The organism is Nocardioides furvisabuli, assembly GCF_021083185.1.
GTDB classification, from domain to species: domain Bacteria; phylum Actinomycetota; class Actinomycetes; order Propionibacteriales; family Nocardioidaceae; genus Nocardioides; species Nocardioides furvisabuli.
Map to the genome: position 1 here is coordinate 1 of NZ_JAIGQB010000014.1, position 57,671 is coordinate 57,671.

Sequence of the window (57,671 nt, forward strand, 5' to 3'; positions counted from 1 at the left end):
GTCACGCCGCAGATCGACCGCCATCCGGATCGCCCGCTCCCGAAGCTCCTCGGGGTACTTCCTCGGTGCTGCCATGACTCTCATCCTTCCGTGGAATGAGAGCCTCCATCAGACCCGGCACGCGACACGTTGTGTCAAGACCTCGTGCCGCGCCACACCTACAGTTGCAACGCAACGCGACGCGGCTCGATCGCTAAGGGACCCTCGTCCGAGCCTTTACGTATGGCTCAGCCCCGAATGAGGTCCCAGATCCGTTCCCACAAGTGGTTAAACCGCTGACTTCCGGGCTTTCGCGGCGCGGCGTCTGGAAGAACAGCGAGATCGGATATGGGCACATCCCGGCCTTCAAGAGCGCGGCGGTCTCGAGCACGGTTGGCGGCGATCTCGTCCTTGGTGAACTGGTACGACCATCGGATCTGACCTCGCTGGATGATGTAGTGGGACTGGCACGGGAGCGTCCAATTGCCGATGGAGGGACGCATCGAGACGTCGCAGCCGTTGAAGGTGAACGACCATTGGGCTGGCGAGAGGGGCGTGATGACCTCTTCCCCGCACCCGCATGCGCACAAGTGAGCGCAGGTCGTGAACTCGATGGAGACGTAGAGTTTCCCGGGCTCAAGCATCCTCGGGAAGCTGTCGACGAACTCCGGAGTGAGAGCCTCGACGGTCACGCTGCGCTCACCGGTCCTCCCGTCCCAACGTGACTGCCGGGCTGGATCTCATGGAGAGCGTTGTCCTCCTCGGCGGCGGTCTCGTTGGTGACGTGGTTGGTGAACATCGAGTAGGTCGCGAAGTCTTCGGATGTGGCGTCGGCGTAGAAGCCGAGGTGTCGCTTCCAGCGACCGATTGCGAGGACCGCATTGAGGGCGTTGAGGTCGGCGACCTGAATATTTCGCCCATAGTCGTCTCGCTCTTCCGCGGGCTTGGGGATGCGGGCCAGCGCGTCCTCGACGTTGGCGTCAGGGCCGGCGAACACCATCCGGAGCAGTCCGGAGAGCTTGGAATCGATCTCCTCGATGCCCATGCCAACGTCGATGAACGGGATGTTGCGCTCGAGCAGGTGCGTGGCGATCGCGGGCTTCATCGTGGCGTCGTCCATAGCGACGAAGACAAAGGTGGCGTCGTCGAGCAGGTTGAGGTTGTCGTCGTCGAGGTAGGTCTGCTCGCTGTCGATGCCGGTGTGCATGCGCCCGTAGACGTCGGCAAAGTAGGTGACCTTGGCCGGACGTTCGCGCAGCTGCTCGAGAGTCGGGGCACCGGGGGCGCGGAACGCGTTGTGGTTATCGAACACGTCGCCGTCGACGAGCAGGATGCTCGCCACCGGCGTCTTAGCGACCTGGTCGAGAATGTATGCGCCGGTGCCGCCGAGGCCGATGATGACGATTCGCTGGCCGAGAAACACCTGGGCGATGACCGAGAGGCCGGCACGGGTGGTGGCGGTGTCTCGATACCTAAAGGGCAGGTCGCCCTCGACCTGCTGCCATGCCGCGCCGGGTGTCGCGGTGACGGCGGCGTCGAGCGCCATCGCGGGGTGGGTGAGCATGCGAACGTAGGCGGTGACCTTCTCGTACTCGCTCGGGTAGCCCTGGGGGCCCGGCTTGCTGGAGAGCATGAAGTTCGCGGTCAGGTCGGGCGAGATGGTCAGGGTCTCTGCGTTGGCGAAGGCGAACGGGTTCCCGACCTCGTTGCAGGGCGCTGACCCACCGAACCAGATGCGGTGGTCGGTTCCAGAGACGATGCTGTCGCCACTAACGGTAACGGGGTAGGCGAGGAACCCGTACGCGACCACCTTGTCCGTGGTCACGTACGGAACCCGCTTCACGACCAAGTGGCCGTCGATGACGCTGATGTCGTGTCCGTCGTCGAGGAGGCGACGGAGGTCCGCGTCAGGACCGAGAGGTGCGGTAGACATCGAAGACCATCTTGTTCTTGACCTTGACGCTGTGGTTTGGGGTCAGCGAGCCCTCATGCTTCTCGTCGTGGCCCCGCGTGTAGGACACGGTGACTTCCTCGCCTTCGCCGATGGGCTGGGCCGGGTAGGCGAGGTTGACCACCTCCTCGTAGGAGATCGTCCTCTCAGCCCACTGATGGGGGCGGGTGTTGACGACGATCTGCACTGAGCGCTCTTCGTGCTGGTGGCCTACGGTGGGCTCGGTCTTGTTCGCTGACATGGCGACCTCCTTGGTGTTCGGTCGGGCGCTCTTCTCATGCGCCCTCACCTAGTAGTCGGTGCAAGCCTCGACGGCTTTAGCGCGGCGAAACCGGTTACGGTGACCGACCATCGGGTGAAGTCGTCTTGGGTCCATCTGTCGTCGACCAGCCGCCAGGGACACTGGCCGCTGACATGAGCGGTACAACGGCCCGGTCACATGCAGTCAACGCAGAAGCCGCTCGAATCCATGAGGTGCTTTGCCTTCTCCAAGCCGCAGGCCCGACAGGTGGCTTCGTTGGACGCGCGCTGCGTGCATAGACAGCCGCCGCACTTGGGGCAGAAGAGTCGCCGGCACTCCGGGCACGGGAATCCGCGGGCCTTCTGCGTCCCCCCGCAGCACCGAATGTCTGCCTCCAGACGGTGGCTGAACTCACGCGGGGCGTCGAAGTGAGTCGTCTCAACGCCCCAGAGATCACGGTCGGCGAAGACGGCGACCACGACCCTGCTAAGACCGACAGCGTCGATGTAGAACTCCTGACGTTGCCCCCACGGTGTTGCCCAGAACGACTTCCGTCCTAGTGACGCACCGTCGCGAAGGTTGCGGAGCGGGTGGCCAGGAGGCACGTCCTGCCCGGGCCACGGGATAGCGACCGGCCAGCCCTCGAACGGGTCAGGTTGCACACTTGAGTAGGTGACCGCGCCGGATTCACGGTCAATGATGACAACCGCCCCGGCGCATGGCAGGTGTCGAGACAGGGCGATCGCACACACCGGCCGACTCGCTTGAGTCGCGTCTACCAGGTCCAGGAGCGTCTGAGCACATACCTGCCGGCTTGCCACTATGTCGTCGACGACGCGCGCCGGGATAAGCAGCGACTGTGCGACCGCGTCGCAGACCGTCTCTAGCAGGCGGTCCCCGTTCTCCTGTCGGCTGAGCCAGTCGTAGACCCCGTCCACTTGGTCAACGAGCCAATGGCCAAGCTCGTGCGCCAAGGTGAAGTTCTCGCGGCGGTTGCCGGTCGGACGGAAAAGGACGACACCATCGCTGAGATAGGACTGTCCGTCGCACCAGCCTCCGCCCTCGCGACTCTCCGTGAGATGTTGGGCTGGCCGCACAGTTAGCCCGAGGCCTTCCAATGCCTCTTTAGGTGCACCCGCGAAACGCTGCGCCACGGTGTCGGGAAGGGCGGCCAGTGCGGCAGCTACACAATCATCGAACGTCTTAATCACGGCGTTCGTTTGCCTCGAGGGATGCGACAACTTCTCCGAGGGACGCAAGCATCTGCTTCGGGTCTGGATGGTCGCCGCGATTCACGGCCAGCGGCACGCGAGCAGCCAATGCGGACCGGGCAGCCACCAGGCTACTGCGCTGTAGCAGCGCCCAACGCTGCGCAAGTGCCTCGAACGCAGGGGTCTGGACAACTTCGCGTACTGCGACCTCGAAGGCGGTCGCCTGCCTCTGGCTTGTAAGCCGATCTGACGTCGTGCCGAGGATATCCGCGACCGCACGAATTAGTGCGGGCGGAACGTCAGGTCCGCCCCGGCTGGTCCACATAAAGACATCGCGCGTTTCAACGCTCCACTCGCGCGCCTTGAGGCGACGAGCCAACTCACTAGCGTCAATCCTTGCGCGCAGCATGGCGGATTTGAGCGCTCGTTTATCCAACGACTTCGTCAGGTCAGGCACTAGACCGAGGGTGGCTGCAATCGGGTCCGCCTCGAGCGGTGGTGCTCCGTGGCCCAGTTCCCAAACCAGCCCAGCGATATCCAGCAACGCGGCGGTCTCGGAGCGCTCGGGTTCATCCAAGTCTTCGAGCGACGGCATGCGTCCAGTGCGCACGAACTCATCTACGCGCGCGTCGAACTTCGGGTCTGGGTCCTTTGCGTTCATCCCTTCACCACCCTTCTACTCCTTGCTTTTCCAGTGCGTCTCGGAGGGACGTCAGCCCGGCCTTGGTGATCTGACTGATGCGACCTTCAGACAAACCAAATTCCTCCGCGAGTTCTCGGAGGCTGCGCTGGTGCACGATTCGCTCCCAGACGATCTGACGGTCTCGCGCATCAAGTCCGCCCAGGGCATCCCAGATCAGCCCGCCCACGCGCTCATGGTCGACCGCTTCCGCCACGTCGTCGGCGAGAAACTCCTCGGACCCGAGCTGCGTTGCCGCAGCGTCCGAGATTTCGCCACCGTCGCGACGTACCCGCGCGGACCGCAGAACATCGACGGCGCGGCGCTTCACAGTTGCGATCATTAGCGCCTCCCAGCTCTGGACGCCGGTAGGTGGCGATTCCATCAAGGAGCGGAGCGCGTCGTGCACGACATCCTCTGCCTCGCTCTGTCGTCCACCTTCACGAAGAATCCCAAGTGCGGAGGCCCACATCTTGTCCCTGTGTTTTGCGTAGAGCGCAGCCCAGTCCGGCGGCGTTCCGCTGCTCACGACCGACCTCGCTCCCTGCGGCTCCTCTGCCGCTACGGATGGCCCCTCACTAAGTAGTCGAAAGAGGCAAGGCCGACTTTAGGCCGTCGGCTGAGGGCTGGTCACGCACCGCCTTGGACATGACCGGCCGTTTTCAGGACGAGGCCCGACGGGCGTAGTCGCGATGACCCTCTCCGTTCGGGTCCAGCGGCCCATCCTTCCCATCCAACGTAAGGGACCCGACGTTACGTCGGCTGGGTCAGACCGGATCGTGGCTACATGACGGGCGCCGTGCCGACCCACAGCGTCATTCTGGGCTACTAGAGACTCCCGCCAAGGTCGACGTCTGGCCAGACTCGACCCAGGTGCTCGGCGGGCTCGCTCTCTTTTGGGCTGCCCACTGCCGACCGCGGTGTGGTCCTCTTCCGGTTTGCGGCCCGCCGAGCACTGCTGACGAGGCGTGGCTCAAGAGGGGACTGCCCAGCTCGTAGTAGCAATGCCCGCCTCGCCGTCCATCCGGAAACTCACAGGCGGGAGAAGCACATGAGCAACCCAGTCGGACGCGTCGTCATCGGCGTCGATCCCCACAAGCTGTCGGCCACCATCGAAGTCCTCGACCAAAACGAGACCAAGCTCGGCACCGGACGATTCAGCACCGACCACGCCGGCTACAACGCCATGCGCACCTATGCGTGCACCTGGCCCGATCGGGTCTGGGCAGTCGAGGGAGCCAACGGAGCCGGACGACCCCTCGCCCAACGACTCCTCGAAGCGGGCGAGCACGTCGTCGACGTCCCGGCCAAGCTCGCCGCCCGAGTCCGTCTGTTCGACACCGGCCACAACCGCAAGACCGACGCCCTCGACGCCCACTCCGTCGCCGTCGTCGGAGTACGCACCAAGACCCTCCGCGTCCTGCACCGCGACGGGGAACTCGAAGCCATGCGGATGCTCGCCGACCGCCGCGAAGCCCTCACCCGACGCCGCGTCCAGACCGTGTGCCGACTCCACGCCCTGCTGGCAGAACTCCTGCCAGGACAGGCGAAGAAGGACCTCACCTCCGGCCAGGCCAAGGTCATGCTGGCCAGCGTCCGACCCCGCGACATCGCCGGGAAGACCCGACGCCGCATCGCCGCCGAGGAGCTCGCCGACCTGATCGCGACCGAGACGAAGATGAAGAAGGCCACCGCCGAGCTCAAGGCGATGGTCCAGGCCCGCCAGTCGCACCTGATGGACATCCACGGCATCGGTCCTGTGGTAGCTGCCCGGATCCTCGCCGACGTCGGCGACGTGGCCAGGTTCGCTGACCGCAACCGGTTCGCCTCCTGGACCGGCACCGCGCCACTGGACGCCTCCTCGGGCGAGCAGAACAGACACCGACTCTCACGAGCCGGCAATCGGCGGGTCAACCACGTGATCCACATCGCCGCCGTCACGCAGCTGCGGCCCGACACCGACGGCCGGGCCTACTACCGCCGCAAGCGAGCCGCCGGAAAGAAGCCGGCCGAGGCACTGCGCTGCCTCAAGCGACGCCTCTCAGACACGATCTACAAGCAACTCGTCGCGGACGCCCCCGGCGCTGGCACGGATCCGGGAGGGCACTGCGGGGCGGCTCTTCAATCCAGCGCGGTCGACCTACACCCGCACATCGACACTTCGGATCAGCCACTCCCGGACCCGCACAGCCGACGCTACGCCGCACCGGCGCCACCCCGGAAGAGCCAAGCGACAAGGACCCTCGAAGTCACCCGTTGACAACAGAGGGGAGCCGGGGTGCAGCGCCTGTTGGTACGCCCAATCTGGGCGATTCACCTAGCTTCGTGCGCTGGGATCGCCCGGTATGTCTCAACCTCTGGGTGGCCCCACGCTAACCGATACTTCGCGCTGAGGCCCCGGCGTCCGCCGTGCACATACCTGGCAGCACGCCTCCGCCCGTCCCATGCTCGCGAGGACGGGCGCTACCGAGGAGGGGCGGAAATTGGTGCCATAGCTGTGGACAGTCGAGCCCATGGACGACCAACCACAACGGCAAGGCTCTGCCCGCTGGAGTCCGTGGCTCCTGGACTCGCTCGTGCGAGCTCCGGACTTGGCGACGGCGGCGGCGCTCGTCGTAGGCCGCGGCATCCCAGTCTTCCCGTGCATCCCCCGTGGCAAGCAACCCCTCACCGTCCACGGCTTCCATGACGCCAGCACCGACACCGACACCGTCAGGTCATGGTGGCAGCGATGGCCTGACGCCAACATCGGCGTCCCCACCGGTTCGGCCGGCGGCGTCGACGTGGTCGACGTAGACGTCCACGGCGCCCGGTCCGGGTTCGGTGCCTTCGAGCGTGCGCGACTTGCCGGATTCGTCGAGGGGTGGGCGTGGCTGGTCCGCACTCCCTCCGGCGGCCTCCACGCCTACTTCCTTCGCACCACCGCCACGGACCAGAGGTCGTGGCAGGTGCCTAGCCAGCACATCGACTTCCGCGGCGACGGCGGCTACATCATCATCCCGCCCTCCTGTGCGCGCACCGGTGAAGGCGTCGACGGCCACTACCAGCAGATAGCGGTCGCCGAACACCACCGGCCCACACCGGTCGACGCCTCGGGGCTGCGGCGGTTCCTTGACCCGCCTAGGCAACTGCGCCCGTCCGCCACCGTGCCCTCGATCGGCAGGGCCCCCGACAAACTGGCCGCCTGGGTCGCCTCGCGTCCCGAAGGCGCGCGCAATGGCGGACTGTTCTGGGCAGCGTGCCGGATGGCTGAGGACGGACACGACCTGGGCAGCACGACCTCGCTGCTCGGTCAGGCGGCTCATGCTGCAGGACTTCCCGAGCCCGAGGCCCTGACCACCATTCGATCTGCCTTCCGGATCGTCTCGCGAGTAGCGCCGGCGTCGCCGTCACGCCCTACGAAAGCGGTTGAGGGGGTGGGGCTGTGAACACCCACGCGCCCTACCGACGCCGTCTCGATCGCGCGCTGCCTGAGCCCATGCCGACGGCCGTACCCGAGCCTGCACCGAATGACCTCGTCCTTCATGGGGACCCCTCACTCCCCCAGCCGGTCCAGCCATCTGGGGAGCCGGTCCGACCGACGATCACGTGGGTCCGACCCAGCGAGGTCTCCACGCTGATCGGGGCCCGATGGGCAGGCTGCGGGATCGACCTCCAGGACGAACTGACTCGACGCGCTCGACGCGTCCCAGCGGCTGCCGCAACTAAGGCAGCCAGACGCATGAACCATCCCGCTCAAGGCCAGTCGCTGCCTTCCGCGACGACGGCCACCCCACCGGAAGGACTCGGACTGTGAACGACCCGATCTACGCCACCGCAGAAGGACTTCGACTCCTGCTGCTCGACCTCGCTTATGCCGGACCCGGTGCATGGGAGACCGACCCCGATGCCGCCGAGCTGATGGCGTACGCCATGGACAAGTACGGCGCGCTCGCTCACAAGTACGGGCTGGAACCCACAGACGCCGCGACGTACGCCTTCGAGATCATGAACGCCCGGGCGACCCGGCTGGCCGAGGATCCGTGGGCAGTGATCACACACGCGGTCCACCTGAGCCTCGTCTATGAGTCCCGGGCCCGAGGGCTGCTCTGCTCAAACCAGCAGGCGCGCCACAGCTCCGGCTTTGGCTATCACGACGCCGAACGGTTCAGTGAGCGCGACGACGAGCTTGCGAACTACCATTCAGCCTTCCAGATCGAGGACGACCTCAGCGCGATCGACGATCCGAGGCAGGAGTCCATCGAGGACGAGCCGACGAACGCCTACTTCGCCCTCGACCAGGCGATCCAGTTCTTCGTCGAGCTGGGGTGGTCCCGACGCACTGCACGGCTCGGGTTGGAGTACATCGCCGCCCGCCTGATCCGCACCGGCACCCGCCTGAGCGCCTTCGAGTCGCTGCGGCGCGACGGGAACGGACCCGCGCTCTTGGACGTCGATCACAAGTCCTGGCTCGCCGTCCTGCGCGGTGTGCTCGGAAATCAGCATCGCGACCGCTCTCACACCAGCGAGGGGCGCGGGATCCTGCTGCGTCTGATGTCCGGCGAGGGTCTCGACGAGCTGTTCGAGGACGGGGCACTCGCGGGCCTCATCGAGCGCGCAGCGCCCGAGTACACGTCAGCGAGCACGGGCCGTGTCTGACAAGGGGTTCGTCGAGCTCGAGCGCCAGATCGACTCGATCGTCGTCGGTGAGCGTCACCGTCGGCATCCCGGTGACCTGACCAAGCTGACGGAATCGCTCACCCGCGTCGGCCTTCTGCAACCGGTCACGATCACCCCGGACGGCTACCTCATCTGTGGCTACCGTCGATTGGCGGCCGCCAAGGAGCTCGGCTGGCAGACCCTGCGCGTCTGGGTGCGCTCGGGCATCAGCGACGAGCTGACTCGGTTGCTTGCCGAGCGCGACGAGAACATCACCCATCAGCCCCTCACGTCCGACGAGGCAGCCAAGCTCTACCAGGAGCTTCTCGACCTGGTGAAGGAGGACGCGCGGCGCCGACAGGCCGCCACCCAGTACGGGGCGAAGAACGATCAAGTCGCAGGTCAGCACGGTCATGCTGAATCAGCATCACCGGGGCCAGGAGCCCTGGGATCGGCCCGTCGTCGGGCCGCAGAAATGGTGACGGGCAAGGCGTCGTACGCACGGCTCGAGCAGATCCTGGAGATGGAACGCATCGCGGCGGACCGTTCCCAGCCCGAGACGATTCGCCAGGTGGCGACCGACGAGCTCGACTCGATCCGCAACGGCGGTCCGGTCGATCCTGGGTACCAGCGAGTCAAGGCAGCACAGCGCGTTGCCGCGCGGATGACCTCGAGCCAGGATTCGGTAGTGGACGCCCTCACGGACGAGGCCCTGGCCGAGGCGAAGGCTGATCACAGGCGTCGAGTCCGAGAGAACCGTGCGAAGCGGGCGTCGGCGGCAGCCAGCGCCAAGCGATCCACGCGCGCCTTCGTCCTGACTTGGGCAGAACTCGACGGCTGGTCCACGCGATACGACGTCGAGCAGGTGGCACGAGAGGTGAAGCCGGACGACTGGACGCTCTTCCTTCGCGTCGTCGACGAGACGCGCGCGTTTGTCGAGGCTGTGACACGCGCACGGGAACACGCTGCCACCTCAGACACATGCGCTACCCGACACGTTCCGAAGTTGTCCGCCGACGTCACCTGATCATCGCCGGCCTCGCGCTGGGCCTCTTGTTGGTCGCCGTCTTCATCTACTCGCTGCAGATGGGTCCCTCACCGGCGCGGCCGGGCACGACCGGGGTCGCACCCGCCACACCCAGGGCGATGACGACCAAGGCCCCCGTCTCCCCCGTCGGCGCCCTCGCCCCGTTGCGCCCGACGAGCGACCCTGACGCGTTCGCCCGCCTCGTCGCCGACGCCATCTTCGAGTGGAACACGGCAACGCTTGTCGGGCGGGCCGAGCACGTCGAACAGCTCGTCGCCGTGGGTGACCCCACGGGTGAGTCCTCCCCCGGTCTGGTCTCTGACCTCGACAACTACCTGCCCACCGAGGAGATCTGGGCCGAGCTGGCCCAGTACGAGACCGCGCAGTGGCTCGCCATCGAGTCGGTGGTGACACCCACGCTGTGGGACGAGGCAGAGGCCCAAGCAGGCGACGAGCTGCTTCCTGGAACCACCGCCTTTACGATCGAGGGCACGCGACACCGTTCCGGACTCTGGGAGAACCAACCCGTGGTCTCCGAGCATGAGGTTGCCTTCACGGTCTTCATCGTGTGCGCGCCGTCCTACGCTCAGTGCTACCTGCTGCGCCTCTCGAGGCTTGATGAGCCGCTGGACTGAGCATGGCCAAGGTTGCGCTCATCACCGTCCTAGCTCTCCTCTTCGGCCCCGCGATCCTGTTGCTGAGCCTCGGCGTGGTGCTCAACCCCGCCGCCCAGGCCTCGTGCCTGTCGGCCACCTCCTCGTCCCCGTCGACGCGCGCGCCCTCAGGCACCGAGCCAGAGACCTCACGCGTGGTCTTCCCGCTCCCGGCCGGGTCGTGGACACGCTCGAGTGGCTTCGGGATGCGGGTCCACCCGATCACGGGCGAACGCAAGCTCCACACGGGAGTAGACCTGTCAGCCAATGCCGGCACCCACATCGTCGCCGCTGCCGACGGACGCGTGGTATCCGCCGGGCCCGCCAGCGGGTACGGACACCTCATCGTGATCGAGCACACCGTGGGTGGACAGCCGGTGGCAACCGCGTACGCCCACATGTACGCCGAGGGCATCCACGTCAGCGTGGATGACACGGTCACGGCTGGCCAGCACATCGCAGACGTCGGGTCGGACGGCTACTCGACGGGCGACCACCTGCATTTCGAGGTCCGACCTGGTGGAGTCAACGCTGCGCCCATTGACCCTGAGCCGTGGCTGAGCGCGACCGGAGCAGCCGAGATCAACGGCAGCGAGAACGCCAGCTGTGACGAGACAACGAGCGGACCCGCGACGTCTTACCCAGGGACCAACCCGAACGGCTTGGTCGATGACCCCACGACCGACGGGCTCATCACCGAGCAGACGGCCCACGTCCTCGCCCAGGTCCGGGCCGCCTTTCCTGACACGGCCTGGGCATGCTGGTCGCAGCGCCCCGGCAACGACTCCGAGCACGAGGTCGGACGGGCCTGCGACGGGACGTTCGGCAACTCGATCGGCACGGCTGCCACCGGGCCCGCCCTTGACCTCGGATGGAAGCTCACCAACTGGCTCAAGTCCAACGCCGGCAGCCTCGGCGTCGAGTACCTCATCTGGCAGGGCCGCATCTGGTCGGTGGCGCGCAGCAGTGAGGGCTGGCGTTCCTACGACGGTGGCGGGATGCACGACCCGACCAGCGTGACCGGCGGACACTTCGACCACCTGCACTTCACGGCCGTAAGCTGACTCGCGAGGCAACCACCCACTTCGCGGGCTGGACCTGGACGCACACCTTCCTGGCGTGAGCATCACGACAACCCTGCTTCCACTGGTAGGACCCGACTTCGGTGCCATCGGCGGAGCAGGCGACCTGCGGAAGATCGTCGGCGCATTGCTCACCTACGGCCTCGTCATCGCCGTACTCATGGTGATCGCATGCGCAGCGACGTGGACGTTCGCGTCAGCACAGGGAAGCTGGCAGACGGCCAGCAAGGCAAAGACCGGGCTCTACGTCGCACTCGGCGGAGCCGTACTCACCGGAGGTTCACTCGCCTGGGCCAACTGGCTCCTTTCCCTCGGGGCATCTCTGTAGCCACCTGTAGCAAGCGAGCTCCCTCCCGCGTTGCCTACGTACCGGCGTCGCGCGCGCACCTGCACTGCAAGACCCTGACCCCTGCCCAGGAGGAATCGTGCTCTACCGCTCCCCAGTGCTCCCGTACGACATCACCATCAGTCCCAACTCCAACGGCCTACCGGGCATCGGGCAGCTCCGAGACGTCGTCGGCGCCGCCATGACCGTCGGCCTCATCCTCGCGGTGCTGGCCCTCATCATCTCCGCGATCGTGTGGGCTCTCGGCGCGAACTCGTCCAACCCGCACCTCGCTGGGCGAGGCAAGGTCGGCGTGCTGGTGGGCCTCGGAGCCGCGATCATCACCGGCGCGTCCGTCACCCTCGTCAACTTCTTCTGGAACGTCGGCCAGTCGGTCTGATCCGGGCCTGAGACGACAGGACGACACGATGGTCGACGTCTGCGACATCCCGGTGATTTCAGGTGTCTGCGACGTGGCCGGGGAAGCGGCCGGCTCCCTGGTCTCGGCTCCGTTCGACTACCTCGCGCAGTCCATGGGGAACGCAGCCGGCTGGATGTTCGAGTCAGTCTGGAGGGTCTTCGACTCGACCACCATGGTCGACGTCACCAGCAGCCAGTACACCAAGGTCTACAACATCCTGTTCGGCGTCGCGGTCTTCGTGATGCTCGGCTTCTTCATGCTCCAGGTCATCGGCGGCGTGATCCGGAGAGAACCCGCAGCCCTGTCCAGAGCCGCCCTCGGCATGGCGAAGTCGTTCCTCGGTTCGTTCGTGGCACTCACCCTGCTCGCAACCGCCCTGGAGCTCACGGACCAGCTGAGCGTCGGCATCGTCAATGCCGCCGGGACGAACATGGAGGAGATGGGCGACCGGATCATGCTCCTCGTCGCAGGCCTCGGCGCCATCAGCCTTGCCGCACCCGGAGCGGGAGCCATCGTGACCATCTTTATCGCCGGCCTCGCCATCGGAGGCGCGGTGATCGTCTGGATCAGTCTGCTCGTCCGAAAGGCTCTGCTTCTCATCGCGATCGTCTTCGCGCCAATAGCGCTTGCAGGTGCGAGCTGGGACCACACACGAGGCTGGATCGGCCGGTGGGCGGGCTTCGTCCTCGCCCTGATCCTGTCCAAGGTCGTGCTGGTGGTGATCTTCCTGCTGGCGACCGCGCAGGTGTCCGCACCCATCGACTCCGACCTCGCATCGGCAAGCGAGCCGATCGCCGGCGTCGTGCTCATGCTCATGGCCGCGTTCGCCCCCTACCTCACCTACAAGGCGATCAGCTTCATGGGCTTCGACATGCACCACGCGATGTCGGCCGAGCAGGAGACCAAGTCGGCGATGAACCGGCCCATGCCCATCCCCCTGAACCGCCAGTCCGGGTCCACGCCCCGCAAGGTCCTCGGTGGCGGACAGCAGGGCGGGAGCACGACCACTGGTGGCGGAGGTCCCTCTCCTGCCCCAGCCGCAGCTCCTGGGTCTCCCCGGGGCGGGGCTCGAGGCGGGGCTGGAGGCGGAGGTGGAGGCGTCGGGGGCGGAGCCTCAGCAGGCGGGTTGTCGAGCGGGCGGACGGGCGGCGCGGCCGGTGGCGGCGTCGCAGCGGGACTGGCGGTCGCGAAGCAGTCCTTCTCCGCTGGCGTCAGCACCGGCCGCTCGGTGGGCGCTGCGGCTACCCAACAGACCGATGCCGCTAACCAAACACCACCCAGCGCTGCGGCACCGTCGCCACCTCACGTGGCTGACCCGATGCCCGCGTCGAGTGCCAAGAAGGGCCGAGGGCGATGAGTACTGGTTCGGCGGGGCGCGACTACGACCTCGCGCCGGTGAAGTTCTCCCGCCTCTCCCGACGCGGAGTCCTCCTAGGTCTCTCTGGCTCACAGCTCGTCGTGGTCGGCATGGGTGCCGTCGCCCTGGTAGCCGCGCTGTACCTGGGCGGCGGAGCCCTTCTGCTGTACGTCGCCCCGATGCTGCTCCTGTGCGCCGCCCTGGCGTGGGTCGGCATCGGTGGCCGCAAACTGGTCGAGTGGCTCCCGGTGGTGGCGCGCTGGGTATGGCGCTCGACGGGCGGCCAGCTGCTCTTCCGGCGCCGGATCGTGAGACCGCGTCCTGTGGGGACTCTGGCGCTGCCGGGCGATGCTGCGCGGTTGCGGCAGTGGCTCGACCCGGAGAGCGGAGCCGTGATGATCCACGACCCGCACCGCTCGACACTGACGGCAATCGTCAGCGTCACCCATCCGGCCTTCATCCTGCTCGACCCGATCGAGCAACAGCGTCGCGTGGCCAGCTGGGGCCGTGTCCTGGCCACCGCCTGTCGATCCGGACGGATCGCGTCCCTGCAGGTGATGGAGCGGACCCTGCCCGACTCGGGCAGAGGTCTGGCGCAGTGGTGGTCCCAGCACGGCATGCAGGACGCCTCGTGGACGTCCACGACGTACGCCGAACTCATCGACCGCGCCGGTCCCGCCGGTGAACGGCACGCGAGCACCGTCTCGATCTCGCTGGACATGAAAGCAGCTGGTCGTGCGATACGCGCCGCGGGCGGGGGCAACCGCGGTGCTGCCGCCGTGCTGCGCCAGGAGATGTCGACGACCACCGCTGCCCTGAGGGCTGCCGACCTCACACCATCGGCGTGGCTCGAGCCGGGCGACCTAGCGGTGATCCTGCGTTCGGCATACGACCCCGTCGTCGCCGGAGCCCTCGAGCGCCACGGTGATCTCGGCCGTGACCTCGCCGCAGCCGGGCCAGTCGGTGTCACCGAGCAGTGGTCCAGTGTGCGCAGCGACTCAGCCCACCACTGCGTGCTGTGGGTCAGCGAGTGGCCGCGATCCTTGGTCTACCCCGGGTTCCTCGCGCCCGTGCTCCTGTCCTCGGGCGTTCGACGCACCTTCACGCTGCTCTACACCCCGATGCGCACCGATCAGGCCGCGCGCGACATCCGCAAGAAGAAGACCGAGTACGTCTCCGACGCCTCGCAACGTCAGCGGATCGGCCAGATCGAGGACGCCCAGCAGTCCGCGGAGTACAACGACGTACTCCAGCAGGAGGCGGACCTGACCGCAGGTCACGGCATCCTGCGCACCACAGGACTGATCGCCGTCAGCGCCGCGGACCTCGACGAGCTCGAGCGCGCCGTGGCTCACCTCGAGCAGGCAGCCATCCAGGCCTCCTGCGAGACCCGTCGGCTCTGGGGCCAGCAGGCGCAGGCGTTCTCGGCAGCAGCCCTCCCGCTGTGCCGCGACGTCTGAGGGTGAGGTGCGCGCGAGAGGAAAGCGACGGGCTTCCGGGCACACCTCCTTCCCGACCACATCAAGGAAGAGGCGCCGATGCCCACGTTCGAGGACCTCGCGTTCGATTGGCGGCTCTCGCTGTGACGGGCTGGGACGAAGGCCGCCTGCACAGCACCGTGCTGGTGTCGCCCCGTCGCGAGCGACGCCGTGACCGTCGCACCCGGCAGAGTGCTGCGAAGTCCTTGCTCTCCGTGGACCGAGAGGCACGGAAGGCAGCAGCCAAGGCCAGAGCCGACGAGCTGACAGCCGAGCGCCGCGCCACCGTCGTGTTGCCCCGGGCAGGTGAGCCCGGCCCCGCCGCCCTTCGTACTTCCGGCCGATTGCGCCTACGACGCCATCAGGACACCTCAGCGACGCTGGCGGGTGCATACCCGTTCCTCGCCGAGGGTGGCCTCGGAAGTGACGGCGTCTTCGTCGGTCAGGATCTCTACTCAGGCAGCTCCTTCGTCTATGACCCCTGGGTGCTCTACTCCCGCGGTCTCATCACCGCACCGAACCTCGTCCTCGCCGGGATTGTGGGTGCCGGCAAGTCCGCGCTGGCGAAGAGCCTCTACACCCGTTCGATCCCGTTCGGGCGCCGCGTGTACGTGCCGGGCGACCCGAAGGGTGAGCACACCGCGGTGGCCGAGGCCGTCGGCGGCAAGGCCATCGCGCTCGGGCACGGCATGGCCAACCGGCTCAACCCCCTCGACGAGGGTCTTCGGCCCAGCGGTCTCGATGACGCGCAGTGGACGGCGCAGGTCACGGCCAGGCGACGGGACCTGGTCGGCGCCCTGGCCGAGACCGTGCTGGAGCGCCGGCTGACACCGCTGGAGCACACGGCAATCGACGTCGCCCTCGGTGACGTCGTCCGCGCCTCGCCAACGCCTGTGCTGCCGATGGTGGTGGACCGGCTCCTCTCCCCCGACCCGACCACCGACACTGACGGTCGGCTCGCAGAAGACGGACGCCTGGTCGCCCACGCGCTCCGACGTCTGGTCGCCGGCGACCTCGCTGGGCTGTTCGACGGCCCGAGCACGGTCCGGTTCGATCCGACCCTGCCGATGGTGTCGCTCGATCTCTCCCGCGTGACCGAGAACGCCACCCTGATCTCAGTGCTGATGACGTGCGCATCGGCCTGGATGGAGTCCGCACTACTCGATCCGTCCGGCGGGCAGAGGTGGGTGGTGTACGACGAGGCCTGGCGCCTCATGTCCCACCCGGCACTCCTGCGCCGGATGGACGCGCATTGGCGACTCGCGCGCCACTATGGCATCGCGAACATGCTGATCTTCCACAAGCTCTCCGACCTCGACAACGTCGGCGACCAAGGCTCAGCGATGCGCGCCCTCGCGTCGTCGCTGCTCGCCAACGCCGAGACGCGCGTGGTCTACCGGCAGGAGTCGGACCAGCTCGGGTCGACGGCGACAGCCTTAGGCCTGACTGGGACCGAGCAGTCGCTGTTGCCAACGTTGGGAACCGGCCAGGGGCTGTGGCGGATCAAGGACAGGTCCTTCGTGGTGCAGCATCAGCTGCATCCCGCCGAGCTCGAGCTGTTCGACACATCTGCTCGAGCGTCGGGAGCGAGGTAGGAAATCCGAAGCATCTCTGGCTCATAACCCTCGCCACATGCTTGCCAGCCATTCCCAGGTTTGGGTCGACCTGGCCAGCGTCCTTTCAGCCGCGACAGGGCCGACAGGACACCGCCGGTCAACACATCAGCGGACGTACCTATGACACCAAGAACGAGGACGTAACGTCGTCGCAGCGAGCACCGCAAGCGCTGGTCAGCAGACTTGAACCGTGGCGTGAAAGACCGCCGCCGACGCCGCCCACAGATCCGTGGTGGTCAGGGGGCTCATCCTGCGAGATCATGTGTCCCGGTCGCGATTCAGGGGGTGGAAGGGTGGACGGAAACGGACCCAAGTTCGTCCAAGCCGATGGAGAGAAGATCCGTGACCTTGAAACCATCCACATCCCGCATCCCGGGGCTCCACTTGACATAAATCGGAGCGCGCTTCTTATTGGCTCGCGGGGCTCAGGGAAGACAACGTTTCTTCGTTATCGCAAACAATCGGCATACCCTGGCGCGATTTACATCAACTTGCTCAACGCCCTATTCCCGATAACTCGGGAGGCTGGCCTAGGAGGAAGAGACCTCGCCGTCGACCCTGACCTCGATGCGCGTATACAGCGCAAGACAGCCGCACTCTTGGCAGTGGCGGCCCTGACACAAGCCATCCAGGATGATGGCCCAGCGTGCGGACTTGCGCACGAATCCCTGTCGATCCTCAGCCCCGTTCTGCCAGCAGAGATTTCGACGACCAGAAAGTGTACCGCGGGCAACCTCGAACGCCTGGCGTTCGCAGTCGGCGACCATCATTTGGATTTCTGGGACACACTGCCGGCCGCCCGACGGCTCATGTCCTGCCTTCTAAAGATTGCAGGTCGGAGGGATGTAGAGACGCTCATCTTTCTTGATCGCGCCGAAGACGCTCCAGCAGCTTGCGTGTCTCTTTTGGTTAAATTGCTGGATCAATCGTTTGAGTTGCTTTGCGTTGTCGCGAGCCGACCAGGAATCGCGGAACAAGTTTTCGGGATTCACGACCCGACACTGGTCCCTGGGGATCACTACAACATAATCCATCTCGGAGTGTCCCCCTATAGTCACGAATGGCAGGCGTTCTCTCGGGAAGCCGTGGCGCGATATCTCACGGTCAATGGCTCAGACATCTCGGCAGAAGATGTCGCGCCGTGGGTCAGCATGATTGGCCGGGACTCGATCCGGCAAATGGTCGAACTCGCGTACATCATGCAGACTCCCCAACTCACATCGAACGACCTCGCTCGGCAGATAACGAACGTGTCGCGTCGAATTCGAAGCAACGTAACCGTTCGCATGAGACCGGTGGTTCGGGACTTCGCCGCCGTCCTTGACTCTTTCCGGAAGCAGCACCTCTCCGCGATCGGTGGTGCAACCGGCCAGACAGTCCTAGAGCTTGAGGCGTACGAGCTTGATGACACCGTTGACAATAAGACCGCCCGCTTAGTCCGGCGAGCGCTCGCCGCGGAGGCCCTTCACCTAACCGAGGGCGAGATATGGGACGCAAACCTCCTACCCACAAGGTTCGAGATCCCACCACTACTGCTTTGGGATCAGAGGTTCATTCAATGGACAAAATAGTTCACCGGGTGTCAAACGAGGAGCTTCAAGGAAGGCATCTGATGACTGCCCCACAAAAGCGCCCCGAGGTCTTCGTTTCGTACGTATTTGCTGATCCCGTCTCGCGACAGATGCGCTCCTCTATTGAGAGACATTTGTCTGTGGACGTTACGATTACCGATGGAAACCACTTGGGTTCGGGTGACTGGGCAGCAGAGATCCGTCGTCGAATGGACCGAGCTAAGTATGCGGTGGTCGACGTGACAGGTCCGAGCCGAGAAGTGATGTTCGAGTACGGCTTCGCCGGCAACAAGGAAGTCGTTCTGTGTGTTCGCAACCCTGGCGAACGGGCGGCACTGCCGACATGGGTCACCGGTTCGACCGTTCACACATACGCAGGTGCTGACATGCCCTTGTTCGCGGCTTCGCTCGATGAACTTCTTAGGAGGGTGAAGAAGCCGTACCAGAAGCCAAGACTGCGAGCAGTGCCAGGCGAAGCGGTCTGGCTGCAATCAGAGGACTCGGCGTGGTGTGACAGGATCTTCGCCCGCATAGACAATCTCGCGAAAGAGAATCGCGTGACACTCACTCGTGTCTATCCTGAGCAGTTGCGCAGTTTCCAGGACACCCTGGAGTATGTCGGCGGCCAGTTTGTTTTCGCCTGCATTGATGGCGGCGAGCAGGACTACGCGGCGCAGTTTTTTATCGGAGATCTTGTGGCTCGTCCCGACGTCGGCACGGGTAAACGAAACGGTCTGTCCCGGCAGGCTTTCGTTCTAACTCCGGAGTTCTCTAGCTCTGTCCCGTGGATAGCAGACAGTGTGCGACGACTACCTCAACGCCACGTTGAGATTCCCACGGCTGAAAGCCGACTTTACGACGCGGCCCGTAGCGCCTTCCGAGCGTGCAAAGGAGTCGTGAGGTGAATCGATCTTTGTCCACAGAACGACGCGCCGGTGAGAACGTTTTTCTTGTAGGCGCACTCTCCTACGAGGAAAGGTGCGTCGGCGCGTTGGCGGCGCTTTCAAGACGGGACCGCGAACTCCAAGGCGTGTTCTTGGACTATGGCACCACGGCAACACCCGGTGCGACTGCAACTACCCGCAGGCAGACAAACTGGGAGAAAATCGAAGACATCACTAGGTCGCAAACGGATTGGGTGTGCCACCGGTCATCCTCAAATCCGTACGCCATGGATGATCTCGCGCAGGTACTTGATGACGCTGCGAAATTAGAGCGGGGACGGCTGGTCGTGGACGTGACCTGCATGACGAAGCCGCACCTTTTAGCGGCGGCAAGCTGGCTAGCTGTCCACCCGGAGGTGAGTTGGACCCTTGCTTACGCCACGCCCAAGAACTACGGCGACGTTCAGAGAAGCATCGACAGCGGCGTGCAGGCAACTCTCACATTACCGTTGGGCCCACATCCGTCGTTAAGGAACCAAGGTTTATCGCTCGGGCTCTTTATACTTGGAGCCGAGGCGGGTCGAGCAGCGATCGCACTCGAGGAACTCGAGCCGAGTGCCGGCCTGATTGTCTTGGTCACACGGAGCGATCGCGCGGACTTCGAGGCAAACACGCTGGCACAAAACGATCAGTTGGTCAGCTACCTTAGTAGTTTGGTGTTAGCCGGTCCGAGGGTTGTTGACTCTGGCTTCGCACAGATTTGGCCCTCGAAAGGGTGGGAGTTCCGCGAATTCAGAAATGAGACACTCGTGTCGGACACGTATAATCACCTGGTGAATGAATTGATTCCCGCCGCGGAACTCTTGGATTCACCAATCGTCCTTTATCCCTTCGGCCCGAAAGACGCAGTTTTCATGGCTAGTTTCGTTCTAGCGCGGCTGTACCCCCACGCGAGTTGGTCGATATATCCCGTTCTCGACACTCATCCGCTGGACTACAGCGAGGGACTGCACGGCTTGCGCTGGCTATCGAGCGAGGAGGTCAACTCGGTCTAGTCGAGTAGGTCTACAAGGGTCGTGCTCGTCACGGCAGGTGCTCCGGGAGGTGAAGTTCGGGGTGCGCGTGGCCGCAGCCAAGCCTTCACCGCCTGTTCCCTACGGCAGCCCGGCGTGGGCGGAACCGCACGGTAATGGCTCTTTCGATTGCCTCTAGCTAGCCGTTGACGCGAGTAGTCCCACGCGGGGATGGTCCCGGGGGCGCACCTGTTGTCTGAGAGACAGGAGCCGCCTGATGAGAGCTCAGCCCCGAGGCGTCGTTTCCCGCGACGAGAAGCTCGACGCGCTTCAGCAGAAGCTGGCCGAGTCCGTCAGCGATCTGGTGACCGGAGATGACTGGAAGCGGGCGATGGAGTTCACGGCCAGATTTCGCGCCCGTTCGTTCAACAACACGCTGCTGATCTATGTCCAGCACGCCGCCGCCTTCCAAGAAGGTCGCGTGCCCGAGCCTGCACCGTCGTACGTCGCTGGCTTTAAGCAGTGGCTCAGCCTGGGCCGGCACGTCATGAAGGGCCAGTCGGGCTACGCGATCCTCGCACCCGTGACAGCACGGTTCGCGTCGTCGACTCCGACCAGCGCGGAGTCGTGGCGACGTCTCGGCCAAGGTGAGACGGCCAAGCCCGGAGAGGTCGTGCGTACGCGCTTGGTTGGTCTCAAGCCTGCCTACGTCTGGGACCTGAGTCAGACCGATGGTGACCCGGTTCCCGAACCACCGCGCCCCGTGTTGCTCCAAGGACAAGCCCCGGCAGGATTGTGGGACGGCCTCGCGGATCAGATCACCTCGAACGGTTTTGACCTCAGGCTGGTGTCACACGCTGAGGCGATCGGTGGCGCCAACGGCCTCACGGACTACACGACCCGCGACGTGTCGGTCCGCATGGACATGGACGACGCCGCCCAGGTCAAGACGCTGGCCCACGAGCTGGGTCACGTCATGCTCCACGGACCTGACAACGCCGATGCCGCGATGCACCGCGGTATCGCGGAGGTCGAAGCGGAGTCCGTCGCGCTCATGGTGGGCGCCGGGCACGGCCTGGCGACCGACGACTACACCGTGCCGTACGTCGCCACGTGGGCCGGCAGCGTCCCAGGCAAGTCTCCCGTCGAGGTCGTGCAGTCCACGGCCGAACGAGTCCGCAGCGCAGCCGTGACGATCCTCGACAAGCTGGAGACTCGCAAGATCGGCAATGGCGATCCACCAGGACTCGACCGCGAAGCGCTGACGATCCGGCACACCGTGGCACCTGCGAGCGCGCCGGTGAAGCGACAGCCGTCGGAGGTGCTGGGCCGATGAGCATGCTTAACGCTGCCGCCTCCTATCAACGCGAGGACCGCGCAGCCCCACGTGTGGAACAGCGTGTCCCCGTCGTCATGCCACTGGTCGACGTCCGAATCGACGTCGAGGGCACCGTGTCGGTCAAACTCGATCGAGAGCCGTACGCCACCGACGCCCCGCTGCACCGTGAGGACCTCAAGCGACTGCTTTGGAAACTCGCGACCGATCTCGATACGCCGATCCGTGTCGAGGTGCGCGAAGCAGACGGCTCGGCATTCACCGACATCGTCACCCCGGGGCCTCAAGACGTACGACCGCCCGATCCTCCCCGGCCAGCCACTGCCCGACCGGACCAGACAACTGGCGAGACGGCCAGTGGACGGTTCCTCCCTCTCGAGGACGTCGCCGTGGCTGTCGTCGTCGCGCACCAGACCGCGAGCGAGGACGGCGTGGCCAACCTGCGCCTCCCGCCTGCCCTCCTTGAGTCCCACGCTGGTCGACTCGTGCTCGTGGGACAGCAGTCCGGAGCCGTCGTGGTGAGCGGCGTCTCGGGATGAACCCCCGCGGTCACGGAGCCGACGATGAGCTCGTCAACCTCGGTCTCGTCCTCGTCGCAGCGATCGGTGTCATCGCAGCGACCCTTCGACTGGCAGGATCCGCGGCGGCCTGGCTGTCCGGCGCTGACCAGCCGGAGCATGGCTGGGAGGCAGGATTTCAGGTACTCGGCGACCCCACCCACCCTGCCGAGGCTTTGGGATCGACTGGTCTCACGGCGAGGGTCTACTGGGGCGTCCTCGCGCTGATGGTGGCCATCGTCGTCGCCAGCTCACTCGTGCTGTGGCGACGCATGAGGATGATCAGGCATCGGCCGTCGAGCGACCCGCGGCGCCTGGCTGGGGTGGCAACAGGTCGCGACGTACGGGCCTTCGCTTCGCGCAAGGCGTTGTTGGCCCGCGGCAAGGCACTTCGGCCTTCGTTGGACCGACCGCAGCCGTCGGAGGTCGGCTACCGCCTCGGCCGCTCGCGTGGCCACGACGTGTGGGCCTCGGTCGAGGACTCCATCCTCGTGCTCGGCCCGCCACGATCCGGCAAAGGCCTGCACGTGGTCGTCAACGCGATCCTCGACGCCCCGGGGGCCGTCATCACCACAGCGACCCGGCCGGACAACGTCGCCGCCACCATCCTCGAGCGCCAGCGGCGCGGGCCGGTCGCCGTCTTCGACCCTCAGCGTCTCGCCGATGGGCTGCCCGCCGGCCTGCGCTGGTCACCCGTCCGAGGATGCAGCGATCCCCTGACCGCGATGATCCGAGCGACCGGGCTCGCGTCGGCCACCGGCCTTTCGACCGGCGGTGTCGAGTCCGGCGGCTTCTGGGAGGGCAAGACCCGCACCGCGCTTCAGGCACTGCTCCACGCAGCGGCCCTCGACAACCGAACCCCGCGCGAGCTGTACGGCTGGACGCTCGCGCCCTCTGCAGCCGCCGACGCGGTGGCCATCTTGTCCAGCGACCCGAAGGCGGCCCCCGGCTGGGCTGACTCGCTCGAGTCCATGATCCATGCCGATCCCCGCACCCGCGACTCGATCTGGATGGGCGTCTCTCTCGCGCTGTCATGCCTGGCGGACCCTCGCGTACTCGACGCGGTCTCCCCCGATCCCGGCGAGGGCTTCGACCCGGATGACTTCCTCACCAACAACGGCACGCTGTACCTGCTGGCCACCGGTGCCGGAGCTGGCGCCTCCTGGTCGCTCGTCGCAGCCTTCATCGAGGACCTCGTCGAGACCGCCCGCCACCTTGCTGCGTCCTCCCCCGGCGCACGACTTGACCCACCGCTGCTCCTCGCGCTCGACGAGATCGGCAACCTCTCACCACTGCCGTCCCTGCCCATGCTCATGGCAGAAGGGGGCGGGACCGGCATCACGACCATGCCCGTCCTCCAGTCGCTGTCACAGGCCCGAGACAAGTGGGGCGACCACGCTGCCGGCGCGATCTGGGACGCCTCGATCGTCAAAGTCATCCTGGGCGGTGCATCGTCAGCGCGCGACCTCCAAGACCTCTCCGCATTGATCGGCGAGCGCGACGAACGCACCGACACCATCTCGATCGGCGACTACGGCTCGCGGTCGCTCCAGCGCTCAACGCGCCGAGTGCCCGTCATGCCGCCCGAGACCATCCGGACCCTCCCGTTCGGTAGCGCGGTCGTCCTTCTACGCAGTGCTCCACCGCTGGTCACCGACCTGCACGCGTGGACGTCGCGTGGAGATGCCGAGCAGCTCGGACGGGAACGTGCGCTAGTCGAGGCTGCCCTCCGCCGCGGGTCTCGCGGCACACCTGTCTGGTAGAGCGGCTGCCAACCGAGGCGCCGCACGGCCTCAGGAGTCAGCCATGACGATTCCCACGCAGATGAGTCTGCACGGCTACATCGCCACAGCGCCCGAGCTCAGCTTCACCGACAAGGGCCACGCACGGTTCCACTGCCGGGTGGGCATCGAGCAGCACCGCAAGGAGATCGACGGGTCGTTCACCAGACTCGACCCCGTCTACGCCGACCTCGTGATCTTTGAGCGCACTGCCGAACGGGCGTACTCGCGATTCAAGCCCGGAGATCGGGTCATCGCCTCGGGCTACATCCACGAGTACGAGCAGGACCGCCCCGGCCAGCCCAGCGAGATCCGCGAGCAGTTCGTCGCACGCCGCACCGGCCACGACTCTGCATGGACCCGGTACGTCGTCGACCGCACGCCGGCGAAGCAGCCTGAAGCGCCGCACAACGAGATGACGGTGGTCAACGAGCCCACGCCAGCCATCAGTCTGTGACGGGACTGCTACTCATGAGCGCTGACCTGGATCAACGGGATTGGCAGGGGCTCTGGGGACCGGACTTCGATCACGAGGACGACGTAACGTACGGGGATACCGGGCTCGAACTACGGTCCTTCGCCTTCGACGCGGACGCCCCACTGCGCCCGATCAACTGGAACCTGCTCTCGGCAGACGAAGCACTCGCGGAGTGGATGGATCTCGACGCCTGGGTCGACTGGCTCCGCAAGACCTTCGGCCTGTCCCCCGCGGTCGTACCGCCGCTGTGGCACCGCCACGACGAGCTGGTGTGGGAGCTCTCCGCGCTGCACACGCACTGGCTCAGTGCCTACGATCCCGACAGCTCGCCGTCAAGTCCGATCGGATGGCATCGCGACTTCGCCGAGGCCCGGCACCGGTTGCGTGAGTGGGTCTCGACCGCCGGATGCAGGCTCGACCGCGACCGCCCGACGCGACAGACAACTTGGCCGGGCGAGGCACCAGCCGAGACGAGCACCGAGGTTGAGATCACCGACCGGCGCGCCGACTTCCTTCGCTTCGTCAATGACGACGTCACCGCGCGACGTTTGGTCGAGGAACAGGCTCGAGCTGCCGTCGCCCCATCACACTCCGCCTACTCGCGTCCGTCCACAGGCCACAGATCTCTAACCGAGCCGCACGACCTGTGAGCGCACGGTGGTCGGACCGCCGGCTCGTCGAAAGGGAGAAGCACCATGCTGCTCGCCCACTCTGCTCTGCTCACAGAAGCTCGCTCCTACGTCGCCGCCCTCGCAGACAACGCGAAGACCCTCGAAGCGTCCTCGGCGTACGACCTCGCGCTCATCGAGCTGGACCTGGTCCACGGTGACGGCGCGTTCGCGCTCGACGCCGCCAAGCTCGCCGTGGGCCGTGACGCCCCGATGGCCCTCGCCATCGCGGCCGTCGAGCGGCTCACCACGTACGGCATGGACGCGCTGCAGAGCGAACTCCTGCTGGCATCGCTCGAGCGTGCCCGCGCGCTGGACATGCCCTGATGTACGGCGAAAACGGAGGGCTGCTGCGAGCCGAGCTGTCCGCACTCCTCGCACAGCACCGGGTCCAGCTCAGGCTGGGCGGCGGGGGCAGTCATTCGATCCCTGTCACCACCAGCAGGGCGGAACGTGAGGAGATCGGCAAGCAGATCCGGCGATACCGCCAATCCGTTCTGGTGTGGTGCCAGCAAGCCTCACGGGCAGTCGCCCCATACGCATCCAGCAACATTTCCCCCACGCCGCCCACGCCATTCCGACTCCCCCCGACTGAGCACGGTGGACTGGCGTCCTTGAGGCTCGCCCTCGACCACACGGTCGACGCTTCAAGCGCACCGCTACCCGAGCTGCACGAACTGGTGGCCCCACAGGGGCTGCCGCTGGTCGAGCACTGGCGACAGGCCGCCCGGGGCGCGGCTCTTGGCGAGCACGACTTTGACGCTGGACTTCATCACGAGAGCCTCGACGTCCCCCAGGCCCATACCCTCGTCGGCGACATCGCGGCCGTTGTCCGCGCGCTCGTGATCCTGGACCAGCGCTACAGGTCTATCCCGGGCTGGGAGAGACTCAGTAGGGCAGAGCGGCTCGGCTGGAGCGCCCTCGCGTGTGCACTGGACTCAAGCCTTGAGCCGCCCAGCTACGCGATAGACGCACTCGGCTGGAGGGCCCCGACGAACGTCATGCCAGGCCCACCTCGTCCTGGACTGCTGGGCGTCCTCCAAGCCGAACGGAACCTCGCCGTTAGGCTGCGACCGCTGCCCAGCGCCATCAACCTGCGCCGCATCGTCCATTCACAGCAAGTGCTGTCCGGTGGTGTCGCCGAGCTCGCCGCGAACATCGACACCGGTCTCCGCGACCGGTGTCTCACACGTCAACAAACCTATGCCGACCTCCAGCGAGAGCTACGCGACGTCGGCTCCCTTATCGGTACCGGTGAACTCGCGGTCGCTGACAGCGCTGACGTCATCGGCAGGCTCAGAGCATTGCGACCGGGCGTCGACCATGATCTCCGGGTGCTTCGTGCCTTCACCACGCTGTTCGTCAAAATCGACACCCAGATCGCGGAGCACATCGAGACGGGCATCGAGCGCAACGCCTACCTGCGTCGGGTCAGTCTCCCCCGCCTCGTCGAAGACAGCGGCCAACTCGTCGCCCCCGTCCGAGAGCGTTTCACACCGTTCAGCGATGCGGCACGCAGCACCGTGACTGACCTGGTCCAGTACCGCCTCCGGCCCTTATCCGCGCCGTCCGCTCCCACCCGAGATGCGGCCAGGAGCCGGGCGGAATTCCACTCCGCCATCGTGCATCGACCGCAGTGCCGGAACGATGCTCTCGGTCTTTGAGTGACACGATCGGCGCTGACGCGGCAACTCCCTCACCTGGCCATCGAACTCCCGCGCACCTGTGGCTCGAAAACAACCGCCCTTGCGGAGACCCTCAGCGCCCAACCTAGGGCCGAAAGGGAGTGCTGCACAGCGCCCACATGCCGCTCTTAATGCAGATCCCAGGCTACTTTCCTCGCTCCTCGATGCGACCGGAGCAGCCCTTGGTGCGTACCGATACGCGCGAAGACCGTCAAGAAGACGGACAGTTCACCACAGTGCCCCTGCGGCACTCCGCGTTACGGAATAGCGCGCTCTTCGTCACGAGTAGTCGCCACCATGCTTCTCGTACAGCTCGTCGAGCGTGTCGTCGGTGACCTTGCGGACCGCCTCACGAACGACCTCGGACTTCATATTGAGGGCGACCAGTGTCTTGTCAATTTCAACAACAGCGTCGATACGGGCGAACGTGCCACCGTGGGCCTCCGCGTAGTCAGACAAGCCCCTGAGCTTGCCTGGGGCGTCCCGCAGGAACTGCCCATGCGGGTCAATAATCGACGGCCGGATGCCCTCGTCGGTCTGGTGGAACATGATGAAGTCCGGGTACATCGACTTGTCCAGTTGACCGAGTCGCCACGGAATGCGCAGTGCCGCGCTGGTGCCGGTCGGGTTGCGGTACCAAGCAACGAGATCGTCGTCCTTGAACTCGCGCTCGAGGACCCTGAGTTCCCACCCCTTGTGGGGCGACGGGTACTTGCCCTCGTCGTTCGCCAGAACGTGCAACTCCCACATCTGCTGGACATCCGCCGTCGTCTTCGAGCTCGGCAGAATCAACTCAGTCAGCTCGGGCGTCCGGGTCTCGCGCTTGACCGGCTCGTAGAGCGCCTTCTTGACGTCGGACAACTTCGCGATTGACGGCTGGTACTTCTTCAGCCACTGCTGGACGAGTTTCTCAGCGGCCGACTCGACTGCCTCAACAACGTCCTTGTTTAGCGCAAGCACCGCGGTCTCGGCCTTTGCTTCCGTCGGATCGTAGTCGTCGTCGTGGGCGTCGAAAATGCTGTTCCAGTAGTTCAGCGCCAAGCCCTCGGGGAGCTTGCGCTTCGCGACGCGGAACAAGTCCTCGATGTTGTTGTCGTCCCTGTCGAGGTCGTACTGCACCTCAGCAGGCAAGTCGTCCATCGAGTCTGCCGCGAGCAGCAGGTACGACCGCTCGATGCGCAACGCCCGAATCTTGTCGAGGGCAGCCTTGAAGCTCCCATCGGCCTCCATCGCCTGCCGGCGAGTCTTGAGGACCCCCAACGGGTGTATGCGCGCCTGTGTCAGCGCGTCCTCGACAATGTGATCGCCGGCCAGCAGCGTGGCCAGAGTATGAAGCCGGGCAATCTGGGTTCGGTAGACGCGACCAGGCACGACATAAGTCGGCAGGTCACCGAGCAGGTCGAATACTTCGTCGGGGAGCTTGGTGTTGTGCTCGAGCGTCACCGGGTTCGAGATGATCTCCACCGGCGGCTCGTCGTTCTTGCCCTCGGCGAAGCGAGCGACGATCGCTGCAACCTGGTCCTTGTTGAAGGACGGCAGGTAGCAGTGGACGTCGTTGAGCGTCTGATCGGTCGTAATGCGGCGCGCCAAAGGCGTGCGAACCATGCGGCCAATGAGCTGGGCGATCGCGGTGTAGTCGTTGAGCGTCCGGAGCGAGACCATCACTTCAGCGCGGGGGCAGTCCCATCCGGTCGAGATGGCGTCCTTGCAGAGCACCACCCGGATGTCGGTGTCATCCTGGATGTCCTGTGGCGCCCGGTACCCGATCGTGTGGCTGCCGGCCGAGATCGCAACATGCTCGCCGAACGTGTTGACCACGTTCTTGTCGGTGAGGCCGTCCCAGCTGTCGAAGACGGCGTCGAGGTACTCGGTCATCTCCGCGTCGGACGGCGTGTTGCCCACCTGCAGCACCATCACGGGCAGCACCGGAGGTTCGTTCTGTGTGGTGGCGTAGGACTCCCATGCCCTCTCGAAGGCAACCGTCTGCGCAACGCCGGCCCGGATGAATGTGGTGTCGCCGCCAATCTGGTTGCCCGTGGGGTTGTCGAGAACGATCTTGTCCTTCAACAGACCAGACGCTCGGACGTCCTCGATCGGCACGTCGAACGACTTGGGAAACCGCCCCGCCATGGCCTTCTCGAAGCGCTCCGGCGTGGCGCTGATACCCCAAACGATCGGCACGGGCGGGTTGATGCCGGGTTGACCGTTGATGATGCGCGAGATGATCGTCTGGCGATCGCTCTCCTGTTTCATGCCGCGGTGGGCCTCATCGATGACGACGTAGAAGTTGGGACCGTTGATCTCGATCGTGTTGGCGATGGTCTGCCAGATCGAGTTCGTCCGACCGTCAGTATTCGAACGCGCCAAAGGGTTGCTGCGCGCCAGCTTCTGGATGTTGAGAAAGTAGATATGGCCCGGGTCGAACGTCGGCTGGTCGAAGCCCGAATCAATTGTCTCGAAGCGGTTCGGCCCGAGAGTCGACGACGCCAAGTTCATGTTGCGCTTCGTCTGCTCGTTCAAGGCGGGGTCGTCAGTCACCCACAGAATCGTGGCCCTATCGTCCGGCCCGAACTGGTCGTTGCCGTCGAAGACGGTCTCGATGACCGAGGTGGCGATCACGGTCTTACCGGCGCCCGTGGGAGCACTAAGGGTGATCGCCCAGACCTCCTCAGGGTCCTCAAGAACACCCTTCGTGGCGCGCTTGAGCGCCGACGTGATCTGCGCGGACGCGGCGAACTGGTAGTCCTTCAGGATAAATCTCACGAGCGACCCTTGGTGTTCTTCTCGAAGGTATGTAGGTAGTGCCCGTACAGCTGAGTGCTGTCCACTCCCGTGGGAACCTCGCTAATGATCTGCTGAAAGGCCGCTTCTGACGCGGTAATGATGAAAACGTGGCGGAGCGTGTCGCGCCGGGCGGTAACCAGGTCGACGAACTCACGCCAGTGGTTCTCGTCGAACAACACGCCGTAGTGGGCGTCGTCGGGAAGGGCCCATGAATCGGCCCGCTTGTCGATGATCGCGCCACTTCCCCCAGCTCGAAGCCAAAGCAGAGGTGCGAGCTCCCTGAACTTCCGGCCGGCAGCGATGAGGTCTGGGTCCTCGTAGGTCAGGTTGAAGAACTCAGCGTTCTCCTCCAACCCCTCCGACATCTTGAAAGGGTCGACGAACTTGTACTCGCCGCTGATGGCGGCGTTGTCGGGCGTCTTACCTGTGATCGCAGCCGTCACCCGAGGCTTGGTGATCAGCTCAGCGATGCCTTGAGCGTCCCATTCGGCATCGCCCGGTCGGAGGCCTCGCTCGGTAAGTGCGTTGGCCTCCGCCTCAGAGACCTCGTTGTTGGTGACGCAGATGCTCTGTCGACGCCCACCGTCTTGACGGTTGAGCCTGGCCACTGCGTGCATCGTTGTTCCGGAGCCAGCGAAGAAGTCGAGGATGACAGCATCAGGCTTGTTGGCGACGAAGAACCGAAGGCAGTCCTCCACTGCGTAGAGCGATTTCGGGTAAGGGAATTTGCGGTCAGGCATCAGCGCCTGCAGCAGCCGGGACCCGTACTGCGTCGAGTCGTGGCCGGGGATCTTCCATTGCGTGCCCGGGATGAAGTAGCGGTCGGAGGTGTCGAGCGTGTCGGTGACAACTGATCCGTCGGCGGCACGCGCAAGGACGGTGTAGATGCCCTGGTCAATCTTGTTCCGCTCTCCGCGAGCGAGGTAGTAGATCGGCGTGTTCTCACCTTTGAACTTTCCGAGGCGCAGGTAGCCGTCAGCCCAGATCTCACGAGCCACATCCGGTCCGACCGCCCAACGCCCCTCGGTCTTGTCCTTGCGGATGGGGAACACCGCAACCGTGCCTTCGGGCGCTTCGACAGTGTTACGGTTCTGACCGACTTGGAGGGGCTCGCCGATCGAGTGAATCGCGAGGCCATCCTCAGCGATGAACACCGGGTAGAAGGTGCCCGGGTGGCCCTCTCGAAGCGGGCTAGAGCCGGACTTGCGGAGCAGGTCCCACCTGATCCCACCGAGGTGCGTCCGGCCCTTTGTCGTAATCCAGTCTGAGCTTAATGCGATCGGCTGCGGGCCAGCGTCGCCGATCATGACGAAGTAGGCGTACTCGTCGGAGCGGCCGAACATGCCGTTGCGAGCAACTGCGGCAGGATTGATGTTGATCGAGACCATTTGGATTCGAGCGTTCTTGAACACGCGCTCGAGAAGCATCCCCAATCGCAGGCACTCCTTCTCGTCGATTGTCACGATTAGCACCGAGTCCTCCGGCTTGAGCAGACGCTTCGCAAGCTCGAGGCGACGCTCCATCATGGCCAGCCACTTGCTGTGCCGATAGACGTCGTCGGAGTCGACGTAATCGTTGTTGTACTTCCAATCCTTGTCCCGCGTGTTGTAAGGCGGGTCGATGTAGATCGCGTCGAGCTTATTCTCGTGCGTATAGAGAAGCGTTTCGAGAGCGTGGAAGTTTTCGGCGTTGATGACGAGGTGCGGAGGTTTGTCGCCGCCGTTCACGACGTTGCCCGTCCATTTCAACCCGGGGTAGATCGCATCGCCGAACTCGCGCACCACGACGAGGTCATCGATGTCGACTTCCCGGAGCTCGGGAACCTCGTCAAACGATGCGACGGTAGCCTTTCCGCTCTTCACGAAACTGACGCTATATAGGGCTCCGTTGTCGTCACTGCGAATGCGGACCTTGCAGCCCTTGCGGATCTTGAAGTTGTGCAGCTCGACTGTCTCGGGCTTGTGCTCCTGGAAGACCAAGCCGAACGACTGCTTGCTCAGCATTCCGTCGACCTGCTCGCGCAACGCCTGCCGCAACTTGGGGTCGCTGATCTTCTCGAGAAGAGCATCGACGAGCGCCACAATCGCTCACTTTCTGAGTAGCTGGAGCACCGCTGACAGCGGTTGGCTGGACGCCCGGAAGGTTACCGCTGACCCCCGACAGTTCGTCCGCAACCACGAATCCTCGGCGGGTCGTGACCTCCGTACCTTTGGCATGCGAGCCGCCTGAGCCGCATGGGCATGCAGAGGAAACACCGAAGAAGCCATCACTAACCCCAACGAAGCCGCCCTCGACCTGCCACCACCGCACTCCCCTCGATCACCGGTAAGCCGATGGGTGGGCGCGACCGTTGCCTCCCGCCCGGGGCCGTGGCCGCCGTCCGCGACGTCGCTCTCTACCACTGGCAGGTCGACGGCGTCCGCATCGCGCATGCGACCACGCCGACCTACATCCTGACCGACGCCGCGGCGGGGCTGCGGTTGAGCGTCCGGCATTCTTGAGGCCGGCGGCCTTGCCATTCTCTTGCCTTCGCCTGTCGAGCACCGGTTGCCCTCGCTGCCGTCGCGGGCGGTGACCGATGCCCTGCGTGGTCTCGGGGCGACCAGTCCACCTCCTAGGTACCCACGACCGCCCAGGAGGCCCCATGCCGACCAAGCAGACGCACGCTCGTCCCGGCATCCCGCGACAGCGCGTGCTGCCCGTGTACCTCAGCATCGAGGAGGCAGCTGAAGTGATGTCGTTGAGCACGAAGACGATTCGTCGTCGCATCAGCGACGGCTCGATCCCGGCGTATCGATGCGGACGCCGCAACATCCGAATCCGCTTGGACGAGCTCGAGGCAGCCTTCCGAAAGCTTCCCTCTACCGGCCACTAATGGACCGTTGGTGGACACGTAGTGGACACGCGGCCGAAGTCGAAACAGCCCCTGATCCTGCGTTTTCGCAGGTCAGGGGCTGTTTGTGACTCGGTGGGCGATACTGGGTTCGAAGTAGCAGCCCAGTGGCGCTATTCAGTTGGTGCGATCTTCTGATCGCCGCGGGGCAAGCGACTCCAGGATCTCAGCAGTAACAGGATTCACGCGTTCGTCAGGTTCGATGTAGTGCGCTCGAGTGATGTCGGACGAGGTGTGGCCGAGCATCTCGGCGGCGAGGTCGGCTCCGCCGGCGCGGTCGAGAACCGTTGCGACGGTCCGCCGGAACGAGTGCGGCGTCACGCCCCCGATTCCGGCGTCGTCGAGGATCGCTCGCAGGCGGCGTCGGACATTGTTCGTCGTCAGCGGAGTGTGATTGCGGCTGAAGAACACCAGGTGTTCGGGATCTTCGCTGGCGATCACAACCAGACGCTGCCGCAGCACCTCCGCGGTGAAAGTAGGAATCGAGATCGTGCGGCGCGACTTCGACGTCTTCGGATGGTCCTGGCGGTAGGTCGGCTTACCCGACGGAGAGATCACGGTGCCGCAGATCCGGACTGTCGGTGGCGCGCAGGTGACATCCACATCCCGCTTGCGGATCGCCAGCACCTCACCGATACGAGCGGATGTTCCCAGCATCACCTCGATGATCGCCTCGAGTTGACCATCAGGTTTGGGTCCAGACAGCCCGGACCCCCGCCGCCAGTTCTGGACGGCGTGTCTGATCGCCTCGACCTGGGTGATGGTCAGCGCCATCGCCGTCGAGGGAGGTCGGCGCAGCCGAGCGGTGCCCAGCACGGGATTGCGTGGAATGGCCTCGTAGCGAAGGGCCAAGCCCAGGGCGAGATTGAGTACGACCTTGGCGTGCTTGGCGCGGCTGTAGCTGATCTTCGCCTGTGCTTTCAGGAAGCGATCGATCTTGCTGATCGACATCTCGCGCAGGGTGTGGTGCGCGAAGGCTGGCATCACCAGGGTGCGCATGTCGCGCTCGTACAACTCACGGGTGCTCACAGCAATGCGGTCCTCGAGCTCGATGTCTTCGAGCCAGACCTCGACGAGCTTGGCGAAGGTCGTGTCCGGTGAGAGTTCGCCCATCCCCGTGGCGTAGTGGCCGCGGCGGGCAAGCTTCTCCTTGAGGTTCCTCTCAGCCGACTTGCGCGTGGGACCGGTGGCTTCGACGGCGCGTAGTTGCCCGTCGTCGTCACGAAACCGGGTCCGGGCCCGCACGCTGCCGTCCGGATTCGTCCGCAGGTCGATCTCGCCGAAGGTGCCGATCGGTGTGCGCGGCCTAGCCACGGGTCCCTACCGACCCTGCGGCGCGTGTCCCGGCGAGGTCTCGCGATGGTGCGCAAGCCACTCGCGTACGTCGCTGACGGCGAACTTCAGCGAGCGGCCTACCCGGATGGCGCACGGGCCTTTGCCCGCCACTCTCCAGTCGTAGATCGTCGTGACGGGCACGCCCAGGTACTCGGCAAGCTCTTCGATGTTCATCAGCGGCTCCAGGCCGCGTCCGGTGGTGGTGTCGGTGGTCATACCCGTGAGGTGGGCAGAGCGTTCCGAGGCGACCGGGGCGGTCCGTGAGTGGTCCGTGGTCGTCACTGCGACCGACCCATCGAAGAGCCGGCGGAAGGGGTTTGTGGCGAGTTTCTGGCGAGCGGTTCAAATCTTCGAGTCTTTCCTGAACGGAAACCCGCGACTCTCCAAGACCGGAACCCCGCTCTGACCAGCATGTTTGCTGGTCAGAGCCGGATTCAATCGGTCGGGCTGACAGGATTTGAACCTGCGACCCCCTGACCCCCAGTCAGGTGCGCTACCAAGCTGCGCTACAGCCCGAACGCTCCCGGCGCGAGGCCTGCGGAGCGGTCCGAACACTACCGCAGCCCCCGCGCAGCAACGGAATCGCCCCGCCCATCCGCCCCGACGAGGGTGGACACGTAGTCCGTTGGAGCCATTTGCCGGGCTTTCCACCCCGAACCCCGTCGCGCGCCACAGGATGAATCGTCAACCGTGGGGGTTCACATGTCATCACTGCCGCGCCGAGTCGGCACCCTCTGTGCCGTCGTCGTCACGACGGTGTGCCTGGGTGCGCTACCGGCAGAGGCCGCGCCGGAGACCTCGGTGCGCGAGGGCGCGCAGGCGGAAGCGCTCGCGCAGGCCATCGAGGTCCAGGAGCAGCTCCGCGAGCGCCAGCAGACGCTCCTGTCCCTCAACCGCCGCGCCGACGCGCGGGACCGGGCGCTGCTCGGCCGCAAGGCCGTCCTCGCGGCGTACGGCTACCACGGCGACCCCGAGCGGGTCCGCGCCGTGCTGCCGCTGGCGTCGTACCGGTTGTCCGCAGGCTACGGCCTCACCGGTCCCCTGTGGGAGGCAGAGCACGGCGGCCAGGACTTCAGTGCCTCGCTCGGCGAGCCGATCGTCGCCATCGCCGCGGGGACCGTCACCGAGGTGGCGTACGCCGGCCCCTACGGACTGCGCACGATCGTGGTGCTCCCCGACGGCACCGAGGTCTGGTACTGCCACCAGGCCGAGGCCTCGGTGTACGCCGGCCAGGTGGTCGACGTGGCCGAACAGATCGGCACCGTGGGCTCGACGGGCAACTCCACCGGCCCGCACCTCCACCTCGAGGTGCGACCCGGCGCGGCCGGGCCGACGGACCCGCTCGCGTGGCTGAGCGCCGAGGGGATCGCCCCCTGAGCGCTGCGGCCGTCAGCGCTTGCGCTTCTCGCGCGGCTTCTGGTTGATGATGATGGGCGTGCCGACGAAGCCGAACTCCTCGCGCAGGCGTCGCTCGATGAAGCGCTCGTAGGCCGCGTCGAGCTTGCCGCTGGTGAAGAGCACGAAGGTCGGCGGGGCCGTCGAGGGCTGCGTGGCGAAGAGGATCTTCGGCTGCTTGCCGCTGCGCACGGGGTGCGGGTGCTCGGCGACGAGGCGGCCCAGGAAGGTGTTGAGCGCACCGGTGCCGATGCGGGTCTCCCAGCCCTCCAGCGCCTTGTCGATCGCCGGGACCAGCCGGTCGACGTGCCAGCCCGTGCGGGCGGTGAAGTTGATGCGCGGGGCCCACTTGAGCTGCACGAGGTCGCGCTCGATCTCGCGCTCAAGGTAGTGGCGGCGCTCCTCGTCGACGAGGTCCCACTTGTTGAAGGCGATGACCATCGCGCGGCCCGCGTCGCGGATGGTCTGGATGATGCGCATGTCCTGCTCGGACACCGTCTGGCTGGCGTCGAGCACCAGCACGGCGACCTCGGCGCGGTCGATCGCGGTCGTGGTGCGCAGCGAGGCGTAGTACTCGTGGCCCGAGGCCTGGTTGACGCGCTTGCGGATGCCCGCGGTGTCGATGAAGCGCCAGGTGCGGTCGCCGAGGGTGATCAGCTCGTCCACCGGGTCCACGGTGGTTCCGGCGGCGTTGTCGACGACGACGCGGTCCTCCTTGGCCAGCATGTTGAGCAGGGAGGACTTGCCGACGTTGGGCTTGCCGACGATCGCGATGCGCCGCGGTCCGCCGACCTCGTCGAAGGACTGCGCCGGGGTCTCCGGGAGCGCGGCGAGGATCGCGTCGAGCATGTCGCCCGAGCCGCGACCGTGCAGCGCCGACACTGCCCACGGCTCGCCCAGGCCGAGGTTCCACAGCCCGTAGGCCTCGGCCTCGGTGCGGGCGTCGTCGACCTTGTTGGCGGCCAGCACGACCGGCTTGCCCGAGGCACGCAGGATCCGTACGACGGCCTCGTCGGCGTCGGTGATGCCCACGGTCGCGTCGACCACGAAGAGCACGGCGTCGGCCAGGGACACCGCGACCTCGGCCTGGCCGGCGATCCGCTCAGCCAGGCCACGGGCGTCGGGGTCCCAGCCACCGGTGTCGACGACGGTGAAGGCGCGACCGGCCCAGATCGCGTCGTAGTAGACGCGGTCGCGGGTCACACCGGGGCGGTCCTCGACGACGGCCTCTCGCCGGCCGATGATGCGGTTGACGAGGGTGGACTTGCCCACGTTGGGCCGGCCCACCACGGCCAGGACCGGGGTCGGGCCGCTGTCGGCCTCGACCCTGTCGACGTCGTAGTCACTCATGCGTGATCACAGCTCTCTCATGCTTCGACGAGCCCGGATTCGGGGTCGTCCTCGGATTGTCCCGCAGGTGGGGGCTCGGACAACGATCGGCGCGTCTGCGAGAGGGCGCTGTCCAGCTCGGACAGCAGGTGCTCCCGCAACAACGCCGCCGTGGCACCCACCTGTTCCCGGGTGCGGGGCCAGGGCTGCTGTGGTGTGCGCCACGCACGCCCGAAGACCACGTCGACGGCCTCGCCGCGAGCCGGCAGCGAGCTGCCGGGGGCACCGCGGGTGCCGGTGAAGGTGACCGGGACGACCGGGGCGCCCGTGACCATCGCCAGGTAGGCGGCGCCGGGATGGCAGCGGTCGAACCTCCCGCTGCTGCGGGTGCCCTCGGGAAAGATGCCGACCACTCCCCCGTCGCGCAGGACGCGCAGGGACGACCGGACCGCGCCCGGATCGGCGTGGAGGCGGTCCAGCGGGATCTGGCCGGTGCGGCGCAGGAAGCCGCCCAGCCGGCCCTCGAACATCTCGCGCTTGGTCAGCGCGTGCACGGGACGCGGGGACAGCACCGCCAGCAGCGGGCCGTCGACGATGCCGGTGTGATTGGCGGCGAGGATCACGCCGCCGACGGAGGGCACTCGCTCGGTGTGGTGCACCACGACCCGGAAGTGGCGCCGGACCAGCCAGCCCGACACCGGACGCAGCGCCCGCAGCATCCGGGTGGCCGGGTGCTCCGCACTGCTTGCCGGGAGGTCGGGCCTGCTCACGTGCGCTCCGCCGCGGCCTGCTCGGCGAGCGCGACGATGCGGTCGATGACCTCGGGGAGGGTGAGGTGCGTGCTGTCGACGTGGACGGCCCCCTGCGCCATCGTCAGCGGTGCGGTCGCGCGTCCTGAGTCGATGCGGTCGCGCTCGAGGAGCGACTGCTGGGTGGTGGCGACGTCGGTGCCGCCCTGCTCGGCTGCACGGCGTACGGCGCGGGCGTCGGGGTCGGCGCTGAGGTAGACCTTCACCTCCGCCTCCGGCCACACGACCGAGCCGATGTCGCGGCCCTCGACGACGATGCCGCCGTCGGCGATCACCTGACGCTGGAGGTCGAGCAGCAGGGCCCGCACCTCGGGCACCGCGCTCACCGGGCTCACGGCGGCAGTCACGTCCTCGCCCCTGATCTCGACCGAGACGTCGCTGCCGTCGACCGTGATGGTCGGGGCCAGCGGGTCGGTCCCGGACTCGATGTGCGGACGGCCCGCGGCAGCGGCGACGGCTCCCCCGTCGCGTACGTCGACGCCCTCGCGCAGCAGCCACCAGGTCATCGCGCGGAACATCGCGCCTGTGTCGAGGTAGCGCAGGCCGAGGCGCTCGGCCACGCCGCGCGAGGTGCTCGACTTGCCCGATCCGGACGTGCCGTCGACGGCGATGACGAGGGACGGTGTCTCGGCGCTGCTCACGGGCGAGAAGATTACCGGTGAGTCGTCCACCCGCGGGATTCGAGAGCGGCGAGCAGGTGCTCGGCCCGGCCCCGGTCGACCACCAGCTCGGTGAGGCCCACCGGACGCCCGGGGTCGTGGTCGATGTGCACGTCCTCGATGTTGACGCCGATCTCGCCGGCGTCGCCGAAGAGCCGGGCCAGCTCGCCGGGGTGGTCGGGCACGGAGACGAAGACCGACCGGGTCGGTCGCGCCGGCCCCCCGTGCTTGCCCGGGATCGCCGCCGTGCCGGCGTTGCCGCGCGCGAGGATCTCGACGAGGTCGGCCCCGGCGTCGTCCGCGACGGCCGTCATGAGGGCGTCCAGGTCGGCACGTACCTCACCGAGCAGGTCGAGCACCGCCCCCGCGTTGGCCTCCAGGATCTGTTGCCACAGCGCCGGGTCGCTCGCCGCGACGCGGGTCACGTCGCGCACCCCCTGCCCGGACAGGGCGAGGTGCTCCTCGGGGGCGGCGGCGAGCCGCCCCGCGACGAGGACCGCTGCGAGGTGCGGCAGGTGGGAGATCCGCGCGACCGCACGGTCGTGCTCGTCGGGTGCCATCAGCCGTGGCGAGGCACCACACTCCAGCACCAGCGACTCCACCAGCCCTACCGCGCCGGGCTCGGCCACGTCGTGGGGCGTGATGGCCCAGGGGCGCCCGTCGAAGAGCGCAGCGCTCGCGGCGAGGGGGCCGGAGCGTTCGCTGCCGGCCATCGGGTGGGACCCGACGTAGCGCGCGAGGTCCGTGGGCCGGACACGTCCCGCGACCGCGGCGAGAGGTGCCGCCTTCACGCTGCCGACATCGGTCACCACCGCGTCGGAGCGTCCGAGCGCGGCCACGATGGCGTCGGGGATCGCCGCCGGGGGCACCGCGACCACGACGAGCTGGGGACGCTCGTGGGACGACGCGGACCTTCCCGCGCCGAGCCCGGAGGCGGTGCGGAGGTTCTCCGCGGAGGTGTCGCGCAGCACGACGTCGAGACCGAGGCGCCGGCAGACGAGCGCGATCGAGGCGCCGATCAGACCGGCCCCGACGACCTCCACCGGGCCGGTGAGGGCCGGGAGGGGCCGTTCAGTCATGGCTCGTGGTCCGGGTGAGGTCGCGTCGCAGGTGGGCGGCCCCGTGGAGGTAGACGTGCGTGACGTCCGAGCGCGGCAGGTCGGCGTCGACGTGCGCCATCAGCCGGACCACGCGTGGCATCGACCCCTCGATCTCGAGCTCGCGCGCGCACACGAGCGGGACGTCGGAGAAACCGAGCTGTCGCGCGGCGTACGCCGGGAACTCGCTGGTGAGGTCGCTGGTCGCGGTGAAGATGATCGAGATGAAGTCGTCCACCTCGAGGTGGTTGGCCTCCATCACGTCGGTCACGAGCTCGGCCACCCGCGCGAGCATGTGCTCACGGGTGTCCTCCTCGAGCTGCGTCGCGCCCCTCACTGCCCTCACTGCCACGGGAGAACCCTAACGGCGCTGCGGCTCAGAGCTGCGCGCTGTCCATCAGCTCGCCCAGCTCGGCCACGGTGAGCTCGCGCATCTCCCCGGACCGCAGCCGGGTCAGCGTGACCGGACCGATCTGGGTGCGGGTGAGGCGGCGGACCGGGTGGCCGACGTGGTCGAGCAGCCGGCGCACGATGCGGTTGCGGCCCTCGTGGATGGTGAGCTCGACGATCGAGCGGTTGCTGCCCTCGCGGCGGGGGTCGCCGCCGAGCACGCGCGCCGCACTGACCGTCACCGGGCCGTCCTCGAGCTCGACGCCGGCGAGCAGCCGGCGCACGGTGCGGACGTGGACCTCGCCGTCGACCTCGGCGACGTAGGTCTTGTCGACCTCGTGGGAGGGGTGCGCGAGGTGCTGGGCGAAGTCACCGTCGTTGGTGAGGATGATCAGGCCCTCGGTGTCGGTGTCGAGGCGCCCGACGTGGAACAGACGCTCCGGTCGGTCGGCCACGAGGTCGCCGAGGGTGCGACGCCCCTCCGGGTCGGACATCGTCGACACGACGCCGCGGGGCTTGTTGAGGACCAGGTAGACCTTGTCGCTGATCGGCGGCAGCCGCTTGCCCTCCACGCGCACGACCGCGGTGCGGGGGTCGACCTTGGTGCCGAGTCGGGTGACGACCTCACCGTCGACCTCGACGAGCCCGTCGAGCATCAGCTCCTCGCACTTGCGTCGGCTCGCGACTCCGGACTGGGCGAGCAGCTTCTGCAGCCGGATCAGCCCGTCCTCGTCGGTCTCGGGGCGCTGCGAGCTGGGCTGGTCGTTGTCGGGGGCGTCGTGAGGCTTCATGCGATCTCGGTCCCGCCGTCGGGCTCGGTGCCGGCGCCGCTGTGCGGCGAGGCGTGGGTGGGGGGTACGCCGGCCGGGGTCGGCCGCGACCCGGGTGCGGTCTCCGGCGCAGGGTCCGCCGGCGGGGCGTCGAGGCCGGCGACGCTCGCCAGCTCGTCCTCGAGGTCGTCCATGTCGGGCAGGTACGGAGCCAGCTCCGGCAGCTCCTGGAGCGAGGTGATGCCGATGCGCTCGAGGAAGTAGGAGGTCGTGCGGTAGAGGTTGGCACCGCTCTGCTCGTCCTGCCCGGCCTCCTCCACCAGCCCGCGGGTGAGCAGCGTGCGCATGACGCCGTCGACGTTCACCCCGCGGATCGCCGAGACCCGGGCCCGCGACACGGGCTGCTTGTAGGCCACCACCGACAGCGTCTCGAGCGCGGCCTGGGTGAGCCGGGCCTGCTGGCCCTCCAGCACGAACGACTCGACGACCGCGGCGTACTCCGGTCGCGAGTAGAAGCGCCAGCCACCGGCGACGGACCGCAGGTCGAAGCCCCGGCCCTGCTCGGCGTACTCGGCGGCGAGGGTGTGCAGGGCGGCCTGCACGTCGGCGACGGGGTGCCCCACCACCGAGGCGAGGCGCACCTCGTCGAGCGCCTCGTCGGAGACCATGAGGATCGCCTCGAGCGCGGGCCGCAGCTCGGCGACGGCGACCTCGAGGGTCTCCACGTCGCCCGGTGCGGTCGCGGGGTGCTCGCTCACTGGTCCTCCTGGGTGTCCGGGGCCGGGACGTCCGCCGTGAGGTCGTCGTTCCCGCTGCCGCCATCTTCGTCTGGCGGCGGGGCGCCGTCGAATTCGTCGTTGATCTCCACGTCGCCGTCCTCCGCGCCGGTCCAGCGCACGGTCAGCTCGCCCAGCGGTGTGACCTGGTCGAAGGACACCGCGCCCTCGCGGAAGAGCTCGAGGAGCGAGAGGAAGCGCGCGACCGTCGTGAGTCGGTCCGGCGAGTCACCGCACAACGCGCGGAAGGTCATCGTCCCGGTGCGCCGCAGCCGGTCGACGACCAGCTGCGCCTGCTCGCGCACGCTGACCTTGGCCGCGTGGATGTGGTGCAGCGAGACCTCCAGCACCGGCTTGGGCTCCATCGCCCTGGCCGCGAGCTGCGCGAACTGCTCGAGGCCGATCCCGATGAGGACCTCGGGCAGCAGCGTGGCGAAGCGCTCCTCGAGCCCGACCGCGCGCGGGTGGCTGCGCGACTCCGAGGCGATGCGCTCCTCGAGCACCGAGGCCACGAGCTTGAAGGCGCGGTACTGCATCAGCCGCGCGAAGAGCAGGTCGCGCGCCTCGAGGAGCGCGAGGTCCTCCTCGTCCTCGACGTCGCCCTGGGGGAGAAGGCGCGCAGCTTTGAGGTCGAGCAGGGTCGCGGCGACGACGAGGAAGGACGTCGTCTGCTCGAGGTCCCACGCACCGCCGAGGTTCTTGACGTGCGCGATGAACTCGTCGGTGACCTGCGACAGCGCGACCTCGGTGATGTCGAGCTTGTGCTTGGCGATCAGCCCCAGCAGCAGGTCGAAGGGTCCCTCGAAGTTGTCCAGGCGTACGGCGAACGCCGGGGTCTCGCTCCCCGGCTCGGCGAGGTCGGTGGCGCCGCTCACTCGTCCAGCAGTCGCTGGACCAGAGGGCTCTCGACGCCCTGCGCCTCGAGGTCGGCCAGCACCAGGGCCAGCGCCTCGCGCACCAGGCGCCCGCGGTCGACGGCGAGGCCGTGCTCGCGGCGCAGGGTGAGCCGGGCGTGCTCGATGTCGAGGAGCTCGTCGGCGGTGACGTAGACGGTCATCTTCTCGTCGTGGCGGATCCGCCCGCTCGGCCGCTTCGGACCGGACTCGGCCTCGTCGGCGACCGCACGCACGCGGCGCGGGCGCTCGGCGGGGGTCGACTCGGAGTCGGAGGTCGGCCGGAACAGGTCGTCCGCGGCCGGCATGCTCACTCGGCGGGCCACCGGGTGAGCACCTCCCTCGCGAGCTGGCGGTAGGCGTCGGCACCGGTCGAGGACGAGGCGTACGACGTGATGGGCTCCCCGGCGACGGTGGCGTCGGAGAACTTCACCGTGCGGCGGATGACGGTGTGGAAGACGGTGTCGCCCCATGCCGAGACCAGGCGCTCCATCACCTCGCGGCTGTGGAGCGTGCGCCCGTCGAACATGGTGCCGAGGACACCGTCGATCTCGAGCTTGGGGTTGAGCCGCTCGCGGACCTTGTCGATCGTCGTCTTGAGCAGCGCCACGCCGCGGAGCGCGAAGTACTCGCACTCCAGCGGGACGATGACGCCGTCGGAAGCGGTCAGGGCGTTGACCGTCAGCAGGCCGAGCGAGGGCTGGCAGTCGATGAGGATGACGTCGTAGTGCGCGAGCGCGGGGGCCAGCACGCGCTGGAGGGTCTGCTCGCGCGCCACCTCGTGCACCAGCTGCACCTCGGCGGCCGAGAGGTCGATGTTGGACGGCAGGAGGTCCATGCCTTCGATGCCGGACGGCACCACGACCTCGTCGAGGGTGGTCTCGCGGTCCATCAGCAGGTTGTAGATGGTGGCGTCCATCTCGTGGGGGTTGAGGCCCAGGCCGACCGACAGCGACCCCTGCGGGTCGAAGTCGACCAGCAGCACCTTGCGGCCGAACTCGGCCAGCGAGGCACCGAGGTTGATCGTGGTGGTGGTCTTGCCGACGCCGCCCTTCTGGTTGCACATCGACACCACGCGCGCACCGCCGTGACCGGTGAGCGGGGCCGGGTCCGGGAACACCGGCATCGGGCGCCCCGTGGGACCGAGCGGCACCACGGCGGACGGCTGGGTGTCCGCCTCGGCGATCGGTCGTTCGAAGGGGATCGGCTGCGTCACGTCGTACTCGTCTCGAGATGGGGGGGCGGGTTGCTGCGGCTGGGGTGGTCGGACGAGAGGAGGCATCTCGGAGGCACTGCTGCCGAAGTCGTGACCGGGACGTCCCGCACTGCTCATGTCCGCTCCTCGTCGCTTCGGTCGTGCATCGACCTGGAACCCGATTGGACCATGCCGGACCCGTTCGACTTTGTCGACACGTCGACACGTCCCGCACCACTTCGTGGCAGGTCCGGGATCGGCCCGGGCCGTGTCGCGCGGACTCTAGCCGTTGCGCGGCGGTTGCGACCAACCTGGCTAGGCACACCCGTCCTGGCGCTCCGCGAGCTCCCTCGCGGTCCCGCTCGCCGCCTCGTAGTCGTCGAGGTCCTTGACGCCGCGCCGCCAGCTGGCCAGCCACATCTCCGTGGCCTGCTGGGGCGTCATCTGCCCCAGCCGCAGCATGTCCATGTGGCGGATGTGCTCCTCCCACGTGGCGACCGACACCCGCGCTGCCTGGAGCGCGCGGACCGCTGCCTGCACCTCGCGCGCACACGCCGGCAGGGCCCGGGCGCCTCGCGCCAGCAGCGCCGGACCGGGGCAGTCCACCCCCTCGGTGCGGAGCACGGCGAGGGACTCGTCGAACTCGCCCACCCGGCGCTGCGCGCCCACCCGGGTCCTCTCCCAGAACTCCGTCGCCTGTCGCAGGGTGATCTCCCCGACGACGAGCTTGTTCATGGCACCCACGTGCACCTGCCACTGGTCCAGGGCGGGCCGGGCTGTCGCCAAGGTCTCCTGGAGGCCCTCCTGCGCGCGCACGCACCGGGCGAGCCGTGACCGGCGGCCTTGCTCGGTGCCGGCGAGCGGCGTCGGCGTGGACGCGACGCTGGCGCGGGCCGCTCGCGGAGCGTCGTCGGCGGCGTCCCGGGCGTCGTCCTCGTCGCCACCGAACGCCGTCCAGACCAGGACCAGCAGCAGCGCGGTGACGGCGCCTGCCAGTCCGGCCGCGACGAGTGCCCCGGTCCCACCGGCCTGCCAACCCGCGTCTGGCGACTCGGGCCAGTCGTCCGCGCCGGTCTCGTCGTACGGCTCCTCGTCCGGCTCGACCTCGAACCCGTCCTCGGGGTGGTCGTCGTGCTGGTCCTCGTGCTCGTCGTTCATCCTGCACCCCCGGGAGCGGTCGCCACTTTCTTCGGACGATACGGCGGGTCCTTTACCTTCTCGGCCCCAAAATCGGGGAGGTGCACGACCGCGTCCACCCCTGGGGGGGAACGGCCCTCACACGTCGCCGAGGCGCCGCATCGCGACCGTCGCCAGCACCAGCTCACCGGCGCTGTCGGTGGCGTCGCAGTCGACGACGGCCTCGATCACCCAGTCGTGGTCGCCCTCGGGGTCGTGGATCGTCTGGCGTACGTCACGCAGCCGGGCCTCGGTGCCCTCCTCGGCCCCCACCGGCTCGCCGATCCGCTCCTCCCCCACGACGAGCAGGTCCGGACCGCGGGCGTCCGCGTCGGTCAGCACCCGGTCGTGCTCGGCGTAGTAGGCCTCGAGCGCCTCGTCCCACACGGACCGGCCGACGACGACCTGCCGCGGCGGGTCGGTGCGGTCCGCGGCTGCCCGCTCGAGGCGGACCAGGACATCGAGGTCGTCGCGGGAGACCGCGTCCACGCGTGCCCACATCGCGTTGCGCAGCATGACCCGGAAGGGGCGCTCCTGCCGCGTGAGCGGGCGCGGCGGGGGCGGCGGCTCGTGGTGCGATACCGCGCCCGGCGCGTGCGCCGGGTCTGACAGCGCCTCCCACTCGTCGAGCAGCGAGGAGTCGGTCTGGCGCACCGTCTCCCCCAACCACTCGATGACGTCCTCCACCTCCGGAGCACGGTGCGCCTCGGGCACCGAGTGGCGCAGCGTCCGATAGGCGTCGGTGAGGTAGCGCAGCACCAGGCCCTCGGAGCGGGCGAGCTGGTAGCGGCCGACGAAGTCGGTGAACCCCATCCCGTTCTCCCACATCTCCCGCACCACCGACTTCGGCCCCAGGGCGTCGTCGGGGAGCCAGGGGTGGGTCTGCTGGTAGGTCGCGTAGAGCGCCTCGAGAAGCTCGCGCAGCGGTTGCGGCCAGGTGATCTCCTCGAGCAGCGCCATCCGCTCGTCGTACTCCAGCCCGTCGGCCTTCATCTCACCGATCGCCTGGCCGCGGGCGGCGTGCTGCTGGGCCATCAGGATCTGCCGCGGCGCCTCGAGGACGGACTCGACGATCGAGACGACGTCGAGGCCGTAGGTCTCCGACTCGGGGTCGAGCACGTCGAAGGCGGCCAGCGCGAAGTGCGCGAGCGGCTGGTTGATCGCGAAGTCCTCGGGCAGGTCGACCGCGAGGACGTAGCGGCGCCCGAAGCTGTCGACCTCGGGCAACCGCGTGACGATGCCCGTGCGCACGAGCGAGCGCGACAGGCGCAGGGCACGCCGGGCCAGCCGGAGCTGGGCGCGGCGCTCCTCGTGGTTGTCGGTGACCAGACGACGCATCACCGCGAAGGCGTCCTCCTCGCGCGACACGACGTTGACCAGCATCGAGTTGTCGACCTTCATCCGGCTGCTCAGCCGCTCCGGCAGGCCGGCGACGAGCTTGTCGAAGGTCTGCTCGGTCCACACCACCGTGCCCTCGGGTGCCTTCTTGAGCTGGGCCTTGGACTTCTTCTTCCCGGCCGCGACCCGCGCGGCCGACTTGGCCTTGGCCTGCTCGTTCTCGATGACGAAGTCCGGTGCCTGCACGACGACGTAGCCGGCCGTGTCGTAGCCCGCACGGCCCGCGCGGCCGGCGATCTGCTGGAACTCCCGCGTCCGCAGCACCCGCTGCCGGGTGCCGTCGAACTTGGCCAGCCCGGTGAAGAGCACGGTGCGGATCGGCACGTTGATGCCCACGCCGAGCGTGTCGGTGCCGCAGATGACCCGGAGCAGCCCGGCCTGGGCGAGCGTCTCGACGAGCCGGCGGTACTTCGGCAGCATGCCCGCGTGGTGGACGCCGATGCCGCTGCGCACCATCCGCGACAGCGTCTTGCCGAAGCCCGTGCCGAACCGGAAGCCACCGATGCGCTCGGCGATCGCGTCCTTGTCGACCTTCAGTCCCCCGCCGCTGGCCGCGAGCCGCGACTTGAGCAGGTTGGTCGCGTGCTCGACGGCGGCCGCCTGGGTGAAGTGGACGACGTAGACGGGGTCCTGGCCGGTCGTCACGAGCTCCTCGAGGGTGTCGTCGAGCGGCTCCATCGACCAGCGGAAGCTCAACGGCACGGGGCGCTCGGCGTCGTCCACCACCGCGGTGTCGCGGCCGGTGCGCCGTTCGAGGTCCTCGACGAAGAAGGAGACGTCGCCCAGGGTGGCAGACATCAGCAGGAACTGGGCGTCGACGAGCTCCAGCAGCGGCACCTGCCAGGCCCAGCCGCGATCGTGCTCGGAGTAGAAGTGGAACTCGTCCATCACGACCAGGCCGACGTCGGCGCCGCGGCCCTCGCGCAGCGCGATGTTGGCCAGCACCTCGGCGGTGCAGCAGATGATCGGGGCGTCGGGGTTCACGGCCGCGTCACCGGTGAGCATTCCGACGTTGTCGGCGCCGAAGACCTCGATGAGGGCGAAGAACTTCTCGCTCACCAGCGCCTTGATGGGCGCTGTGTAGAAGCTGACCTTGTCCTGTGCGAGCGCTGCCACGTGGGCGCCGATGGCGACCAGCGACTTCCCCGACCCGGTGGGCGTCGCGAGGATCACGTGGTTGCCGCCGAGCAGCTCGATGACCGCCTCGTCCTGGTGCGGGTAGAGGTCCAGCCCCTGGTCGACCACCCAGCCGGTGAAGGCGTCGTAGACGGCGTCCGGGTCGGCGCCCGTCGGCACCCGGGTGTCGAGTCGTACGGCGTCCGGCATGCCTCGATCCAACCACCTGTGCCCCGGCGTGCCGGGGCCGGAGGCGCTCAGCCGCGCGCGCGGGGGTGCGCGGTCGCGAAGACCTCGCGCAGGTTGTCGACCGTGACGAGCGTGTAGACCTGCGTCGTCGTCACGGAGGCGTGGCCGAGCAGCTCCTGCACCACGCGCACGTCTGCGCCGCCGTCGAGCAGGTGCGTGGCGAAGGAGTGGCGCATCGTGTGCGGCGAGACCGAGGCGGTCACGCCCGCCCGCTCGGCGGCCTTCACCAGCACCGCCCAGGCGCTCTGGCGCGAGAGCCGCCCGCCCCGCGAGTTGAGGAACAGGGCGGGACCTCCGCGTCCGGTGCCGACGAGCTCTGGGCGCGCCCGCGTGACGTAGGCCTCCACCGCGTCGCGGGCATAGCCGCCGACCGGCACCAGCCGCTCCTTGCCCCCCTTGCCGCGCAGCAGGACCGTGCCGTCGACCTGGTCGAGGTCGTCGACGTCGAGGCCCACCGCCTCGGAGATCCGCGCACCCGTGCCGTAGAGCACCTCCAGCAGCGCACGATCACGCAGCGCGAGCACCGTGTCGGGCGCGCCAGCCGCCTCCAGGATGGCCTCCACGTCCGACAGCGGCAGTGCCTTGGGCAGCCGCTTCGCCGGGGTGGGTGGCTTCACCGCCGCCGCCGGGTCGGCGAGTGCGAGCCCGTCGGAGACCGTGAACTTGTGGAAGCCGCGCACGGCCACGACCGTGCGCGCGGCCGAGGTCGCGCTCAGCGGCGGGTGGGCGTCGCTGCCCTCGCGCAGGCTGACCAGGAACGCGGACACCGTGGCCTCGGTGATCGCGTCCAGGTCGTCGATGCCCTCGCCGGTCAGGAACTCGTCGTAGCGCCCCAGGTCACGGCGGTAGGAGCTGAGCGTGTTGGCGGCCAGCCCGCGCTCGACCGCGAGGTGGTCGAGGTACGTGCGCACCGCCCGCCGCAGCGTGACCCCAGGGCTCACGCCAGGACGCTGTCGAGGCCCACCGAGTCGATGCCGACGGCGGTGCCGACCGGAGCGTTGGTGAGCTGCCCGTCGTGGGTGTTGAGGCCCAGCGCCAGGTTCGGGTCGTCGCGCAGTGCCTGCGCCCAGCCCTTGTCGGCCAGCGCGACGGCGTAGGGCAGCGTGGCGTTGGTCAGGGCGTACGTCGAGGTGTTGGGCACCGCGCCGGGCATGTTGGCCACGCAGTAGAAGACCGAGTTGTGGACCTCGTAGGTCGGGTCGTCGTGCGTGGTGGCGTGGGAGTCCTCGAAGCAGCCGCCCTGGTCGATCGCGATGTCGACGAGCACCGAGCCGGGCTTCATCCGCGAGACCAGCTCGTTGGTGACCAGCTTGGGCGCCGCAGCACCGGGGATCAGCACCGCGCCGATCACCATGTCGGCCTCCATCACCTGCTGCTCGATCGCGAGCTTGGAGGAGGCGAGGCCGTGCACCCGGTTGTTGTAGCGCCAGAACGACATCCGCAGCTTGTCGAGGTCGGTGTCCAGGAGCGTGACGTCCGCGCCCATGCCGAGGGCGATGTTGGCGGCGTTCTGGCCGGAGACGCCGGCGCCGATGATGACGACCTTGGCGTTGGCCACGCCACCGACGCCACCCATGAGCACGCCGCGCCCGCCGTTGGCCTTCATCAGCGAGTACGCCCCGACCTGGGGCGCGAGGCAGCCCGCGACCTCGGACATCGGGTAGAGCAGCGGAAGGCTGCCGGAGGGGAGCTGGACCGTCTCGTAGGCGATGGCGGTGACCTTGCGCGCCATCAGCTCCTCGGTCAGGGGCTTGTCGGCGGCGAGGTGGAGGTAGGTGAAGAGGGTCTGGCCCTCCCGCATCCGGTGGTACTCCTCGGCGACGGGCTCCTTGACCTTGAGGACCATGTCGGCGCTGCCCCACACGTCGTCGGCCGTGTCGAGCATGGTCGCGCCGGCGGCGACGTACTCCTCGTCGGGGATCTGCGACCCCTCGCCGGCGGACTTCTCGACCACGACGTCGTGACCGTGCTGGACCAGCTCATGCACGCCGATCGGGGTCAGGGCCACGCGGTACTCGCGGTTCTTGACTTCCTTGGGTACGCCGACCTTCATGCCTAGCTCCTCATGGTCCGGGGGCGCACGACTGTGTGTCGCCCCTCACAGCGGGAGCGAGACTACTCCCGCAGGAGGTCAGTGCGCCTCCAGGGTCCCCCGCTGCCGGAGCACCTCGTAGGCGAGCACGGCCTGGGCGAGCGGACCCTGCCGGACCCGGCCCTGCAGCACCGCCTCGAGCAGGTCGGCGACGGGAGTCCAGAAGACCTCCATCTCGGCCTCCTCGTGCCGCATCTCGAAGTTCCCACGGGGCGCGTGCGAGAGCCCGCGCGCGAGGAAGATGTCGTGGACCTCGTCGCTGATCCCTGCGCTGGACCACGTGCTCAGCAGCAGCCGCCACTCCGCCGCCTCGAGCTCGACCTCCTCGCGCAGCTCGCGCTTCGCGGTCTCGACGGGCGGCTCGTCCGCGGCATCGCGCAGGCCCGCGGGCAGCTCGACGAACTCGTGGCCGCTGGTGTGCCGGTACTGCCGCAGGCACACGACCCGGTCGTGCTCGTCGACGGCCATCACGATGACCGCGCCCGGGTGCTCGAGGCTGATCCGGCTGAACTGCTCGGGGTGCTCGGGGTGCTCGGGGCGGGTGATGACGTCCTCGCGCAACGCCACCACCCAGTCGTCGCGATGGAGGTAGCGGCTGGAGACCACCGGCCAGGACATCGGCCGGTCCGCGGGCAGCTCGGCAGGAGGAGTTGCGGGCACAGCGCCGTCCGGGGTGACCATGCCCCGAACGCTAGCGCGGATGGACACGGTGAGTACGGTCACCCTCATGACGTTGTCGACGCTCACGAAGCACGAAGCCGCCACCCGCTCGGACCTCCTCGACGTCCAGCGCTACGACATCGCGGTGGACATGACGGGTCTGCTGGAGGGCGAGGTCTTCGCCTCGGTCAGCACCATCACCTTCACCTGCTCCGAGCCCGGCGCCTCGACCTTCGTCGACGTCGCGATGGACGTCGCTCGCGCGACCCTCAACGGTGAGGAGCTCGACGTCACGACGGTCACCGACGGGCGGCTTCCGCTGCCCTCCCTGGCCGCCGACAACGTCCTGGTGGTCGAGGCCAGCACCACCAACACCGCGACCGGCGAGGGCATCCTCCGCACGGTCGACCCGAGCGACGAGCTCGTCTACGTCTGGACCAGCCTCGAGCCCGACGAGGCGCGCCGCGTGTGGGCGTGCTTCGACCAGCCCGACCTCAAGGCGCCCCACCGCTTCGTCGTGACCGCGCCCTCCTCGTGGTTGGTGACCTCCAACGGCGCCCCGGAGTCGATCGAGGACGCCGACTCCTCCGCCGCGCGGACCTGGACGTTCCCCGACACGCCCCGCCTGTCGACGTACGTCGTCGTGGTCAACGCCGGCCCCTTCCACGAGGTGCGCCGACAGCACGACGGCTACGACCTCGGCTTCTACTGCCGCCAGTCACTCGTGCCGATCCTCGAGCGCGACCTCGACGAGATGGTCACCCTCACCCGTCAGGGCCTGGCGTTCTTCGGCGAGCGCTTCGGCTACCCCTTCCCCCAGGAGCGCTACGACCAGGTCTTCGTGCCCAACCTCGGTGGTGCGATGGAGAACTGGGGCTGCGTCACCTACGGCGACGGCCAGCTCTTCCGCACGCCCCCGACCCACGCACAGCGTGCGGTCCGCGCCGAGTTCATCTTCCACGAGATGGCACACATGTGGTTCGGCGACCTGGTGACCATGCGGTGGTGGGACGACCTCTGGCTCAACGAGGCGTTCGCGTCGTGGGCAGCCAACTGGGGCATGGCCGGCGCCAGCGAGTTCACCGACCAGTGGGCGACCTTCCTGGCGGTGTCCAAGCGCACCGCCTACGAGATGGACATGAGCCCGGCGCGCCACCCGATCCGCAGCGACGTCCCCGATGTCTCCGCGGCGATGTCGAACTTCGACGCGATCACCTACGTCAAGGGCCAGAGCGTGCTGCACCAGCTCGTCGCCTTCATCGGCGAGGACGCCTTCGTCGAGGGCCTGCGCGACTACTTCAGCCGCTACGCCTTCTCCAACACCCGCCTCGACGACCTGATGGACTGCTACTCCCGCGCCTCGGGGCGCGACCTGTCCGCCTGGACCAAGGCGTGGCTCGACGAGGCCGGCACCGACGTCATCTCGCTGGTCGGCGACGAGCTCGTCGTCGAGACCACCGATGGGCAGGAGCCGCGACCGCACCGGCTCGACATCGCGGTCTTCGACTCCGCCGGCGACGCGCTCGTCGCGATGGGTCGCTCCTCGCACGAGGTCGACGGGTTCCGCACCGCAGTGAGTCTCCCTGCGGGTGACCTGCGCCTGGTCAACGCCGGCGACCACACGTTCGCGGCGGTCAAGCCCGACGCCACCTCGCTGGATCGGATGCTGCGCCACGTCGACCAGTTCGAGGACCCGCTCGACCGCGCGCTGGTGGCCGCGACGGCGGGTCAGCTGCTGCTGCTCGGCGACGTCGCGCCGCGGGACGTCGCTGCCGCTCTCGCGACCGCGCTGCGGGCCGAGACCAGCCCCGCGCTGATCGAGCCCTTCCTCAGCCAGGCCCTGCTCGTCGCCGACCGCTGGGCCCCGGGTGCGGAGTCGCCCGACCTGCTCCGTGGGCTTGCCGACGCCGTCGTGGGCCTGGTCGACGTGCCGGACGCCCGCCAGGCCGCGCTGCGGACGTTGGCCGCCTCCGCCTCGACCGCCGACCACTGGTCGGTCCTGGAGGCCGCCGCCGAGGAGGCCACCGACCTCGACCTCGCCTGGCGCATGGCCGTACGCCGCGCCGAGCTCGGTGACTACGACGAGGACCGCGTCGCGCGCCTGCTCGAGGCCGACCCCGACCCCGATGCCGGCATGCGCCGCCTCGCGGTGCTCGCCGCCCGCCCCGACCTCGAGGCCAAGGAGGAGGTCTGGCGGGCCTTCTTCGTCGACTACGCCGTCCCGGCGAGCCGCGAGACGCTCGTGCTCGGCTCGACGTTCTGGCGTCCCGGCCAGGCCGACCTGCTCGCACCGTTCACGCATCGCTACCTCGAGGAGCTGCGCACGCTCAAGGGCGGCCTGCTCAACCAGGGCCTCACCATCCGCGCGATGTACCCCCTCGGTGCGGGCGACGCGGACTTCCTCGCCGCCGCAGAGGCCGCGGCGGACGACACCAGCCTGATGGCGTACGCCCGCAACCAGCTGCGCTCGAACTCGTTCGTGCTCAGCCGGATCCTGCAGGCCCGCCAGCTCTGACCGGGCACTTCCTCGCGCTCAGGAGCGCCGACCGGGCACTTCCTCGCGCCCAGACGCGCCGACCGGGCACTTCCTCGCGCCCAGGAGCGCCGACCGGGCACACCCCGCAGCTCGTCGTCCGCTCCCGGCTGCGCGCGGACCCCTCTCAGTCCTCCGCGTCGTCCTTGCGGCGAAGCCCCGACTCGTCGAGCGGGAACCGCTCGGAGCGCTGCCGCTCGATCGCGGCACCGACCAACCCCGCGAAGAGCGGGTGCGGACGAGTGGGGCGCGAGCGCAGCTCGGGGTGCGCCTGCGTCGCGACGTAGTAGGGGTGCACGTCGGCGGGGAGCTCGACGAACTCCACCAGGCCCAGCTCGGGGTTGATCCCGGAGAAGACGAGACCGGCGTCGGCGAGCGTCTGGCGGTAGGCGTCGTTGAACTCGTAGCGGTGGCGGTGGCGCTCCTCGATCACGTCCGCGCCGTACGCCGCGCGCACGACGCTGCCCTCGAGGAGCGCGGCCTTCTGCAGGCCCAGCCGCATCGTGCCGCCGAGGTCACCGGCCCCGTCGACGAACTTCTTCTGCTCCTCGATCGTCGAGATCACGGGCTCGACCGTGTCGGGGTCGAACTCGGTCGACCCGGCCTTGGTCAGGCCGGCGACGTCGCGGGCGTACTCGATGACCATGCACTGCAGGCCGAGGCACAGGCCGAGGGTGGGGATGCCGTGGGTGCGGGTGTAGCGCAGCGCGCCGAGCTTGCCCTCGATGCCGCGCACGCCGAATCCGCCGGGCACCAGCACCGCGTCGACGTCGCCGAGCTGCTTGGCAGCTCCTGCGTCGGTCTCGCACAGGTCGGAGGCGACCCAGCGGATGTTGACCTTGGCCTCGTGGGCGAAGCCGCCGGCGCGCAGCGCCTCGCTCACCGAGAGGTAGGCGTCCGGAAGGTCGATGTACTTGCCGACCAGCGCGACCGTGACCTCCTCCGAGGGGTGGTGCACGCGGCGCAGCAGGTCGTCCCACGTGGTCCAGTCGACGTCGCGGAACGGCAGGTCCAGACGGCGTACGACGTAGGCGTCGAGGCCCTCGCGGTGGAGCACCTTCGGGATGTCGTAGATCGACGGGGCGTCGGCTGCCGTGACCACGGCGTCGTCGTCGACGTCGCACATCAGCGCGATCTTGCGCTTGATGCTCTCGGGCAGCTCTCGGTCGGCACGGCACACGATCGCGTCAGGCTGGATGCCGATGGAGCGCAGGGCGGCCACCGAGTGCTGGGTGGGCTTGGTCTTCAGCTCGCCCGACGGCCCGATGTAGGGCACGAGGGAGACGTGGATGAAGAAGCAGTTGTCGCGACCGATCTCGTGCCGCGTCTGGCGAGCAGCCTCCAGGAACGGAAGCGACTCGATGTCGCCGACGGTGCCGCCGATCTCGGTGATCACCACGTCGATGTCGGGTCCGCCCATCGCGAGGATGCGGTCCTTGATCTCGTTGGTGATGTGCGGGATGACCTGGACGGTGTCGCCGAGGTAGTCGCCGCGACGCTCCTTGGCGATCACCGTGGAGTAGACCTGACCGGTCGTGACGTTGGCGATCTGGTTGAGGTCGGTGTCGAGGAAACGCTCGTAGTGCCCGATGTCCAGGTCGGTCTCGGCGCCGTCGTTGGTGACGAACACCTCCCCGTGCTGGAACGGGTTCATCGTGCCCGGATCCACGTTCAGGTAGGGGTCCAGCTTCTGCATCGTCACGCGCAGGCCGCGCGACTTCAGCAGCTGGCCCAGGCTCGAGGCGGTGAGCCCCTTCCCGAGGGAGGAGGCGACGCCTCCGGTGACGAAAACGTGCTTGGTCGGCGTGCGGCTCTTCACGGGCTTCGATCCTACCCGAGTGGGACGGGTCCGTCGGCACCCGACGCACCGAAGGCGCCACCGGGTGTGGTCAGCGAGCGCTGGAGGGTCATGATCGCGGTCACCCGGCCGGCGGCGGTGTCGATGCCGTCCACGCTCGCGACCGCTGCTGCGGCGGGGTCGGCGCGCAGCCGTCCGAGCTGGCCCTCTCCCCCGTCCGCGGTCACCCCGGCGACGACGACGCCGGCAGCCTGGGCGGCGAGGCCCTCGACCAGCCCTGCGAGCACCGCGTCGGAACCCTCGTCCCCGGCATCGTCGCCGAGCACCAGCAGCACCAGGGGCGCGCGACGCTCGACGTCCGCCTGGTCGTCCATCAGGTCCGCGCCGCTGACGGCGTCGAGCACGGCCCGGGCCTTGCCGCTGACGTCCTGGCCCTCGGCCTCCTTGGTGGCGATGGCGAGACCGAGCAGCTGGCCGATCCGGTCGTACGTCGACGCGTCGGCGGCGACGTCGTCGTCGGAGCCCAGCTGGGTGAGCAGCTGGCTGCCGAGCGTGTCGACCAGCGACTTCTGGTCGGGGTCCAGGAGGTCCGCTCGCAGGTCGTAGCGCGCACTCACGGTGCCGCCGGCTGCGCCGACCTGCTCGGTCAGCGCGGTCACGAGCTGCTCGTCCGCGCCGGGGACGGTGACGATCGCGACCGACCGGTCTGCGAGCCGCCCGGCGAGGACCGGAGGAGCGAGCGTGGAGACGAAGCGCTCGGAGTAGTCCGCCTTGCCGCCGTCGTCGGCCGGCTCGGCGGCGTCGCGGCTCGCAGCCGTCACCGTGGTGCCCACGTCGGACAGCGGACCTCCCCCGAGGACGATGCCCGCGGCAAGTGCCAGGAAGACGGCGACGATGGTCAGGACGTGGTGACGCAGGGTGATCACGGGAGTGTTCCTCGGACGTTGTCGATCAGGTCGGTGGTGCTGCTCGTGACGACCGGCGAGAGGTCGTCGACCCACTGCTGGCCGACGGGGGTGACGCTCACCGCGGCGCCCACGGCGAGCGCTCCGGCGATGAGCGCACCGACGAGGTGCCGGGGCCGTACGGCGCCGTCGTAGAGCTGCGGCACGGCGCTCGCGTCGACGAGGTCGGGGCCCACCTTGAGCCGGGTCAAGAAGGTGCTCGCCAGACCGGCGCGACGCCGGTCCAGGAACTCGTCGAGCGTGGCGTGCATGCCGACCCCGACGATCAGCGAGGCCTCGCGCGCCGAGGCGAGCAGCAGCGCTGCGTCCTCGGCGGTGGCCGTGGTCTCGAAACGCAACGGCCGGATGCCGAGCCGTTCGAGCTGCTCGGTGGCGCTGCGTGGCGCACCCCGCTCGACCAGGACGACCACGTCGCGGGCCTTGCGGAGCACGGCAGCGCTCGGCAGGTCGTCGACGCCGCTGACGACCACGACGTCGGGACGGTGGCCGGCCTTGGCGAGGGCGTCCGCTCCGTGGTCCACGCCGACGAGGACGGGGCGCTGCTCGCGCACGAAGGGCTTGATGCCGCGCAGCTCGTCCTGCCAGCCGTGCGAACGCACCGTGACGACGACCGGTCGCCCGGCCATGTCGGTCGCGGTCCGCGGCACGCCCTGGCCATGGAGGAGCAGGTCCTGCTCGCGCCGCAGGAACTCGGTGCTGTTGTGGGTGAAGCTCTCCAGCTGGGCGCTCAGCCCGCTGCGGGCGCGCCCCATCTCGGAGCGGACCAGCTCCGCGGTCACCTCGCGACCGGTCGCGACGAGCGTGTCGCCGGCATGCAGCACTCCCGCATCGATGCGGACGTCGGTGCCGTCCTTGAGGCGTTCGAACACCCCCGGGCCCGCGTTGTCGACCACCAGGACACCGGCCTCGACCAGCCGCTCGGGCCCGAGGTTCGGGAAGCGTCCCGACACCATCGGGCCGCTGTTCACCACGGCGACGACCCCGGCGTCGATCAATGCCTGCGCGGTGTCACGATCCATGTCCAGGTGGTCCAGCACCGCGACGTCACCGACGTGCAGTCGGCCGAGCAGGCTGGCCGTGCGCCGGTGGATCCTGGCCGGGCCGCGGACACCGGGGAGAGCGGGGGCTGGGCGGGAGCGCACTGCGAACTTCATGACCGCGCCATGCTCTCAGCCGCGACCCTGCCCCTCAGGGAGGCACGCCCGCTCGGGCGCGGCGGCGGCGAGCAGCTCGCGGGCATGGGCACGGGCGCTGTCGGAGTCCTCCACCCCGGCCAGCATCCGTGACAGCTCGCGCTCACGCTCGTCCTCGCCCAGGGTGACCAGGCCCGAGGTGGTGACCGACCCGTCGCTGGACTTGTGCACGACCACGTGGCGGTCGGCGTACGCCGCCACCTGTGGCAGGTGGGTGACCACGAGGACCTGCGAGGAGTGCGCCAGCGCAGCAAGTCGGCGCCCCACCTCGATGGCGGCCTTGCCGCCGACGCCGGCGTCGACCTCGTCGAAGACGAAGGTCGGCACCGAACCGGTCTCGGCCAGCGACACCTCGAGGGCGAGCATGACGCGGGACAGCTCACCGCCGGACGCCCCCTTGTGCAGAGGCCGCGGGTCGGCACCGGTGTTGGCGGCTAGCAGGAACTCCACCTCGTCCACGCCGGACGAGGTCGCGCGCAGCCAACGTCCGTCCACGTGCAGGACGGGACCGGACGGGACGGCGGGCGCTGCCACCTCGGACTGCGTCACCGCGATGGTGACGACCGCGTGCGGCATCGCCAGCGAGGTGAGCTCGTCGCTGACGGCCCTGCCGAGGCGCACCGCTGCCTTCGTGCGCTGCTTGCTCAGCTTCGAGGCCAGCACACCGAGCTCTGCGCGTAGGCGGTCGCGGCGCGCCTCCAGCTCCGCGACGCTGCCGTCGGCGTCCTCGAGGTCCAGCAGCCGCTTGGCGCCGTCCTCGGCCCACTCCAGCACCTCGTCGATGGTCTCGCCGTACTTGCGGGTCAGGGCCGTCAGCGCGGCCCGGCGCTCGGACACGTGGGCGAGGCGTGAGGGGTCGGTCTCCAGGCTCGAGGCGTAGGACGCCACGTCGCCCGCGACGTCGACCAGCAGGTGCCCGAGCTCGGCGACGCGGTCGGCGAGCTCCCCCGCGGTCGCGTCGTGCTCGCGGACCCCGTCGAGGGCCTGGCGGGCAGCGCTCGTGGTGCCCAGCGCGTCGGGCGCGCCGTCCTCGCTCGACAGCGCCTCGCGGGCGGTCTCGGCGGCGGTGCGCAGCGTGTCGGCGAAACCGAGCCGTGTCTCCTCGGCAGCGAGCTCGAGGTCCTCACCCGGCCTCGGGTCGACCGCCTCCACCTCACCGAGCCCGAAGCGGAGCTGGTCGGCCTCGCGGGCACGCTCCCGGGCGGACCCGATCACGTCGGCGAGGGTGCGTTCGGTCGCAGCGAGCTCGGCGTAGATCCCGGCGTAGTCAGCCGCGGTCTTCGCCATCGCGGGGCCGGCGAACCGGTCGAGCGATGCACGCTGGGCGCCGGACTTCAGCAGGCGGTGCTGGTCGGACTGGCCGTGCACCGCGACCAGCGGTTCGGCGATCTCGGCGAGCGTGGTGACGGGCACGGATGCCCCGCCGACCCAGGCGCGCGAACGTCCCTGTGCCGCGACGTTGCGAGCGAGCACGACCCGGTCGTCCTCGACGACTCCTCCGGACTCCTCGACAGCCTCGCGGAACCCAGCCAGGT

The 57,671-nt window shown here is 68.0% G+C and carries 54 protein-coding genes and 1 tRNA gene (1 of these 55 running past the window's edge); 25 read left to right on the plus strand and 30 right to left on the minus strand.

The genetic code is table 11. From position 1 onward, the window contains the following. Nucleotides 1-227: 227 nt before the first annotated feature. The 6 genes from K4G59_RS19080 to K4G59_RS19105 all read right to left on the minus strand — a co-directional run bounded on the left by K4G59_RS19080 (nt 228) and on the right by K4G59_RS19105 (nt 4,590). Entirely contained in the window at nt 228-671 is a 444-nt protein-coding gene (locus K4G59_RS19080; protein WP_231252651.1) for a ubiquitination-like system serine protease family protein, read from the minus strand. Next, the gene (locus K4G59_RS19085) at nt 668-1,912 is read right to left on the minus strand and encodes a ThiF family adenylyltransferase (RefSeq protein WP_231252652.1); all 1,245 of its coding nucleotides are present in this window, start codon (nt 1,910-1,912) and stop codon (nt 668-670) included. Before K4G59_RS19085 ends, K4G59_RS19080 begins: the two co-directional genes overlap by 4 nt. Then, nucleotides 1,887-2,171 (minus strand): multiubiquitin domain-containing protein, encoded by a 285-nt coding sequence (locus K4G59_RS19090; RefSeq protein WP_231252653.1) that lies wholly within the window; start codon nt 2,169-2,171, stop codon nt 1,887-1,889. Before K4G59_RS19090 ends, K4G59_RS19085 begins: the two co-directional genes overlap by 26 nt. Nucleotides 2,172-2,365: 194 nt before the next feature. Beyond that, nucleotides 2,366-3,109, minus strand: a complete 744-nt coding sequence (locus K4G59_RS19095; protein WP_231252654.1) for a hypothetical protein — start codon at nt 3,107-3,109, stop codon at nt 2,366-2,368. Between the two features lie 265 nt (nt 3,110-3,374). Further along, entirely contained in the window at nt 3,375-4,043 is a 669-nt protein-coding gene (locus tag K4G59_RS19100; protein WP_231252655.1) for a hypothetical protein, read from the minus strand. 4 nt (nt 4,044-4,047) lie between these two features. Beyond that, the gene (locus K4G59_RS19105; RefSeq protein ID WP_231252656.1) at nt 4,048-4,590 is read right to left on the minus strand and encodes an RNA polymerase sigma factor; all 543 of its coding nucleotides are present in this window, start codon (nt 4,588-4,590) and stop codon (nt 4,048-4,050) included. Nucleotides 4,591-5,112: 522 nt separating this feature from the next. Between K4G59_RS19105 and K4G59_RS19110 the strand changes: the two genes are divergently transcribed. The 21 genes from K4G59_RS19110 to K4G59_RS19210 all read left to right on the plus strand — a co-directional run bounded on the left by K4G59_RS19110 (nt 5,113) and on the right by K4G59_RS19210 (nt 26,610). Further along, on the plus strand, nt 5,113-6,321 hold the full coding sequence (locus K4G59_RS19110; RefSeq protein ID WP_231252657.1) for an IS110 family RNA-guided transposase: 1,209 nt from the start codon (nt 5,113-5,115) through the stop codon (nt 6,319-6,321). A gap of 253 nt (nt 6,322-6,574) precedes the next feature. Continuing rightward, complete coding sequence (locus K4G59_RS19115) at nt 6,575-7,489, plus strand: bifunctional DNA primase/polymerase (protein ID WP_231252658.1); 915 nt, start codon at nt 6,575-6,577, stop codon at nt 7,487-7,489. A gap of 364 nt (nt 7,490-7,853) precedes the next feature. Further along, nucleotides 7,854-8,699, plus strand: a complete 846-nt coding sequence (locus K4G59_RS19120) for a serine/arginine repetitive matrix protein 2 (protein WP_231252659.1) — start codon at nt 7,854-7,856, stop codon at nt 8,697-8,699. Next, on the plus strand, nt 8,692-9,726 hold the full coding sequence (locus K4G59_RS19125) for a ParB N-terminal domain-containing protein (protein ID WP_231252660.1): 1,035 nt from the start codon (nt 8,692-8,694) through the stop codon (nt 9,724-9,726). The genes K4G59_RS19120 and K4G59_RS19125 overlap by 8 nt, the downstream gene beginning before the upstream one ends. 119 nt (nt 9,727-9,845) lie before the next feature. After that, the gene (locus K4G59_RS19130; RefSeq protein WP_231252661.1) at nt 9,846-10,361 is read left to right on the plus strand and encodes a hypothetical protein; all 516 of its coding nucleotides are present in this window, start codon (nt 9,846-9,848) and stop codon (nt 10,359-10,361) included. A 2-nt stretch (nt 10,362-10,363) separates the two neighbouring features. Then, on the plus strand, nt 10,364-11,443 hold the full coding sequence (locus K4G59_RS19135; RefSeq protein WP_231252662.1) for a M23 family metallopeptidase: 1,080 nt from the start codon (nt 10,364-10,366) through the stop codon (nt 11,441-11,443). A 55-nt stretch (nt 11,444-11,498) separates the two neighbouring features. Further along, the gene (locus tag K4G59_RS19140; RefSeq protein WP_231252663.1) at nt 11,499-11,789 is read left to right on the plus strand and encodes a DUF6112 family protein; all 291 of its coding nucleotides are present in this window, start codon (nt 11,499-11,501) and stop codon (nt 11,787-11,789) included. A 97-nt stretch (nt 11,790-11,886) separates the two neighbouring features. Then, nucleotides 11,887-12,186, plus strand: a complete 300-nt coding sequence (locus K4G59_RS19145) for a DUF6112 family protein (RefSeq protein WP_231252664.1) — start codon at nt 11,887-11,889, stop codon at nt 12,184-12,186. A 28-nt stretch (nt 12,187-12,214) separates the two neighbouring features. Next, complete coding sequence (locus K4G59_RS19150) at nt 12,215-13,564, plus strand: TrbL/VirB6 family protein (protein ID WP_231252665.1); 1,350 nt, start codon at nt 12,215-12,217, stop codon at nt 13,562-13,564. Then, entirely contained in the window at nt 13,561-15,024 is a 1,464-nt protein-coding gene (locus K4G59_RS19155; protein ID WP_231252666.1) for an SCO6880 family protein, read from the plus strand. Before K4G59_RS19150 ends, K4G59_RS19155 begins: the two co-directional genes overlap by 4 nt. Before the next feature lie 362 nt (nt 15,025-15,386). After that, entirely contained in the window at nt 15,387-16,637 is a 1,251-nt protein-coding gene (locus tag K4G59_RS19160; protein ID WP_425572345.1) for a putative type IV secretion/conjugal transfer ATPase, read from the plus strand. Nucleotides 16,638-16,951: 314 nt separating this feature from the next. Then, the gene (locus K4G59_RS19165) at nt 16,952-18,229 is read left to right on the plus strand and encodes a P-loop NTPase family protein (protein WP_231252668.1); all 1,278 of its coding nucleotides are present in this window, start codon (nt 16,952-16,954) and stop codon (nt 18,227-18,229) included. A gap of 41 nt (nt 18,230-18,270) precedes the next feature. Continuing rightward, nucleotides 18,271-19,134, plus strand: a complete 864-nt coding sequence (locus tag K4G59_RS19170; protein ID WP_231252669.1) for a hypothetical protein — start codon at nt 18,271-18,273, stop codon at nt 19,132-19,134. Then, nucleotides 19,131-20,168, plus strand: coding sequence for a hypothetical protein (locus K4G59_RS19175; protein ID WP_231252670.1), 1,038 nt, complete (start codon nt 19,131-19,133; stop codon nt 20,166-20,168). Before K4G59_RS19170 ends, K4G59_RS19175 begins: the two co-directional genes overlap by 4 nt. A 235-nt stretch (nt 20,169-20,403) precedes the next feature. Continuing rightward, nucleotides 20,404-21,462 carry an ArdC-like ssDNA-binding domain-containing protein gene (locus K4G59_RS19180; RefSeq protein ID WP_231252671.1) on the plus strand — a complete coding sequence of 353 codons (1,059 nt, stop codon included), beginning with the start codon at nt 20,404-20,406 and terminating at the stop codon, nt 21,460-21,462. Next, a complete protein-coding gene (locus K4G59_RS19185; protein WP_231252672.1) occupies nt 21,459-22,001 on the plus strand; it encodes a hypothetical protein in 543 nt (180 codons plus the stop codon). Before K4G59_RS19180 ends, K4G59_RS19185 begins: the two co-directional genes overlap by 4 nt. Further along, nucleotides 21,998-23,782, plus strand: coding sequence for a type IV secretory system conjugative DNA transfer family protein (locus K4G59_RS19190; RefSeq protein ID WP_231252673.1), 1,785 nt, complete (start codon nt 21,998-22,000; stop codon nt 23,780-23,782). The genes K4G59_RS19185 and K4G59_RS19190 overlap by 4 nt, the downstream gene beginning before the upstream one ends. Nucleotides 23,783-23,825: 43 nt before the next feature. Further along, nucleotides 23,826-24,257, plus strand: a complete 432-nt coding sequence (locus K4G59_RS19195; protein WP_231252674.1) for a single-stranded DNA-binding protein — start codon at nt 23,826-23,828, stop codon at nt 24,255-24,257. Nucleotides 24,258-24,271: 14 nt separating this feature from the next. Further along, nucleotides 24,272-24,928 (plus strand): hypothetical protein, encoded by a 657-nt coding sequence (locus tag K4G59_RS19200; RefSeq protein WP_231252675.1) that lies wholly within the window; start codon nt 24,272-24,274, stop codon nt 24,926-24,928. Nucleotides 24,929-24,973: 45 nt separating this feature from the next. After that, nucleotides 24,974-25,273, plus strand: a complete 300-nt coding sequence (locus tag K4G59_RS19205; RefSeq protein WP_231252676.1) for a hypothetical protein — start codon at nt 24,974-24,976, stop codon at nt 25,271-25,273. A 287-nt stretch (nt 25,274-25,560) separates the two neighbouring features. Further along, entirely contained in the window at nt 25,561-26,610 is a 1,050-nt protein-coding gene (locus tag K4G59_RS19210; protein WP_231252677.1) for a hypothetical protein, read from the plus strand. Between the two features lie 300 nt (nt 26,611-26,910). Here K4G59_RS19210 and K4G59_RS19215 read toward each other — a convergent pair whose 3' ends face one another. Both K4G59_RS19215 and K4G59_RS19220 read right to left on the minus strand, forming a co-directional pair. Beyond that, nucleotides 26,911-29,394, minus strand: coding sequence for a DEAD/DEAH box helicase (locus tag K4G59_RS19215; RefSeq protein WP_231252678.1), 2,484 nt, complete (start codon nt 29,392-29,394; stop codon nt 26,911-26,913). After that, nucleotides 29,391-31,496 carry a site-specific DNA-methyltransferase gene (locus K4G59_RS19220; RefSeq protein ID WP_231252679.1) on the minus strand — a complete coding sequence of 702 codons (2,106 nt, stop codon included), beginning with the start codon at nt 31,494-31,496 and terminating at the stop codon, nt 29,391-29,393. Before K4G59_RS19220 ends, K4G59_RS19215 begins: the two co-directional genes overlap by 4 nt. Nucleotides 31,497-31,784: 288 nt before the next feature. Between K4G59_RS19220 and K4G59_RS20290 the strand changes: the two genes are divergently transcribed. Next, nucleotides 31,785-31,916, plus strand: a complete 132-nt coding sequence (locus K4G59_RS20290; protein ID WP_269210458.1) for a hypothetical protein — start codon at nt 31,785-31,787, stop codon at nt 31,914-31,916. A 143-nt stretch (nt 31,917-32,059) separates the two neighbouring features. After that, on the plus strand, nt 32,060-32,290 hold the full coding sequence (locus K4G59_RS19225; RefSeq protein WP_231252680.1) for a helix-turn-helix domain-containing protein: 231 nt from the start codon (nt 32,060-32,062) through the stop codon (nt 32,288-32,290). A 135-nt stretch (nt 32,291-32,425) separates the two neighbouring features. On the opposite strand, the gene K4G59_RS20615 is transcribed toward K4G59_RS19225, so the two are convergent. From K4G59_RS20615 to K4G59_RS19240, 3 genes are all read right to left on the minus strand, one after another. Continuing rightward, complete coding sequence (locus tag K4G59_RS20615; protein WP_231252681.1) at nt 32,426-33,622, minus strand: tyrosine-type recombinase/integrase; 1,197 nt, start codon at nt 33,620-33,622, stop codon at nt 32,426-32,428. Between the two features lie 6 nt (nt 33,623-33,628). Next, entirely contained in the window at nt 33,629-33,859 is a 231-nt protein-coding gene (locus K4G59_RS19235) for a helix-turn-helix transcriptional regulator (protein WP_231252682.1), read from the minus strand. 226 nt (nt 33,860-34,085) lie between these two features. Continuing rightward, a tRNA-Pro gene (locus tag K4G59_RS19240) sits at nt 34,086-34,159 on the minus strand. Between the two features lie 186 nt (nt 34,160-34,345). Here K4G59_RS19240 and K4G59_RS19245 point away from each other — a divergent pair. Continuing rightward, the gene (locus tag K4G59_RS19245) at nt 34,346-35,020 is read left to right on the plus strand and encodes a M23 family metallopeptidase (RefSeq protein WP_231252683.1); all 675 of its coding nucleotides are present in this window, start codon (nt 34,346-34,348) and stop codon (nt 35,018-35,020) included. A 12-nt stretch (nt 35,021-35,032) separates the two neighbouring features. Here the strand turns inward: K4G59_RS19245 and der are convergent, their stop codons facing one another. The 15 genes from der to K4G59_RS19320 form a co-directional block, all read right to left on the minus strand. Further along, complete coding sequence (der, locus tag K4G59_RS19250) at nt 35,033-36,388, minus strand: ribosome biogenesis GTPase Der (protein ID WP_231252684.1); 1,356 nt, start codon at nt 36,386-36,388, stop codon at nt 35,033-35,035. 17 nt (nt 36,389-36,405) lie between these two features. After that, entirely contained in the window at nt 36,406-37,137 is a 732-nt protein-coding gene (locus K4G59_RS19255) for a lysophospholipid acyltransferase family protein (protein ID WP_231252685.1), read from the minus strand. Then, nucleotides 37,134-37,817: a (d)CMP kinase gene (cmk, locus tag K4G59_RS19260; protein ID WP_231252686.1), complete on the minus strand. Its 684-nt coding sequence runs from the start codon at nt 37,815-37,817 to the stop codon at nt 37,134-37,136. Before cmk ends, K4G59_RS19255 begins: the two co-directional genes overlap by 4 nt. A gap of 11 nt (nt 37,818-37,828) precedes the next feature. Continuing rightward, nucleotides 37,829-38,914, minus strand: coding sequence for a prephenate dehydrogenase (locus tag K4G59_RS19265; protein ID WP_231252687.1), 1,086 nt, complete (start codon nt 38,912-38,914; stop codon nt 37,829-37,831). After that, nucleotides 38,907-39,284: a chorismate mutase gene (gene aroH / locus K4G59_RS19270; protein WP_231252688.1), complete on the minus strand. Its 378-nt coding sequence runs from the start codon at nt 39,282-39,284 to the stop codon at nt 38,907-38,909. Before aroH ends, K4G59_RS19265 begins: the two co-directional genes overlap by 8 nt. A gap of 25 nt (nt 39,285-39,309) precedes the next feature. After that, complete coding sequence (locus K4G59_RS19275; RefSeq protein ID WP_231252689.1) at nt 39,310-40,113, minus strand: pseudouridine synthase; 804 nt, start codon at nt 40,111-40,113, stop codon at nt 39,310-39,312. After that, nucleotides 40,110-40,850: an SMC-Scp complex subunit ScpB gene (gene scpB / locus K4G59_RS19280; protein ID WP_231252690.1), complete on the minus strand. Its 741-nt coding sequence runs from the start codon at nt 40,848-40,850 to the stop codon at nt 40,110-40,112. Before scpB ends, K4G59_RS19275 begins: the two co-directional genes overlap by 4 nt. Beyond that, entirely contained in the window at nt 40,847-41,743 is an 897-nt protein-coding gene (locus K4G59_RS19285) for a segregation and condensation protein A (RefSeq protein ID WP_231252691.1), read from the minus strand. Before K4G59_RS19285 ends, scpB begins: the two co-directional genes overlap by 4 nt. Further along, the gene (locus K4G59_RS19290; protein ID WP_231252692.1) at nt 41,740-42,087 is read right to left on the minus strand and encodes a hypothetical protein; all 348 of its coding nucleotides are present in this window, start codon (nt 42,085-42,087) and stop codon (nt 41,740-41,742) included. The genes K4G59_RS19285 and K4G59_RS19290 overlap by 4 nt, the downstream gene beginning before the upstream one ends. Further along, nucleotides 42,072-42,977 (minus strand): ParA family protein, encoded by a 906-nt coding sequence (locus K4G59_RS19295; RefSeq protein WP_308189439.1) that lies wholly within the window; start codon nt 42,975-42,977, stop codon nt 42,072-42,074. Before K4G59_RS19295 ends, K4G59_RS19290 begins: the two co-directional genes overlap by 16 nt. 294 nt (nt 42,978-43,271) lie before the next feature. Beyond that, entirely contained in the window at nt 43,272-44,114 is an 843-nt protein-coding gene (locus K4G59_RS19300; protein ID WP_231252693.1) for a hypothetical protein, read from the minus strand. Nucleotides 44,115-44,231: 117 nt separating this feature from the next. Continuing rightward, nucleotides 44,232-46,856 (minus strand): DEAD/DEAH box helicase, encoded by a 2,625-nt coding sequence (locus tag K4G59_RS19305; RefSeq protein ID WP_231252694.1) that lies wholly within the window; start codon nt 46,854-46,856, stop codon nt 44,232-44,234. A 47-nt stretch (nt 46,857-46,903) separates the two neighbouring features. Then, nucleotides 46,904-47,836, minus strand: coding sequence for a site-specific tyrosine recombinase XerD (xerD, locus tag K4G59_RS19310; protein ID WP_231252695.1), 933 nt, complete (start codon nt 47,834-47,836; stop codon nt 46,904-46,906). Further along, nucleotides 47,833-48,948 (minus strand): alanine dehydrogenase, encoded by a 1,116-nt coding sequence (ald, locus tag K4G59_RS19315; RefSeq protein ID WP_231252696.1) that lies wholly within the window; start codon nt 48,946-48,948, stop codon nt 47,833-47,835. Before ald ends, xerD begins: the two co-directional genes overlap by 4 nt. Nucleotides 48,949-49,026: 78 nt before the next feature. Continuing rightward, a complete protein-coding gene (locus K4G59_RS19320) occupies nt 49,027-49,668 on the minus strand; it encodes an NUDIX domain-containing protein (RefSeq protein WP_231252697.1) in 642 nt (213 codons plus the stop codon). Between the two features lie 46 nt (nt 49,669-49,714). On the opposite strand from K4G59_RS19320, the gene pepN reads away from it, so the two are divergent. Next, nucleotides 49,715-52,162: an aminopeptidase N gene (pepN, locus tag K4G59_RS19325; protein ID WP_231252698.1), complete on the plus strand. Its 2,448-nt coding sequence runs from the start codon at nt 49,715-49,717 to the stop codon at nt 52,160-52,162. Between the two features lie 145 nt (nt 52,163-52,307). On the opposite strand, the gene pyrG is transcribed toward pepN, so the two are convergent. The 4 genes in view from pyrG to recN are tightly spaced (at most 15 nt apart) and all read right to left on the minus strand, a layout consistent with a single transcriptional unit that may run on beyond the window. Further along, nucleotides 52,308-53,999 (minus strand): CTP synthase, encoded by a 1,692-nt coding sequence (pyrG, locus tag K4G59_RS19330; protein WP_231252699.1) that lies wholly within the window; start codon nt 53,997-53,999, stop codon nt 52,308-52,310. Nucleotides 54,000-54,010: 11 nt separating this feature from the next. Further along, complete coding sequence (locus K4G59_RS19335; RefSeq protein WP_231252700.1) at nt 54,011-54,904, minus strand: copper transporter; 894 nt, start codon at nt 54,902-54,904, stop codon at nt 54,011-54,013. Then, nucleotides 54,901-56,097, minus strand: a complete 1,197-nt coding sequence (gene steA, locus K4G59_RS19340) for a putative cytokinetic ring protein SteA (RefSeq protein ID WP_231252701.1) — start codon at nt 56,095-56,097, stop codon at nt 54,901-54,903. The genes K4G59_RS19335 and steA overlap by 4 nt, the downstream gene beginning before the upstream one ends. A 15-nt stretch (nt 56,098-56,112) precedes the next feature. After that, nucleotides 56,113-57,671: the 3' portion of a DNA repair protein RecN gene (gene recN, locus K4G59_RS19345; RefSeq protein WP_308189442.1), read on the minus strand. The gene runs 253 nt beyond the window's last position; the window shows 1,559 of its 1,812 coding nt (coding positions 254-1,812); its start codon lies off the right edge, out of view; its stop codon occupies nt 56,113-56,115.

Coding starts and splice junctions, on each gene's coding strand:
- K4G59_RS19085 (WP_231252652.1), bottom strand. CDS start 1,912: ATGTCTACCGCACCTCTCGGTCCTGACGCGGACCTCCGTCGCCTCCTC.
- K4G59_RS19090 (WP_231252653.1), bottom strand. CDS start 2,171: ATGTCAGCGAACAAGACCGAGCCCACCGTAGGCCACCAGCACGAAGAG.
- K4G59_RS19100 (WP_231252655.1), bottom strand. CDS start 4,043: ATGAACGCAAAGGACCCAGACCCGAAGTTCGACGCGCGCGTAGATGAG.
- K4G59_RS19110 (WP_231252657.1), top strand. CDS start 5,113: ATGAGCAACCCAGTCGGACGCGTCGTCATCGGCGTCGATCCCCACAAG.
- K4G59_RS19115 (WP_231252658.1), top strand. CDS start 6,575: ATGGACGACCAACCACAACGGCAAGGCTCTGCCCGCTGGAGTCCGTGG.
- K4G59_RS19130 (WP_231252661.1), top strand. CDS start 9,846: ATGACGACCAAGGCCCCCGTCTCCCCCGTCGGCGCCCTCGCCCCGTTG.
- K4G59_RS19135 (WP_231252662.1), top strand. CDS start 10,364: ATGGCCAAGGTTGCGCTCATCACCGTCCTAGCTCTCCTCTTCGGCCCC.
- K4G59_RS19150 (WP_231252665.1), top strand. CDS start 12,215: ATGGTCGACGTCTGCGACATCCCGGTGATTTCAGGTGTCTGCGACGTG.
- K4G59_RS19155 (WP_231252666.1), top strand. CDS start 13,561: ATGAGTACTGGTTCGGCGGGGCGCGACTACGACCTCGCGCCGGTGAAG.
- K4G59_RS19170 (WP_231252669.1), top strand. CDS start 18,271: ATGACTGCCCCACAAAAGCGCCCCGAGGTCTTCGTTTCGTACGTATTT.
- K4G59_RS19180 (WP_231252671.1), top strand. CDS start 20,404: ATGAGAGCTCAGCCCCGAGGCGTCGTTTCCCGCGACGAGAAGCTCGAC.
- K4G59_RS19185 (WP_231252672.1), top strand. CDS start 21,459: ATGAGCATGCTTAACGCTGCCGCCTCCTATCAACGCGAGGACCGCGCA.
- K4G59_RS19190 (WP_231252673.1), top strand. CDS start 21,998: ATGAACCCCCGCGGTCACGGAGCCGACGATGAGCTCGTCAACCTCGGT.
- K4G59_RS19195 (WP_231252674.1), top strand. CDS start 23,826: ATGACGATTCCCACGCAGATGAGTCTGCACGGCTACATCGCCACAGCG.
- K4G59_RS19200 (WP_231252675.1), top strand. CDS start 24,272: ATGAGCGCTGACCTGGATCAACGGGATTGGCAGGGGCTCTGGGGACCG.
- K4G59_RS19205 (WP_231252676.1), top strand. CDS start 24,974: ATGCTGCTCGCCCACTCTGCTCTGCTCACAGAAGCTCGCTCCTACGTC.
- K4G59_RS19225 (WP_231252680.1), top strand. CDS start 32,060: ATGCCGACCAAGCAGACGCACGCTCGTCCCGGCATCCCGCGACAGCGC.
- K4G59_RS19235 (WP_231252682.1), bottom strand. CDS start 33,859: ATGACCACCGACACCACCACCGGACGCGGCCTGGAGCCGCTGATGAAC.
- K4G59_RS19245 (WP_231252683.1), top strand. CDS start 34,346: ATGTCATCACTGCCGCGCCGAGTCGGCACCCTCTGTGCCGTCGTCGTC.
- der (WP_231252684.1), bottom strand. CDS start 36,388: ATGAGTGACTACGACGTCGACAGGGTCGAGGCCGACAGCGGCCCGACC.
- K4G59_RS19265 (WP_231252687.1), bottom strand. CDS start 38,914: ATGACTGAACGGCCCCTCCCGGCCCTCACCGGCCCGGTGGAGGTCGTC.
- K4G59_RS19275 (WP_231252689.1), bottom strand. CDS start 40,113: ATGAAGCCTCACGACGCCCCCGACAACGACCAGCCCAGCTCGCAGCGC.
- K4G59_RS19300 (WP_231252693.1), bottom strand. CDS start 44,114: ATGAACGACGAGCACGAGGACCAGCACGACGACCACCCCGAGGACGGG.
- K4G59_RS19305 (WP_231252694.1), bottom strand. CDS start 46,856: ATGCCGGACGCCGTACGACTCGACACCCGGGTGCCGACGGGCGCCGAC.
- ald (WP_231252696.1), bottom strand. CDS start 48,948: ATGAAGGTCGGCGTACCCAAGGAAGTCAAGAACCGCGAGTACCGCGTG.
- K4G59_RS19320 (WP_231252697.1), bottom strand. CDS start 49,668: ATGGTCACCCCGGACGGCGCTGTGCCCGCAACTCCTCCTGCCGAGCTG.
- pepN (WP_231252698.1), top strand. CDS start 49,715: ATGACGTTGTCGACGCTCACGAAGCACGAAGCCGCCACCCGCTCGGAC.
- steA (WP_231252701.1), bottom strand. CDS start 56,097: ATGAAGTTCGCAGTGCGCTCCCGCCCAGCCCCCGCTCTCCCCGGTGTC.